Annotated in this window: 53 protein-coding genes, 1 other RNA gene and 1 other annotated feature (1 of these 55 running past the window's edge); of the genes, 27 read left to right on the top strand and 27 right to left on the bottom strand. The window is 55.6% G+C overall.

What is annotated here, in order from left to right:
- The 4 genes from AB6731_RS19425 to AB6731_RS19410 all read left to right on the top strand — a co-directional run.
- Positions 1-745 carry the 3' portion of an SDR family NAD(P)-dependent oxidoreductase gene (locus AB6731_RS19425; protein ID WP_073396522.1) on the top strand. It extends 5 nt beyond the left edge of the window, so only the last 745 of its 750 coding nucleotides appear in the window; the start codon falls outside the window, past its left edge; its stop codon occupies positions 743-745.
- Between the two features lie 12 nt (positions 746-757).
- Positions 758-1,603: a transketolase gene (locus tag AB6731_RS19420; RefSeq protein ID WP_020883879.1), complete on the top strand. Its 846-nt coding sequence runs from the start codon at positions 758-760 to the stop codon at positions 1,601-1,603.
- Positions 1,603-2,601: a transketolase family protein gene (locus tag AB6731_RS19415; protein ID WP_020883880.1), complete on the top strand. Its 999-nt coding sequence runs from the start codon at positions 1,603-1,605 to the stop codon at positions 2,599-2,601. Before AB6731_RS19420 ends, AB6731_RS19415 begins: the two co-directional genes overlap by 1 nt.
- 73 nt (positions 2,602-2,674) lie before the next feature.
- Complete coding sequence (locus tag AB6731_RS19410) at positions 2,675-3,409, top strand: methyltransferase domain-containing protein (RefSeq protein WP_371006679.1); 735 nt, start codon at positions 2,675-2,677, stop codon at positions 3,407-3,409.
- Here the strand turns inward: AB6731_RS19410 and AB6731_RS19405 are convergent.
- Entirely contained in the window at positions 3,403-4,005 is a 603-nt protein-coding gene (locus AB6731_RS19405; protein ID WP_025203409.1) for a short chain dehydrogenase, read from the bottom strand. The genes AB6731_RS19410 and AB6731_RS19405 overlap by 7 nt on opposite strands.
- A gap of 97 nt (positions 4,006-4,102) precedes the next feature.
- On the opposite strand from AB6731_RS19405, the gene AB6731_RS19400 reads away from it, so the two are divergent.
- The 3 genes from AB6731_RS19400 (at position 4,103) to AB6731_RS19390 (ending at position 6,863) form a co-directional block, all read left to right on the top strand.
- Positions 4,103-5,011, top strand: a complete 909-nt coding sequence (locus tag AB6731_RS19400; protein WP_047366119.1) for a LysR family transcriptional regulator — start codon at positions 4,103-4,105, stop codon at positions 5,009-5,011.
- 66 nt (positions 5,012-5,077) lie between these two features.
- Positions 5,078-6,259 carry a PLP-dependent aminotransferase family protein gene (locus AB6731_RS19395; RefSeq protein ID WP_044868553.1) on the top strand — a complete coding sequence of 394 codons (1,182 nt, stop codon included), beginning with the start codon at positions 5,078-5,080 and terminating at the stop codon, positions 6,257-6,259.
- Positions 6,260-6,344: 85 nt separating this feature from the next.
- A complete protein-coding gene (locus AB6731_RS19390; RefSeq protein WP_181012741.1) occupies positions 6,345-6,863 on the top strand; it encodes a DUF6622 family protein in 519 nt (172 codons plus the stop codon).
- 2 nt (positions 6,864-6,865) lie between these two features.
- Here the strand turns inward: AB6731_RS19390 and AB6731_RS19385 are convergent, their stop codons facing one another.
- Entirely contained in the window at positions 6,866-7,285 is a 420-nt protein-coding gene (locus AB6731_RS19385; protein ID WP_040018948.1) for a hypothetical protein, read from the bottom strand.
- Positions 7,286-7,354: 69 nt separating this feature from the next.
- Between AB6731_RS19385 and AB6731_RS19380 the strand changes: the two genes are divergently transcribed.
- Complete coding sequence (locus tag AB6731_RS19380; RefSeq protein WP_236918381.1) at positions 7,355-8,113, top strand: helix-turn-helix domain-containing protein; 759 nt, start codon at positions 7,355-7,357, stop codon at positions 8,111-8,113.
- On the opposite strand, the gene nudI is transcribed toward AB6731_RS19380, so the two are convergent.
- The 5 genes from nudI to AB6731_RS19355 all read right to left on the bottom strand — a co-directional run bounded on the left by nudI (position 8,085) and on the right by AB6731_RS19355 (position 24,714).
- A complete protein-coding gene (nudI, locus tag AB6731_RS19375; protein WP_040018949.1) occupies positions 8,085-8,510 on the bottom strand; it encodes a nucleoside triphosphatase NudI in 426 nt (141 codons plus the stop codon). The genes AB6731_RS19380 and nudI overlap by 29 nt on opposite strands.
- 171 nt (positions 8,511-8,681) lie before the next feature.
- Entirely contained in the window at positions 8,682-9,851 is a 1,170-nt protein-coding gene (locus AB6731_RS19370; protein WP_333061739.1) for an HlyD family efflux transporter periplasmic adaptor subunit, read from the bottom strand.
- Positions 9,852-9,861: 10 nt separating this feature from the next.
- Positions 9,862-12,060: a type I secretion system permease/ATPase gene (locus AB6731_RS19365; RefSeq protein WP_219372348.1), complete on the bottom strand. Its 2,199-nt coding sequence runs from the start codon at positions 12,058-12,060 to the stop codon at positions 9,862-9,864.
- Positions 12,057-13,460, bottom strand: coding sequence for a TolC family outer membrane protein (locus AB6731_RS19360; RefSeq protein ID WP_014171284.1), 1,404 nt, complete (start codon positions 13,458-13,460; stop codon positions 12,057-12,059). Before AB6731_RS19360 ends, AB6731_RS19365 begins: the two co-directional genes overlap by 4 nt.
- Positions 13,461-13,539: 79 nt before the next feature.
- Positions 13,540-24,714, bottom strand: a complete 11,175-nt coding sequence (locus AB6731_RS19355) for a BapA/Bap/LapF family large adhesin (protein WP_371006678.1) — start codon at positions 24,712-24,714, stop codon at positions 13,540-13,542.
- A 769-nt stretch (positions 24,715-25,483) separates the two neighbouring features.
- Between AB6731_RS19355 and AB6731_RS19350 the strand changes: the two genes are divergently transcribed.
- Genes AB6731_RS19350 through AB6731_RS19340 form a run of 3 tightly spaced genes read left to right on the top strand, consistent with a single transcriptional unit; the run spans position 25,484 to position 27,334 of the window.
- The gene (locus AB6731_RS19350) at positions 25,484-26,011 is read left to right on the top strand and encodes a tetratricopeptide repeat protein (RefSeq protein WP_032678808.1); all 528 of its coding nucleotides are present in this window, start codon (positions 25,484-25,486) and stop codon (positions 26,009-26,011) included.
- A 7-nt stretch (positions 26,012-26,018) separates the two neighbouring features.
- Positions 26,019-26,549 (top strand): sigma-70 family RNA polymerase sigma factor, encoded by a 531-nt coding sequence (locus tag AB6731_RS19345; protein ID WP_080346980.1) that lies wholly within the window; start codon positions 26,019-26,021, stop codon positions 26,547-26,549.
- Positions 26,546-27,334, top strand: a complete 789-nt coding sequence (locus tag AB6731_RS19340; protein WP_047356646.1) for an anti-sigma factor — start codon at positions 26,546-26,548, stop codon at positions 27,332-27,334. Before AB6731_RS19345 ends, AB6731_RS19340 begins: the two co-directional genes overlap by 4 nt.
- Here the strand turns inward: AB6731_RS19340 and AB6731_RS19335 are convergent.
- The 7 genes from AB6731_RS19335 to smpB all read right to left on the bottom strand — a co-directional run bounded on the left by AB6731_RS19335 (position 27,326) and on the right by smpB (position 31,426).
- Entirely contained in the window at positions 27,326-27,883 is a 558-nt protein-coding gene (locus AB6731_RS19335; RefSeq protein ID WP_371006677.1) for a YceI family protein, read from the bottom strand. The genes AB6731_RS19340 and AB6731_RS19335 overlap by 9 nt on opposite strands.
- Positions 27,884-27,951: 68 nt before the next feature.
- Entirely contained in the window at positions 27,952-28,296 is a 345-nt protein-coding gene (locus AB6731_RS19330; protein ID WP_032680443.1) for a cupin domain-containing protein, read from the bottom strand.
- 87 nt (positions 28,297-28,383) lie between these two features.
- Positions 28,384-28,740: a hypothetical protein gene (locus AB6731_RS19325; RefSeq protein WP_014171277.1), complete on the bottom strand. Its 357-nt coding sequence runs from the start codon at positions 28,738-28,740 to the stop codon at positions 28,384-28,386.
- Between the two features lie 1,218 nt (positions 28,741-29,958).
- Positions 29,959-30,126: a hypothetical protein gene (locus tag AB6731_RS19320; protein WP_226777971.1), complete on the bottom strand. Its 168-nt coding sequence runs from the start codon at positions 30,124-30,126 to the stop codon at positions 29,959-29,961.
- A gap of 2 nt (positions 30,127-30,128) precedes the next feature.
- Positions 30,129-30,425, bottom strand: coding sequence for a hypothetical protein (locus AB6731_RS19315; protein ID WP_371006676.1), 297 nt, complete (start codon positions 30,423-30,425; stop codon positions 30,129-30,131).
- Positions 30,426-30,490: 65 nt separating this feature from the next.
- Positions 30,491-30,854, bottom strand: a transfer-messenger RNA (tmRNA) gene (gene ssrA / locus AB6731_RS19310).
- 89 nt (positions 30,855-30,943) lie between these two features.
- Entirely contained in the window at positions 30,944-31,426 is a 483-nt protein-coding gene (gene smpB, locus AB6731_RS19305) for an SsrA-binding protein SmpB (protein WP_008502505.1), read from the bottom strand.
- A gap of 156 nt (positions 31,427-31,582) precedes the next feature.
- Here smpB and AB6731_RS19300 point away from each other — a divergent pair, with 156 nt between their 5' ends.
- Positions 31,583-32,020 carry a type II toxin-antitoxin system RatA family toxin gene (locus AB6731_RS19300; protein ID WP_024908332.1) on the top strand — a complete coding sequence of 146 codons (438 nt, stop codon included), beginning with the start codon at positions 31,583-31,585 and terminating at the stop codon, positions 32,018-32,020.
- Positions 32,010-32,297 carry an RnfH family protein gene (locus AB6731_RS19295; protein ID WP_020883907.1) on the top strand — a complete coding sequence of 96 codons (288 nt, stop codon included), beginning with the start codon at positions 32,010-32,012 and terminating at the stop codon, positions 32,295-32,297. The genes AB6731_RS19300 and AB6731_RS19295 overlap by 11 nt, the downstream gene beginning before the upstream one ends.
- A 99-nt stretch (positions 32,298-32,396) precedes the next feature.
- Here AB6731_RS19295 and bamE read toward each other — a convergent pair whose 3' ends face one another.
- The 3 genes from bamE to nadK all read right to left on the bottom strand — a co-directional run bounded on the left by bamE (position 32,397) and on the right by nadK (position 35,499).
- Positions 32,397-32,735, bottom strand: coding sequence for an outer membrane protein assembly factor BamE (bamE, locus tag AB6731_RS19290; RefSeq protein ID WP_014171256.1), 339 nt, complete (start codon positions 32,733-32,735; stop codon positions 32,397-32,399).
- 138 nt (positions 32,736-32,873) lie between these two features.
- Entirely contained in the window at positions 32,874-34,535 is a 1,662-nt protein-coding gene (recN, locus tag AB6731_RS19285; RefSeq protein WP_307372627.1) for a DNA repair protein RecN, read from the bottom strand.
- 85 nt (positions 34,536-34,620) lie between these two features.
- Positions 34,621-35,499 (bottom strand): NAD(+) kinase, encoded by an 879-nt coding sequence (nadK, locus tag AB6731_RS19280; protein WP_020883909.1) that lies wholly within the window; start codon positions 35,497-35,499, stop codon positions 34,621-34,623.
- Between the two features lie 122 nt (positions 35,500-35,621).
- Between nadK and grpE the strand changes: the two genes are divergently transcribed.
- Positions 35,622-36,215 carry a nucleotide exchange factor GrpE gene (gene grpE, locus AB6731_RS19275; RefSeq protein ID WP_020883911.1) on the top strand — a complete coding sequence of 198 codons (594 nt, stop codon included), beginning with the start codon at positions 35,622-35,624 and terminating at the stop codon, positions 36,213-36,215.
- Between the two features lie 51 nt (positions 36,216-36,266).
- Here grpE and AB6731_RS19270 read toward each other — a convergent pair whose 3' ends face one another.
- Positions 36,267-37,553: an HlyC/CorC family transporter gene (locus tag AB6731_RS19270; RefSeq protein ID WP_032670206.1), complete on the bottom strand. Its 1,287-nt coding sequence runs from the start codon at positions 37,551-37,553 to the stop codon at positions 36,267-36,269.
- 18 nt (positions 37,554-37,571) lie between these two features.
- Positions 37,572-38,363, bottom strand: coding sequence for an inner membrane protein YpjD (locus AB6731_RS19265; RefSeq protein ID WP_003863130.1), 792 nt, complete (start codon positions 38,361-38,363; stop codon positions 37,572-37,574).
- 166 nt (positions 38,364-38,529) lie between these two features.
- Between AB6731_RS19265 and ffh the strand changes: the two genes are divergently transcribed.
- The 7 genes from ffh to AB6731_RS19230 all read left to right on the top strand — a co-directional run bounded on the left by ffh (position 38,530) and on the right by AB6731_RS19230 (position 44,019).
- On the top strand, positions 38,530-39,891 hold the full coding sequence (gene ffh, locus AB6731_RS19260) for a signal recognition particle protein (protein WP_014171250.1): 1,362 nt from the start codon (positions 38,530-38,532) through the stop codon (positions 39,889-39,891).
- Positions 39,892-40,081: 190 nt separating this feature from the next.
- Positions 40,082-40,330 carry a 30S ribosomal protein S16 gene (rpsP, locus tag AB6731_RS19255; protein WP_014171249.1) on the top strand — a complete coding sequence of 83 codons (249 nt, stop codon included), beginning with the start codon at positions 40,082-40,084 and terminating at the stop codon, positions 40,328-40,330.
- 15 nt (positions 40,331-40,345) lie between these two features.
- The gene (gene rimM / locus AB6731_RS19250) at positions 40,346-40,885 is read left to right on the top strand and encodes a ribosome maturation factor RimM (RefSeq protein WP_032670210.1); all 540 of its coding nucleotides are present in this window, start codon (positions 40,346-40,348) and stop codon (positions 40,883-40,885) included.
- Between the two features lie 31 nt (positions 40,886-40,916).
- Positions 40,917-41,684, top strand: coding sequence for a tRNA (guanosine(37)-N1)-methyltransferase TrmD (gene trmD / locus AB6731_RS19245; protein WP_014171247.1), 768 nt, complete (start codon positions 40,917-40,919; stop codon positions 41,682-41,684).
- A gap of 43 nt (positions 41,685-41,727) precedes the next feature.
- Positions 41,728-42,075: a 50S ribosomal protein L19 gene (rplS, locus tag AB6731_RS19240; RefSeq protein WP_002914145.1), complete on the top strand. Its 348-nt coding sequence runs from the start codon at positions 41,728-41,730 to the stop codon at positions 42,073-42,075.
- A gap of 131 nt (positions 42,076-42,206) precedes the next feature.
- Positions 42,207-42,611 (top strand): DUF2946 domain-containing protein, encoded by a 405-nt coding sequence (locus tag AB6731_RS19235; protein ID WP_025203431.1) that lies wholly within the window; start codon positions 42,207-42,209, stop codon positions 42,609-42,611.
- A 37-nt stretch (positions 42,612-42,648) separates the two neighbouring features.
- Positions 42,649-44,019, top strand: coding sequence for a PepSY-associated TM helix domain-containing protein (locus AB6731_RS19230; protein ID WP_371006675.1), 1,371 nt, complete (start codon positions 42,649-42,651; stop codon positions 44,017-44,019).
- A 2-nt stretch (positions 44,020-44,021) separates the two neighbouring features.
- Here the strand turns inward: AB6731_RS19230 and AB6731_RS19225 are convergent, their stop codons facing one another.
- From AB6731_RS19225 to AB6731_RS19210, 4 genes are all read right to left on the bottom strand, one after another.
- Complete coding sequence (locus tag AB6731_RS19225; RefSeq protein ID WP_014171244.1) at positions 44,022-44,507, bottom strand: OmpA family protein; 486 nt, start codon at positions 44,505-44,507, stop codon at positions 44,022-44,024.
- A 12-nt stretch (positions 44,508-44,519) separates the two neighbouring features.
- Positions 44,520-45,740, bottom strand: a complete 1,221-nt coding sequence (dgcN, locus tag AB6731_RS19220) for a diguanylate cyclase DgcN (protein WP_251885082.1) — start codon at positions 45,738-45,740, stop codon at positions 44,520-44,522.
- Positions 45,733-46,221, bottom strand: coding sequence for a YfiR family protein (locus AB6731_RS19215; RefSeq protein ID WP_020883918.1), 489 nt, complete (start codon positions 46,219-46,221; stop codon positions 45,733-45,735). The genes dgcN and AB6731_RS19215 overlap by 8 nt, the downstream gene beginning before the upstream one ends.
- Positions 46,222-46,422: 201 nt before the next feature.
- Entirely contained in the window at positions 46,423-46,797 is a 375-nt protein-coding gene (locus AB6731_RS19210) for a DUF2799 domain-containing protein (protein ID WP_032680468.1), read from the bottom strand.
- Positions 46,798-47,011: 214 nt separating this feature from the next.
- Between AB6731_RS19210 and aroF the strand changes: the two genes are divergently transcribed.
- The 3 genes from aroF to AB6731_RS19195 are packed head-to-tail and all read left to right on the top strand — an operon-like array spanning position 47,012 to position 50,147.
- The gene (gene aroF, locus AB6731_RS19205) at positions 47,012-48,082 is read left to right on the top strand and encodes a 3-deoxy-7-phosphoheptulonate synthase AroF (RefSeq protein ID WP_371006674.1); all 1,071 of its coding nucleotides are present in this window, start codon (positions 47,012-47,014) and stop codon (positions 48,080-48,082) included.
- A 10-nt stretch (positions 48,083-48,092) separates the two neighbouring features.
- On the top strand, positions 48,093-49,214 hold the full coding sequence (gene tyrA, locus AB6731_RS19200; protein WP_251885081.1) for a bifunctional chorismate mutase/prephenate dehydrogenase: 1,122 nt from the start codon (positions 48,093-48,095) through the stop codon (positions 49,212-49,214).
- Positions 49,215-49,274: 60 nt separating this feature from the next.
- A complete protein-coding gene (locus AB6731_RS19195; protein ID WP_014171237.1) occupies positions 49,275-50,147 on the top strand; it encodes an SMP-30/gluconolactonase/LRE family protein in 873 nt (290 codons plus the stop codon).
- Here AB6731_RS19195 and pheA read toward each other — a convergent pair.
- From pheA to bamD, 4 genes are all read right to left on the bottom strand, one after another.
- Positions 50,144-51,304 (bottom strand): bifunctional chorismate mutase/prephenate dehydratase, encoded by a 1,161-nt coding sequence (gene pheA, locus AB6731_RS19190; protein WP_063925479.1) that lies wholly within the window; start codon positions 51,302-51,304, stop codon positions 50,144-50,146. The two genes, AB6731_RS19195 and pheA, sit on opposite strands and share 4 nt — an antisense overlap.
- Positions 51,305-51,333: 29 nt before the next feature.
- Positions 51,334-51,459 (bottom strand) — a sequence feature (Phe leader region).
- Entirely contained in the window at positions 51,411-51,458 is a 48-nt protein-coding gene (gene pheL, locus AB6731_RS19185; protein ID WP_001386991.1) for a pheA operon leader peptide PheL, read from the bottom strand. Its footprint overlaps the feature before it by 48 nt.
- Positions 51,460-51,562: 103 nt before the next feature.
- Positions 51,563-51,904 carry a ribosome-associated translation inhibitor RaiA gene (raiA, locus tag AB6731_RS19180; RefSeq protein ID WP_003863162.1) on the bottom strand — a complete coding sequence of 114 codons (342 nt, stop codon included), beginning with the start codon at positions 51,902-51,904 and terminating at the stop codon, positions 51,563-51,565.
- 267 nt (positions 51,905-52,171) lie between these two features.
- Positions 52,172-52,909 (bottom strand): outer membrane protein assembly factor BamD, encoded by a 738-nt coding sequence (gene bamD, locus AB6731_RS19175; RefSeq protein WP_013098339.1) that lies wholly within the window; start codon positions 52,907-52,909, stop codon positions 52,172-52,174.
- A gap of 131 nt (positions 52,910-53,040) precedes the next feature.
- Between bamD and rluD the strand changes: the two genes are divergently transcribed.
- The 3 genes from rluD (at position 53,041) to clpB (ending at position 57,452) form a co-directional block, all read left to right on the top strand.
- On the top strand, positions 53,041-54,021 hold the full coding sequence (gene rluD, locus AB6731_RS19170; RefSeq protein ID WP_014171235.1) for a 23S rRNA pseudouridine(1911/1915/1917) synthase RluD: 981 nt from the start codon (positions 53,041-53,043) through the stop codon (positions 54,019-54,021).
- Positions 54,018-54,749: a purine nucleoside phosphorylase YfiH gene (yfiH, locus tag AB6731_RS19165; RefSeq protein WP_063213950.1), complete on the top strand. Its 732-nt coding sequence runs from the start codon at positions 54,018-54,020 to the stop codon at positions 54,747-54,749. The genes rluD and yfiH overlap by 4 nt, the downstream gene beginning before the upstream one ends.
- A 129-nt stretch (positions 54,750-54,878) precedes the next feature.
- Positions 54,879-57,452 (top strand): ATP-dependent chaperone ClpB, encoded by a 2,574-nt coding sequence (gene clpB, locus AB6731_RS19160; RefSeq protein WP_032680474.1) that lies wholly within the window; start codon positions 54,879-54,881, stop codon positions 57,450-57,452.
- Positions 57,453-57,671 lie beyond the last annotated feature (219 nt).

Genomic DNA, 57,671 nt, shown 5'->3' with positions numbered 1-57,671 from the left:
TCTGAAAGATAAAGTCGCCGTGATTACCGGCGCGGCTTCTGTGCGCGGTTTGGGTTTCGCCACGGCAAAATTATATGCCGAGCAGGGCGCGAAAGTGGTCATTATTGATTTAGATGCCGAGGCCAGCCAGCGTGCGGCTGCATCTCTGGGTGAAGGGCATCTGGGGCTTGCGGCAAACGTCAGCAACGAGTTGCAGGTGAACGCAGCCATTGAGCAGGTTCTGGGTAAATATGGGCGCATCGACATTCTGGTGAATAACGCCGGGATAACCCAGCCGCTCAAACTGATGGATATTAAGCGCGACAATTACGATGCCGTACTGGATGTCAGCCTGCGCGGTACGCTGCTGATGTCCCAGGCGGTGATTCCCACTCTGCGCGCGCAGAAGTCCGGCAGCATTGTCTGTATCTCTTCAGTTTCGGCACAGCGCGGCGGCGGTATTTTTGGCGGCCCGCACTACAGCGCTGCAAAAGCCGGCGTGCTGGGGCTGGCCAAAGCCATGGCCCGTGAGCTTGGGCCGGATAACGTGCGTGTGAACTGCATCACCCCGGGGCTTATCCAGACGGACATCACCGCTGGCAAGCTGAGCGATGAGATGAAAACCGCCATTCTGGCGGGTATTCCGCTCAACCGTCTTGGTGATGCACAGGATGTTGCCCGTGCCGCGCTGTTCCTGGGGAGCGATCTCTCTTCTTATTCCACCGGTATCACGCTCGACGTGAACGGCGGCATGCTGATCCATTAAGGGGAGACGAGAATGACGAATACGACAGTTCAACAGGTTGCCGCGGCCGCGTGGCGCATTCGCCGCTACGCGCTGCGAATGGGCGAAGTACAAGGTCAGGGCTATATCGGTCAGGCGCTGGGCTATGCCGACGTGCTGGCAACTGCATTTGCGCACGGTATGACCTTCAGGGCTCAGGAGCCGGAGTGGGAAGGCCGCGACCGCTTCCTGCTCTCCCACGGACATTACGCCATTGCGTATTATGCGGCGCTGATCGAGGCGGGGATCGTTCCTGAAGAGGAACTTGAAACCTACGGCTCGGATGACAGCCGCCTGCCGATGTCCGGCATGGCAACGTATACACCCGGCATGGAGATCTCCGGCGGTTCTCTGGGGCAGGGACTCAGCATTGGTGTGGGAATGGCGCTGGGGCTGAAACACAAACAGAGCACGGCGTGGGTAATTAACTCCATGTCTGACGGTGAGCTGGACGAAGGTTCGACCTGGGAAGCCGCCATGTCAGCCGCGCATCATGGGCTCTCGAACCTGATTGTGCTGGTGGACATTAACCGGCAACAGGCGGACGGTAATTCACATAACATCCTCGGTTTTGAGCCGCTGGAAGATAAGTGGACCTCCTTTGGCTGGTATGTACAACGCGTTAACGGTAACGATATCCCCGCGCTGGTGTCGGCGTTTGATAATGCCAGACGCTATCCCGAACAACAGCCGCGCGTCATCTTGTGCGACACGCTGATGGGCAAGGGCGTACCTTTCCTCGAGCAGCGTGACAAGAACCATTTTATTCGCGTGGATGCCGATGAGTGGCAACAGGCGCTCGCCGTGCTCGATGCGAATAAACCAGAAGGAGTCCTGTAATGAGCCAGCCCGTCGAAAATAAACCGCGTTTAACCACCTCCGCCATGATTGCCTCGATTGCAGAGGAAGGGCAGGAAACCCGGGCCGCGCCGTTTGGCCACGCGCTGGTGAAACTGGCGGCTCAGCGTCAGAACATTGTCGGCATGACGGCAGATTTGTCGAAATATACCGACCTGCATATCTTTGCCCAGGCATACCCTGAACGTTTCTTCCAGATGGGAATGGCGGAACAGCTGTTAATGGGGGCGGCAGGTGGGATGGCCAAAGAGGGCTTTATTCCCTTTGCCACCACCTATGCCGTGTTCGCCACCCGCCGTGCCTACGATTTTATTCATCAGGTCATTGCTGAGGAACACCTCAACGTCAAGATTTGCGCCGCGCTGCCGGGGTTGACCACCGGCTACGGGCCAAGCCATCAGGCAACGGAAGATATTGCGATCATGCGCGGCATTCCGGGCATGACCATTATCGATCCTTGCGATGCGATTGACACCGAACAGGCGGTGCCTGCCATTGCCAGCCACGAAGGGCCGGTTTATATGCGTTTGTTACGCGGTAAGGTTCCGGTGGTGCTGGATCAGTACAATTACCGGTTTGAAATAGGCAAAGCCGCGCTGCTGGAAGAGGGCAGTGATGTGCTGATTATCGCCTCAGGCCTGATGACCATGCGCGCACTGGAGGCGGCAAAGCAGTTGCGCAAGGATAATGTCAGCGTGGCGGTACTTCACTCACCCACGATTAAGCCCCTGGATGAAGCGACCATTCTGGCGCAAGCCGCGAAACCCGGACGTCTGGTTATTGTGGCTGAAAACCACAGTAGCGTTGGCGGGCTTTGTGAAGCCGTGGCGTCGCTGTTGATGCGCCATCGCGTTAACGTCGACTTTGACACCGTTGCGTTGCCGGATGCGTTCCTTGATGCGGGTGCGCTACCGACCCTTCACGCGCGTTACGGGATTTCGACTGCCGCCATGGTGGAGAAGATCCGGCGCAGGCTCTGATTTTCAGACGGGTATGTTGTCAACGGGCGAGGGGTGTTTTACCCTCGCCTCTGTTGCGATAAAGGAGTCCGTCATGGCACAAAACATCTACGACAACCCGGCGTTTTTTGAAGGCTATGCCCGGCTACCGCGTTCGGTGCAGGGTCTGGACGGCGCACCGGAATGGCCTGCGCTGAAAAGCATGCTGCCACCGTTATCCGGCAAGTCAGTTATCGATCTTGGCTGCGGTTACGGCTGGTTCTGTCGCGCTGCACGCGCGCTGGGGGCGGCAGAAGTGACCGGTGTTGATCTCTCCGAAAAGATGCTCGCCCGGGCGGCTGAACTGACGGATGACGCGAAAATTCACTATCAGCGCAGCGATCTGGCATCTCTGGCGTTACCTGAGCACAGCGTTGATTTGATCTACAGTTCACTGGCGCTGCACTACCTGCCGGCGCTGGAGACCCTGTTTGAGAAAATCCGGCGGGCGCTTAAACCCGGTGGCAGCCTCGTCTTTTCAATGGAACATCCGATTTACACCTGCGCCTCACGTCAGGGCTGGTTGACCGACGACAACGGCGAGCGTTTCTGGGGTGTTAATCGCTATCAGGATGAGGGCGAGCGCGTCAGCAACTGGCTGGCAGACGGGGTGATCAAATACCACCGTACGCTCGGTACCACGCTCAATGCGCTTATTAAGGCGGGGCTGACAATAACGGAAGTGAACGAATGGGGACCAACGCAGGCACAAATTGATGCCTGGCCCGCGCTGGCCGAAGAGGCGGAACGTCCGATGCTGGTCCTGATTTCTGCCGCTAAGACTCAGTAACCCACTTTATACACCCGTCCATTCTGCACCCCTTCCACGCTGCGACGATAGGCCTGCGCCACCGTTGCGGCGGGAACACTTTCAAAGCCCGGGAAGAAGCCTTCGTACGCTTCCGCTGATTCGGTAAGTACCGTCGGGCTAATCAGGTTGATGCGGATCCCGCGCGGCAGTTCACAGGCCGCAGCGCGGACAAACCCTTCCAGAGCGGCGTTCACCGTGGTGGCATTCACCCCCTGAGCGATAGGCTCATGCGCCACGATCCCGCTTATCAGGGTGATGGAGCCGCCTTCATTGAGGTAATGCTGGCCGGTCAACGCCAGACGAACCTGTCCCAGCAGCTTATCCTGCAAGCCCTGATTGAAATCGCTGTCTTTCATGGTCGCGAGCGGGCCGAAGTGCAGGCCGCCACTGGCAGAGACAATCGCATCCACCGCTCCGATGTTTTCAAACAATGCCTGCACGCTGGCCTGAGAGGTGATATCCACCTGGTAGTCGCCCTGCGTGCGACCCACGCGGATCACGTCGTGGCGACGGCTCAGCTCTTCTGTTACCGCACGACCGACCGTACCGCTGGCACCAATAATCACGATTTTCATAGCTGACTCCTTAGGTTGTGAGCCTTCATTCTTTAATAAATCAAAACTCAGATAAACTGGGCTAAAGTTAGAGGATTGCTAACCAGGGGTTTGGAATATGGATAAGCTTCGCAGCATGGAGACCTTCATTGCTGTCGTTGAGAGCGGCAGTTTTACCGGCGCGGCAGGCCGGCTGGAGATGTCGGCGGTGATGGTGGGGAAGTACATAGCGTTACTGGAGTCTCAGCTCGGCACCCGGCTGCTGGAGCGAAACACGCGGCGTCAAAGTCTGACGGACGCCGGGCGGGTCTATTTCGACGAGGCGAAGCGGGTGCTGGAGCAGGTCTCTATCGCCGAAAGCGCGGTTGAGCGACTGCGTGCCGCCCCAGCCGGGACCTTGCGGGTCACGGCGCCCACCTCGTTTGGGGGGGGTGTGATAGCCCCTCTCACCGCGACCTTTTTGCAGCGCTACCCGGACGTGCGCGTGGAGCTGGATCTGACCAACCGGATGGTGGATCTGGTGGATGAAGGGGTCGATCTGGCCATTCGCATCGGTGACATTCATAACGACGATCTGGTGGCGAAGTACCTCTGCCCGTACCGAATGGTGATCTGCGCGGCCCCGGCGTATCTGGCGCGTTACGGCACGCCGCGAACGCCTGCCGATCTGGCGGATCATCTCTGCCTGTCACACACGGTGTGGACCGCACGTAACGAATGGCGGCTACCGGGGGTTGAAGGCGAGATGCGCTGGAAGCGCGATGCCATTCTGCGCTGCAACGATGGCTATGGGCTACGGATGGCGGCGAGAGCGGGGGCGGGATTATTACTGCAACCCGAAGTGCTGGTAGCGGAAGAGCTGGCGAGCGGCAGGCTGGTGCAGGTGCTGGAGAACTACACGCCTGCGCCACGACCGGTACATTTGCTGTGGCGCCAGGATTTACGTCCGCTACCCAAGCTCACGCAATTTGTCGCGCATATTCTGCAGGGCGCGGAATATTTCGGCCATGCAGTTGAAGAAAAGTAATTATCAAAGCCGCAGACTTATGCTACTAAGATTAGGCACATTATAAAAAAAGAAGGTAAGCAAAGAATGTCTGTGAATAAACTCGCCAGCAGCGCACAGGGCCTGCAATCATCTGCCATCCGTGAATTATTAAAACATAGCAAAATGGCCGGGGTGATTTCGCTGGGTGGCGGTATTCCTAACCCTGCACTGTTCGATCATGAAGGCCTGAAAATTGCCGCTGATGCCGTATTATCACAGCATTTTGGTGAAGCTTTTCAGTACGGTCTGACCGAAGGCATCCCGGGGCTACGTGAAGAAATTAAGCTCATCTGTGAAGGCCGTGGGATCTCCTGCAAGGCCGATGACGTGGTCATTACGTCCGGTTCGCAACAATCTCTCGACGTGCTGGCGCGGGCGTTAATTAACCCGGGCGATACCGTCGTCGTCGAACGTCCAACGTATCTCGCGGCACTGCAGGTATTTGGTCTGGCACAGGCCAAATTTGAATCCGTGGGCACCGATGGCGACGGAATGAAAGTGGATGAACTTGAAGCGCTGGTGGCGAATAAAACCATCAAGGCGGTTTATATTGTTCCGACATTTGGTAACCCGGGTGGGGTAACGCTTTCTGAGGTGCGTCGTAAACAACTGGTGGAATTATCGAAGCGCTATGACTTCGTTATTATCGAAGACGATCCGTACAGCGAAATTAATTATACCGATGAAGTGTTCCGCCCGTTAATTGCCCATGCCAAAGATATCGGCAACGAAGAGAACGTCGTCTATACCTCGACCTTCTCCAAAATCCTCGCCCCGGGCACTCGTGTGGGCTGGGTGCTGGTACCGGAGTGGCTGAAACGCGCGGTGGTTAATCTCAAGCAAACCACCGATCTGCACACCAGCACGCTGTCACAGCTGATGACCTACGAGTACCTGAAAACCGGTCGTCTGGCCGATCAGATTAAAATGATCCGTGAAGCCTACCGCCAGAAATACCAGACCTTTGCAAATGAACTGGAGGCGGAACTGGGTGATGTCATGACGTTCCATAAGCCGAAGGGTGGAATGTTCCTGTGGGCCAAAATGAACAATGGCATCAACACCACGCGCTGGCTGGAAAAAACGTTAAGCAACGGCGTGGTTTTTGTGCCGGGTGAGTTCTTCTATTGCAATGAGCCAGACCATACGACGCTGCGCATGTCGTTTGTCACGCCAACCGATGAAGAGCTGAAAGAGGCGGTTCGTCGCCTGAAAAAATCGCTGTAACAGACCTGCGCATAATGGCACCTGTGCTGTTATGCGCATTACTTGTGCAGTGCGGCCAGCGCCGCAAGCGTTCATGGTGAATCCCATGTTTGAATTTCTGATCGGTATCCTCACGCACACCCCCGTCTGGGTGTGGGTTCTGTTTATCTTTCTTATCTCACGCGGCCTCAATGCCCGTAAGCCTGCCACCATTACGCTGGAAAGGCTGGCCATCATTCCTGCCATCTTTCTTATCTGGGATATCTACGATCTGGTGGTTTATCGCGATCTTACTCTCGCGACGGTGGCCCTTTGGGTTGCGGGGATTGTGGCGGGCGCGGCGCTGGGGTATGTGCTGATTAAGCAGACGGTCATCACCCGCACCGACGCGCCGCGTACCCTTTATCGCCAGCCTGACAACACGGCTCTGCCGTTTATGATGCTGGCATTTGGGGTGAAATACGTGCTGGGGGTGATGAACGCCCTCTCTCCCCAGACGTTGCAACAGCCCGCCATGAGCGCGCTGGCGATAGTCTCCGGCGGGGTATTTGCCGGAGTGTTTATCGGGAAGTTTACGCGCTATGTGAGTGTGTATCTCAGCGGCGCACCGCAACCGGCTGAGTAACATTAGCGCGTTGCATGGGCCAGCGTGCGAGCAGAAGCTTCACCGTTGGCTACTCGCGTGACTTCGTGGATCCGGCAGATTTTTCCTGCACATAGCGTGGCAAACATATAAACCTCTATTTCAGCCTGATGGCCTTCGGGATACGTGACGGTCACGATATGCCGGTCAGCCAGCAGTGTGTCATGACACCCTATCTGTTCCACGCGGAAGGCGATATCGCGGATCTGCGAACGCACGTGCTCCAGGTGCTGAATAAATCCAGAATAATCAAGAGAATGACCGTCCGTGATCTGCTGATACGCTGGCGAAAAAACGTCTTTCGGATCAATTTCGCCTTTAAACAGGCCGGTCAGTAAACGGGACATTTCCTCACGCAAACTAGCATTGTCAGACTGGGTAATCAGGCGGGTGATGATGTTCATGGTGACTCCTCATTGCGTTGAGCCGCCATTATCCTTGACAGACAGAGACGTAGTTTCTGTAATAAGCCAATGAATAACGATTTTCGGCCAAATAACGTGGTCAGCTTCGAGACACTTTTGCATCCAGGTGGATACCATACGCCGTGGCACAGCCATCAGGCCGGTCAGCTCTGGCGGATTACGACGGGTCTGCTGGTTGTCGAAACAGCGTCTGGGCGTTCGGTTGTACCGGCGCAACATATCGGCTGGATCCCGCCCGGTCAGGAGCATGCTGCCTTTTCCGGGAGTGCGATTGACGGTCATGCGATCTATCTGGATCCCGCAGGGTGTGAAGCGCTGCCCGGTGAAACGACGCTTTTCGAACCCGACGAGCTCACCAGCGCGCTGTTTTCACGCTTAAATGCTGAAGGCAGCGGGTACGATCCGCGAAAGCTCGCCCTGCTGCTGGATGAACTGGCGCGGGGCCGTCAGGTGCGCTATCTGCTGCCCATGCCAGCCGATCCCCGATTAAAGAAGGTAGCCAGCCATCTGATGCAACGTGTGGACGACAACCAGACGGTTGAGCACTATGCCTCCCTTGCGGGAATGAGCGTGCGAACATTCCACCGTCGGTTTAGCGCGGAAACGGGCATGAACGTTGTTAACTGGCGGCAACTTGCCCGCGTCATGCGGGCAATGGAGTGGCTGGCAGCAGGTAAACCGGTTGGCTGGATCGCGCTGTCGTGCGGCTACAACAGTATCAGCGCGTTTATTGAGGTTTTCAGGGCCTTTACCGGCAAAACGCCCGGGCAGTGGGCGCTTAAAGAAGCCCCTTCTGTGCGAAGGTAATGCGCGTGGCTTCGTTCAGATCCAGTGCTTTGATCGCTTCCGGGCGGACCCAGGCAACCTCCTGAAACTCGTCGTTAAACGTTACCTGCCGATTTGCACTGATGCAGTCGAAAATCAGGTAAATCATATAAATCTCTTCCGTGGTGCCATCGGCATAGGTTTTCACCCGAATGTCGTCGCGAAACGCCCAGGGTTTGACCTCCGTGATCTCCAGCGCGTCGCCCAGCTCTTCGCGAATTTCACGGCGCAGCGCCTGCTCCATGGTTTCTCCCGGCTCCATCCCGCCGCCCGATAACGCCCACTGGCCGGGAAATACGCCGCGGTCATCGGCCATTTTGCACAGCAGATACGCCCCGTCGTTCTCAATGATGGGGCAGACAATAGTTCGTTGACGCATGGTTTCTTCCTGAAAAATGAGTTTGGGCTATTTTAACAGAAGGCGGAAAGGGAAAAGGTAAACGAGGTCAGACTTTCGCCGCTGGGTTAAGCGGTATTGTTGCGGGTTACGGATGCCATGACTCCGGCCCTCTTCCACGGGCAGAGGGCCGGACAAACAAACCGCCAGTGATTAGCGCTCTCGCAGTGCCTCTTTCGCCCGGTTGAACGGCTTGATCATGTAATCCAGTACCGTTTTCTCACCGGTTTTAATGTCCACCGTCGCAATCATCCCCGGCACGATTGAGAAGTGCCTGCCTGCTTTATTCACCAGGTAATCCTGGCTGGTGCGGATAAATACCCGGTAATAGAACACCTCCGGCTTGGCTTCGTCCTGAATGGTGTCCGGCGAAATGGTTTCAACCACGCCGTGCAGCCCTCCATAAATGGCATAATCGTAGGCGGTGATTTTTACCAGCGCTTCCTGATTCGGGTGGATAAAGGCGATATCGCGCGGGGAGAGACGGGTTTCGATCAGCAGGTGATCGTCCACCGGTACAATCTCCATCATCTCGCCGTTAGGAGGGATGACGCCACCGATGGTGGTGACTTTGATGTTTTTCACGATCCCGCGCACCGGAGATTTCACCGTTAAGCGGGTCACTGAATCCTCGCGGCCTTTGAGGATCGCCGAGACCATATCCACTTCAGCGTTGGCCTTGGATAACGCCTCGCGGGCCTGAACATAGTACTGGGATCGCACGTCGGTGAGTTTCAGCTCCAGATCGCTTTTCTGCCGCTGCAGGCGCAGTACCTCCACGTGGCTGGCGGCGCCGGTTTTCACCAGACGCTGAGTGATCGCCAGCTCCTTATTCGCAAGATCCAATGCCGCACGCAGCTCCCGCTGGGTATCTTCCAGCTGCGCACGGCGTGAGTTATAGAGCCGGGTTTCGGCGGCGGTCAGATCGGTCCACTTCGCCAGCGAAGGGGGAAATTTCAGCGGCAGATCGTTTACCTCGGCGTACAGTCGCACGCTGGAGGCCAGCGAGGCACGGTAGCGCGCCGCGCTTTCACCAACGTTAGATTCTGAACGCGTGGGATCGAGCCGCGCCAGCACTTGTCCGGCCTGCACCTGGTCACCCTCATGGACGTTCAGCTCGGTGAGGATCCCCCCGTCGAGCGACTGTAAAACCTGCTCGCGCGAACTGGGGATCACTTTGCCCGTGCCGGTTGAGACTTCATCCAGCACGCCAAACCACGCCCAGACGCCAAGTACCACGAACATCAGTAAAGAGAAGATAACAATCCGCCGCGCACCGGTGTAGCCGCTTTCTGAGTCGAGCGCATTGTCCAGGTCGTCCATTGCGGCGACGTCACGCTGACTGATTTTCATTTTTCCACTCCCTTCCGGTTGCTGCCTGCTGCTGCTGTTGTTGCATGCGGCTGTTGTTCAGTGCCTGTGCTTTCGGCGCGTCCATCACCAGCATTCCCTCTTTGAGCACCACGACCCGCTCCACCAGTTCCAGCACCGGCACGCGATGCGTGGCGACAATCAGGGTGCGGTTGCCAAGCCAGGCGCTCAGACGCTGGATAAATTCCCGCTCGGTGTGCTCATCGAGCGACGCAGTCGGTTCATCCATCAGCACAATATTGGGGTCGCGAAGCAGCATGCGCGCCAGCAGAATGGATTGCCGCTGGCCGCCGGATAACCCCACGCCGTTCTCCATAATCGGGTAGTCCAGACCCTTCGGCAGTTTCTGCACAAAGCCCGCAGCGCCGGTTAACTCCAGCACCTCGAAAATCGCCTCATCGGTGGCGCGCGGCATACCGAGGGTGATGTTTTCGCGCAGGGTGCCATAAAAGAGCCGGGCGTTCTGGGTCATAAAGCCGACGTTACGCCGGACATCGGCGACATCGAGGTGCGGGAGGCTGAAGTTATCGAGCCGCAATTCACCGCCGGCGAGATCCATTCCGCCCGCCATCGCCTGCAGCAGGGTCGATTTTCCGGCGCCGTTACGCCCGAGGATCGCCACTTTTTCACCTGGCTTAATCTCCAGACGGTTAATGCGCAGAGCCATGCGCGGATCTTCCGGGTGATAGCGGAACTGCGCCTGCTCGAAAAGATAGTGACCGCGCAGTACGTCCTGGCGGATCGGCGTCTCCTCACGCTGGTTTTCTGTGGGGAGCTGCATGATGCTGTCCAGTCCCTCTTTCGCCGCTTTGACCTGCTGCCAGCGCGCCAGCACGCCGCACAGCGTGGCCATCGGAGCGATCATGCGCGAGGCCAGCATCGAGGCGGCGACCACCGAACCGGTCGTCAGCGTGCCGTCGATCACCATCGGCGCACCGACCACGATCACCCCGGCATAGACCAGGCTCTGAATAGTCATTCCCCAGCTGATCAGGTTCTGGGTCAGTTCACGGGTGCGCAAGCCAGATTCAGCGGTGATCTGGATGTAGCTGTTCCACTGCTGCAAAAAGCGGTTTTCCGCCTGCATCAGCTTTATGTCCTCCAGCCCCTGCACGCTCTCCACCAGCACGGCGTTGCGCAGGGTGGATTCGTGCGCCGACTGCTTCGCGAGCTCTGCCAGCTTTTTCTGCAGTAGCAGACCGGGCAGGACCATGATCACCGCGGCGACCGGTGCGATCCACGCCAGTTGGGGAGCGATGATCGCCAGCACCACCACGAACAGGAAAAAGAAGGGCAGATCGACAATTGTGGAGATGGTGGAGGAGGTGACCATCTCGCGGATCTGCTCCAGCTCGCGTAGCTGGGAGATAAAGCTGCCGGTCGAGCGAGGGATAGCGCTGTTGCGCAGCCGCAGGGCGTGACCGAAGACCCGATCCGATACGCGCAGATCGGAGCGTTTGCCCAGCAGATCCATAATGTGCCCGCGTGCCACGCGCAGCACAAAGCCAAACAGGGTGGCGATCAGCACGCCGATGGTCAGGACATACAGCGTCGGGTAGGACTGCGCGGGGATCACCCGGTCATACACCTGCATGGAAAAGACAATCCCCGACAGGGACAGGACGTTAATGAACAGCGCGGCGAGCATCACCCAGCTGTAGGGGCGCAAGTCGCGCATCACCAGCCGGTAAAGCCAGTCCGGACGGTATTTCGAAATATAGGCATCCACGCGGCTGTCTTTCAGCGCGGCCAGTGGACGCAGGGCAATGACGTGGCGGATGGCGGGCAGCATGGCGGTCATCGAAAGCCGGTTGGTGTAGGTCTGATCGTCGAAAAAGCTGACCTCCAGCGTATCGTCGCCATCGAAATGTTCGATCACGCCGATCCTGCCGTCGTTCATTGCCGCCACGACCGGCAGACGCCAGCTGTTGATCGCCTGCTGATCCGCCGTCAGCAGCTGAAACGACAGCCCTGCTTCACGGGCCAGCTGAGTCAGTGCGGGCACCATCGGTTTGCCTTTTAGCCACGGCGCGCCCGCGAGCAGCGCACCGGGGGAGCAGGCGACGCGGTAGCGCGTGGCGACAAAACCAAAGGCCTGCGCCCACTGCGCCAGGGCCTCATCCGTCATGGTCTCACCTTGCGGGATATCGCGTTGCTTCATGGCTGGATCTCCACGGTCTGGATGGTGCGGTTATCAAGATCGAACGCGTGACGCAATTGCCCGGTGTTATAGAGGCAGTTGAGCTGCAGCTGGTGCAACTGTCCGAGGGTCTGCTGCTGGGTAAAACGCGCCTGATAGACCTCCTGCTCGGCGTTAAGCACATCGAGCAGCGGGCGAGAACCCAGATCCAGATATTGCTGCTGATAGAGTTCACGGGTGCGGGCGCTGAGCGCCTCCTGACGGCCCTGAATCTGCAGCGTGCTCAGCAGGCTTAATACCTGGCTGCGCGACTCCAGCAGCTTCTGGCGTACCTCGAGGCGGGTGCGCTGAATGGTGGACTGTGCGGCTTCTACCGCGTGGCCTGCGGCATTACGCCGGGCGGTGAGGCCGCCGCCCTGATAGAGCGGCATCTGCACTTTCACCCATGCAGAGTATTGGGTGCGATCCCGCGTTTCGTTACCCGCATAGCGTTCGTTCAGGTAGTGGCGCACCTCCGGCTCCAGCGAGACGGTCGGTGTCATCTGGGCGTCGGCGTAGTCGAGATTGGCCTGGGCGACGTTAGCCTGCGCCCAGGCGGCTAATACTGCCGGGACCAGACGATCGTCCGGCTCGGCAATGTCGCAGCTGCGGGCCAGCTTTTGTGGAAAATCGTTGCTGATCGTGTTGAGGGTGTTCCAGCCAAGAAAGCTCATCAACGTGGCACGGGCGCTGTCGAGGCTGGCCTGGTACTGCATCAGCTGGGCGCGCGCGCCTTCGATACGTGCATCGGTCTGCACCACGTCAGAGAGTGAGGTGGCGCCTTCGTCATTACGCTGGCGGGTGAGGGTACCAATCGAAGAGAGCGCCTCAAGCTGCTCTTTGGCGGTGTCGACCATTTGCTGCCAGGTTTGCACCTGCACCATCGCGATGGCGGTATCGTGAGCGATGGTGTCGATGCTGACCAGCACGTTGGCCTGCTGCTGGGCGACGCCGGCACTTTCCGCACGCACCTGGCTTGCCACCTTGCCAAAGTCGTACAGCATTTGTGAGAGGGAGAGGACCAGCGACGGGGTAAAGCCATTATCGTCGCCGTCATGGGTATAACCGTTATCCATGCCGGCATTAATTTGCGGATAGTATTTCGATTTGGCGACGTCCACCTCTTCGCTTTGTTGGTAGAGTTTCCCCACGGCTTCACTGATGGCCGGGTGCCAGGTGACGGCGCGGTTGACGGCTTCGCCAAGCTGCAGCGTGCCGGGGGCAGCCTTGCCGACGACAGGTGCCACGCGGCCATTCAGAGAGGGGAGTTCCTGCGTTTCACGGAGTTGTCCGGTATTGATCATCGCCGCCGGCGTCGCGGAGAGGGCGGGCACAGATATCAGGCAGCACGAGAGCCACCAGTAAGGCATCTTCATTCCCATGTCTTATCCCTAATAAAAATGTACTGCTTTATTGTTTATGCCCGGGCGCTGTGCGCCCGGGTCATTTGTGCAGGTGCTATCAGGTAACGATGTGTTGCTGGTTCACTAACTCGTCGTAGGTGGTCTGGACGTTATCCAGCGTCACGAGCGTCGTATTAGTGTAGGTGCTCCCTGAACCATCACGGTCGATGGAGATCACGGTATTGCCATTACTATTAGTAACATGCAGATAATTACCGAGCGTTGAGCTGCTCCCGTTCCAGCCCACCAGCAGATCGCCAATATCGATTTTGTCCCCCTGCGTGAGCGAGAAGTTGGTCCAGTGATCGCCGGCAGTGCTGCTGACGTTGCCCGCGGTGGCGTTGCCTGCGGTGGCGTTCAGCACCTGGTAAATCAGGGTGTCGCCGTAGGCGGTGCCGGTAATGACGTCGTTATGTTCCGAGCTGATGAACTGCGGCGCCATATTGATGGTCAGCGTGGCACTGTCTGTTTTCCCGTCGGCATCGGTCAGGGTGTAGTTGAAGGTCTCCTTCGAGGTGATGGTTGAGAGCGACACCCCGGTGTTGAGGGTGTAGGTGTAGTGGCCGTCCGCAGCAATTGCCAGCGTGCCGTAATGGCCGACAACGTTGACCGTTGCGCTGCCGGTGTACGGATCCAGCGTGGTGGTCACGCCGTTGTAGCCGGTCACGCTGAGGCGGGTATCCACCGAATGCAACTGATCCATCGCCCCGGCAGAGTCGGTGCCATCGAAGATGTTGCCGTCAACGGTGTGGCCGCTGGTAGAGTCGAACTGGGTCAGCGAGTAGGTGGTGCCGTTCACGCTTGGGGTAATGGTAATGTTCCCCACGCTGAGCCCCGGTACGCTACCGGTATAGCTCAGCGTATAGGTTCCGGCATTCAGGTCCAGCCCGGAGAGCGCGATGTCGATATTGCCACCCAACAGCGAACCGCCGCTGAAGGAGCCGCTGCGAACAACATTCGAACCGTCACTGATTGACCAGTTCACCGTCAGGCCGCCCAATGCCAGCAGCGATGCCACGTTAAAGTGCAGCGACACGTTATGCAGCGCGGTGTTCGGATCCACCACGAAGGTTCCGCTCCCGCTGCCCTGGGTTGATGACAGCAGCGCGGTTGTCCAGCTGGCCGTCCCGACGGTGGTATCCGAGTAGGTCGTCGTGTGATGCACTGAGGTGACGTCCATCGCGGTACTGACATCGTTGACCGCATCCATCGCCCGCGCGGTTGGGGTGATGTTGAGCGATGCTGTATCCTTCGCCCCGTTTGGTGCGGTGATGGTATAGACGAACGTATCCGGCGTACTGATCGCGTCAGCACCCACACCGGCTTTCAGGGTGTAGGTGTACTGTCCGGACGCATTGATGCTCAGCGTGCCGTATTCCCCCTGAATGTCGGTCAGGCCGCTGCTGTTCACCGCCACGCCGTTCACTTCTGATACCACCGCGCCGGTTGCGACATCGTTATCCAGCACATCTCCGGTGGTGGTCTCGCCCACGCTCGACACGCTGTAGACATGATCTTCCAGCACGTTCAGCGTGTAGGCGGTCAGGGCGGTGATCCCTGCAGCCGTATTCAGCAGGAAGAGGTACTCCCCGGCAGGCAGGTTCAGCGTCAGCTGAGACGAGGTACCGCCCAGCAACGGCGCACGCAGCCAGCCCGGTTCGACGCGCATCTGCTCGAAGGTCTGCGTCGCGTTATTGAACTTGTAGACATACAGGTCGAATACCGACGCCAGCGCCACACCGCCCACGGAAGCCTGAATGGTCATGGTGCGGGTGGTACCTTCCTCCACGTTATAGATGATCGGATTGCTCAGATCGTCCAGCAGGTTCAGCCCCAGCGTGTTGCCGAGATTGATCCCCACCACGGTAAAGCCGCCCTGCGACGAGGTGCCGTTATTGATTTCATGGACCGAGGTGTCAAAGGTCAGCGAGGCCGTGTCATCCACCGCCACAATACCGTTAGCGGTAGTACCGGCACCCAGCGACAGTACCAGGTTCGCCGACGCGCTGACGCCGTTATGGGTGATGGTGTAGGTGAAGCTCTCTGTCCGGCCTACGACCGAGGCGCTGGTGTCGGTCAGGTTGTAGGTGTAGCTGCCATCGCGGTTAATGGTCAGCGTACCGTACTGGCCCTGAACAACCGTGCCGTCGGCGTTCACGCTGGTGGTGACACCCAGTGCGTTGGTGACAGCAGAGACAGTAGTGCCTGCCGGTGCGTTGTCGCTGCCCGCGGTCGGGTCGGCGTCGAGAATTACGTTACCGTTCAGGCTGGTGTCGCCCGTCACGGTACCGGCGCTGGTTTCTTTCACCGCCACATCGAGGCTGGTGTAGGAGCCGGTCGCCAGCAGGTTAGTGTTATAGCTCAGCACCCGGTAGTCGCCGTTCGCCAGCCCGGTCAGGTTCAGCGATACGCCGGTGGCCCCGAGGGTCAGCAGATCGGCAAACTGGGGTTGTCCGGTATCCACGACGGTAGTCCAGGTACCGTTGACGCTGTCCCAGCGCTGTACCACCAGCTCAAGGGTATTGAGCAGGGAGAGTACCGCACCCGTGGCATTGGCGTTCACCACAATATCTGCATTGCCGCCGCTGCCCACCGTGAAGTCCACCTGAGCAGTATCATTACCCAGCAACGTGAGGACGTTGCCTACGGCACCCACCAGCAGGAAGCCATAATCACTGTACTGGCTGTTGGTGACGGTGGCCGTGGTGCTGATATCCAGCTCTTCGACGTTATTGCTGGCGGAGAGCGGGACGACCGGTGCGAGGGCTGAGCCGGGCTGCGACGTATTACCTGCGGCATCGGTGGCGGTGATCTGCAGCGTCTGACCTTCCGTCTGTTTATTGAGGAAGGTATAGCTGTAGGTGCCGTTGCTGCCCGCGATTGTGGTCACCGTGCTGCCATCGCCAAGACGGATAGAGACGGTACTGCCTGCCTCCGCGTTACCGGTCAATACGCTACCGTCAGCGTTAAAGGTTCCGGTTGGGGCCGTTGGTGCCGTCAGATCGACAATCACGCTGGTGGCGGAAGAGACCGGGCTGGTGCCCGAACTGTTCGTCGCCGTGGCGGTAAAGGCGTGGGAGCCTTCGCTTAACGCCGGGGTGGTGAAGGTCCAGTTGCCTGAACTATCTGCCACTGCCGTTCCCATCGACACGCCGTTGTTATACAGCGTGACGGTGGTGCCTGGCAGGGCTGTACCACTCAGGGTTGGCGTGGTGTCGTCAGTGGTTTTACCGTTGGTCAGGTTACCGGTGACGGTGCCGACGTTATCGTTGATGGTGGTGATAAGCGGTGCGTTCGGCACCGGCGTTGCAGGGGCAATCACCGACGTGCTGACACCTGCGTTACCCGCCTTATCGGTGGCATAGACCAGCAGTGATTCACCGTTGGTTTGGGCCGGCGTGATTGTCGCGTTAAAGTTTCCGCTGCCGTCAGCCGTCGCGGTACCGAGCACTGTTCCGGTACTGGTGGTGATGGTAACGGTGCTACCCGCTTCGGCGGTTCCGGTGACGTGCGTACCGTTGGTGATCACGGCAAGGCTTGCCGGCACGTTCGGTGCAGTCAGATCCACGGTAATGGTGGTGGTGGCCGATGGCGTACTGGTGTTGCCCGCGGTATCGGTGGCGGTGGCGGTGAAGTTATGCGTGCCTTCCGTCAGTGTGGTGGTGGTTTGCGGTAGCGTCCAGTTGCCGTTCGCATCGGCGGTGACCGTGCCGACAAGCGTCGTGCCGTCATAGATGCGCACCGTCGCGTTGGCTTCGGCGGTCCCGTTCAGCGCTGGACGCGCGTCATTAGTCGGGTTATTGCCGGTTACCGGTCCGGTGATGCTGCCGACATCATCGACAACCGCACTGATGACCGGCGCAGCTGGCGCGGCGGCATCCACGTTGATCACATAGGCGGTGGTCGGGGCGCTGGTATTGCCCGCGGCATCGGTGGCGGTAAAGGTCAGGCTGTGTGACCCGTTGCTCAGCGCCGGAGAAGGGGTAAAGCTCCATGCCCCGCCGGTCGCGACCGCGCTACCAATCTGGACGCCGTTATCGAAAATTTTCACCGTGGCGCCCGCTTCCGCCGTACCCGTGAGGGTAGGCTGCGCGTCGTTAGTCAATCCGCCATTGGCAACCGGCGTAGCCGCATTGCCCACATCATCCACAATGCTGCTCAGCACCGGCAGGGCTGGCGGCGTCGTGTCGATAGTCAGGCTAAAGGCCGCTGACGAAACGCTGGTATTACCCGCTGCATCCGTGGCCTGCGCGGTGAAGCTGTGCGCGCCCGTGGCTAAGGTGGTCGTGAGCAAGATACTCCAGTTGCCACTGGCATCCGCGGTGCCCGTTCCGACAAGCGTTGTGCCTTCGTAGATATTCACAGTCGCAAACGGCTCACTGGTCCCGACAAGCCGCGGCACGGTGTCGTCGGTCGTCTGCCCTGAACTGAGCGGGCCGGTGATGCTGCCCGCATCGTCAACGGCCTGGCTGATAACCGGCGCATTGGGTGCGCTGGTATCAACAACCAGCGTAAAGCCAGGCGAAGCCGGGCTGACGTTCCCCGCCGCGTCGGTCGCGGTCGCGGTCCAGGTATGACTGCCATTGCTCAGCGCTGATGACGGCGTAAAGCTCCATGCTCCGGTGCCATCCGCCAGCGCGGTGCCGACCGGCTGTCCGTTCTCATAGATGGTCACCGTGGCGTTGGCTGCCGCGGTGCCCGTCAACGTTGGCGTGGTGTCGTCGGTACTTTGCCCGGAAGTCAGCGGCGTCTGTACGCTGCCTGCGTTGTCTCCCGCGGTCGTGATGGCCGGTGCCGCCGGTGGTGTCGTATCCACTGTCAGGTTAAACGGTGCCGTCGTGCTGCCGGTGTTGCCAGCCGCATCGGTGGCATTGAAGGTGATGGCATGAGGCCCGTCACTCAGGGCGGTGTCAGGCGTGTAGGTCCAGTTCCCCTGAGCATTAACCACCGCGGTGCCAATCTCGTTGCCATCCACAATGATATGCACTGTGGCACCCACTTCGCCCGTACCGTTGAAGGTCGGACGCGCGTCGTTGGTGCTGTTGCCGGTAGTGAGCGTACCGGTGACCGGGCCGACGTCGTCAATCACACTACTGACCAGTGGCGCAGCAGGGCCTGCTGCATCCACGGTAAAGGCAAAGACCGACGAGTTTGCTGACGCATTGCCTGTCGCATCGGTGGCGTAGGCGCGAAGGAGATAGTTGCCGTCACCCAGCGGCGTGCTCGGGGTAAAGGTCCAGTTACCACTTCCGTCGACGGTCGCAAGGCCAATTTGCGTACCGTTATTCATGATGTGGATTGTACTGCCCGGTTGTCCGGTGCCGCCGATCGTCGGGGTGGTGTCGTTGGTGACTTGCCCGCTGGTGAGGTTGCCGGTCACGCCGCCAGGGGCATTGTCGTTAACCGTATCCAGCGTTGGAACCGTTGGCGCCGTCAGGTCAACCACGACGTTCCAGCCGTTAGACACCTGGCTGACGTTGCCCTGTGGGTCGGTGGCGGTAACGGTGAAGGCGTGAGGCCCTTCGCCGAGCGCGGTGTCAGGGGTGAACGTCCAGGCACCGGTGCCGTCAGCCGTGACCACGGCAATCTGGGTACCGCCGTCGAAAATTTTCACCACGCTGTTCGCTTCCGCCGTCCCCGAAAGGGTTGGCGTGGCGTCATTAGTCCGATCGCCGCTCACAATCGTGGTGGCAGCATTGCCCACATTATCCGTTACGTTGGTGATCGCTGGCGTGGTGGAAACCGTATCAACGACGATGGTGAAGCCTGTCGACAGACCACTTTCATTGCCCGCGGGGTCGGTCTCGCGGATGGTCAGAACGTTATTGCCCTCCGCCAGCGCAGGCGGTGTGAAGACCCAGGTCCCCGTATTGCCGACCTCTGCGGTACCCAGCAGGTTTCCGTTGCTGTAAACGGAGATGATATCGCCCACCGTGCCGGAGCCGGTAAGGGTAGGCTGGTTGTCGTTGGTGGTCTGCCCGTTGGTGAGTTGACCAGTGCCAGGGCCGACATCATCAATCACTGAGCCAATGGTCGGCGTGTCCGGTGCGGTGAGGTCAACGGTGACGGTTGCAACCGGCGAGCGGCCGCTGGTCGAGAGCCCGACCGTCGCGGTTACTTCAAAGGTGTGCAGCCCTTCACCCAGCGCAATCAGTGGGGTATAGCTCCAGTTACCGTCCGCATCAGCAATCACGTTGATCAGCGGAACCGCGATGCCGTCCTGGTAGATGGTGATAATGCTGCCCGCTTCGGCCGTACCCACGAGTGTCGGGGTAATGTCGTTGGTGGTTTTGTCTTTCACGTCGCCGGTGACAGGGGGTTCATCATCGTTAATCGCCGTAATGATGGGCACATCCGGAAGATTCGGCAGCGTACCGGTGACGGTGTAGGATGCCTCAGGACTGAGGTTGCCCGCGGCATCGGTCGCGGTCACCGTCAGCACAGCGCCATCCGTTTGGGCTGGGCTGAGCGCGATGGAGAAGGTGCCACCGGTGGCTACGCCTGTACCGAGAACATTACCATTGTTATCGGTTACAGTGATGGTAGCCCCCGCTTCGGCGGTGCCGGTCAATGGAGTACCTTGAGCGGCTATGCCAGTAACCGCGGGAGCAGCCGGATCCAGAGTATCGACGTTAACGCTAAGCGGTGCAGAGTTACCGGACGTATTGCCGGCCGGATCGACCGCGGAGACGGTGAAGGTATGCGGGCCTTCCGTCAGCGTGCTGTCGGCGGTCCAGCTCCAGTTGCCGTCCGACTGTACCGTTACCGGCACTGTGGATGCTGTACCGTCTACGGAGACGATAACGGTGGTACCCGGTTCGCCGGTGCCCGTGAGGGTCGGCGTGCCATCACGGGTATAAAGCACATTGCTTGTGAGCTGGCTGTCAGACACCGCGTTAATCAGCGGGATTTCTGGCGCAGTGGTATCAACGGTGACGGTGAAGACCGGGCTGAGGCCGCTGACGTTACCTGCAGCATCGACTGCCGCAACGGTGATGTTGAGTGGGCCATCAGTCTGGGTCGGAAGATCGAGAGACCACTCGCCATTGCTGCCCACTTCGACGCGTCCTACCTCAACGCCATTGTTATAGACGATGACCGTTTCGCCCGCAGGGCCGGTACCGCCCACACCGGGGGTAGTATCCGTGGTAACACCACCGTCTGGCTTACCGCCAACGGCGCTAATGACAGGCGTATCAGGTGCCACGGTATCAACGGTGATAGTGATCCCCGGTGACGCCGCCGAAACGTTACCGGCTTCGTCGGTGGCGGTGGCGGTAAATTCGTGGCTTCCCTCATCAATGCTGGCGTCAGGGCGCCAGCTCCAGTTGCCGTTGCTGTCTACGGTGACGCGACCCACTTCGGTAGCAGGCTGACCATTAATGCTGTCATAAATAATAACCACATCGTTCGCTGTGCCGGTGCCGCTCAGGACCGGACGCGGATCGTTCGTGGTTTCCCCGTCGGCAACCGGTCCGGTTATCTGGCTGACGCTGTCCGTAATCACCGGTGCTGCTGGCGTAGCTGGCGGGTCGGTGTCAATGGTGATGGTCACCGGCTGGGACGGGGCGCTTTCGTTGCCCGCGCCGTCCTTGTTGGTGACGGTCAGGGTGATGTCGTAGGTACCGTTGGCCAGTGGGGTATCCGGTGTCCATGTCCAGTTACCGTTGCTGTCCACCTCGGCGTCACCAATTTTGTCGGTGCCGTTGTAGATAGTCACGGTATCGCCCGGATTGCCGGTGCCGCTCAGCGTCGGCGTGGTATCGCGGGTGGTCTCTCCCGGGTTCAGCGGGGTTTCTGTTGTGCCGCCGTCAGGGTTCACGGTGATTTCTGGCGTCTCCGGCGTGGCGGGTGCCACGGTATCGACCACCAGCACAAACGGGCTGGAGACGGTCGTATTCCCGGCGGTATCGGTCGCATGAACCGTCAGAGAGTGCGAGCCGTTGGTGAGCGGGGTGGTAGGGGTGAAGCTCCAGCCGCCGGTACCGTCGAGTGTGGCGGTACCGAGCAGGGTATTGCCATCATAAAGCGTAATAACCGTACCTGCCGGCGCGCTGCCCTGCAGCAACGGTTGCGTGTCATCCGTGGTGTCGCCGCTGGTGAGCGGGCCCTGAACGTCACCGACGTCATCGGTTACGGTTGTGATGGTCGCCGCCGGTGGCGGGGTGATATCGACCGTAAAGGTGAAGCCGCCTGACGGCAGGCTGATGTTACCTGCCGTGTCGGTGGTGACGGCGGTGAGGGTATGCTCACCGTTACCAATCGGTGTGCCTGGCGTAAATGTCCACGCGCCGCCGCTACCGACCAGCGCGGTGCCGATATCAACACCGTCCAGACGAATAGTGACCGTTGAGCCCGGTTCGGCAGTGCCGTTGAGTGTCGGGGTTGGATCGTTCGTAATGGCACCTGCGGTGAGCGCACCTGTGCTTCCCTGAACATCGTCCACCACTTGCGAAATTACCGGTACTTCGGGTGCAGTACCGTCGACAGTGATACTCCAGGCATTTGATGGCCCGCTTGGGTTACCGGCGGCGTCAACTGCCGTTGCCGTCAGCACGTGGCCGCCATCAGCAAGCGGCGAGGATGGCGTGATGCTCCATACGCCAGATGCCGGAACGAGTACCGTGCCGATGACCGTGCCGCCGCTGGAGAGCGTGATGGTTGTGCCAGGCTCGCCCGTTCCGTTTATGGTTGGTGTCCGGTCATTAGTGAGCCCGTTCTGGGCGACAGGGCCCGTAGTGGCAGAGGCATCGTCGTCCACTGAAACGATAACCGGCGTTTGCGCGGCGGTAATATCCGGCGCAATGGCAGGCGTTGTTGGCCCGGTATTGCCGGCGGGATCGGTGGCATCTGCGGTCAGGGTTTCACCGTTGGCTTTTGGTGGGGTCAGCGTGACGGTGAAGCTGCCGTCGTCATTGGCTTTCGCCTCACCAACCGTGACGCCATTTTCACGGATGGTCACGGTGCTGCCAGGCTCTGCGGTACCTGTCACTTTGGTACCGTCATCTGAGACAACAACGTTATCCGGAGCCAGTGGCGCCGTGGTATCTGGTGCATCGGCTGTAGCGGGCAGGCTGGCGTTACCGCTGCCGTCGGTTGCCACGACCGTCAGCACTTCACCGTTGGTCTGTGCAGGACTAATAACCGCCGTAAAGGTGCCATCGCTGTTGGCGGTGGTTTCACCGATGACCGCGCCGTTAGGATCTTTAATGGTGACGGTGCTGCCTGGCTCCGCCGTGCCGCTGACGCTCTGGCCGTTTTCTGCCACCTGAAGGTTGCCGGGGGCGACAGGAGGGGTTGTGTCCGTAGCCGTGACGGTCGCAGGTGTGCTCTGGTTACCTGCAGCATCAGACGCCACCACGGAGATCTGCTGGCCGTTAGTTTGCGCCGGTGTTAACGTGGCAACGAAGTTGCCGTTGCCGTCCGTTGTCGTCCGGCCAATTATGGTGCCGTCGCTGCTGGTGATGACAATGCTGCTGTTTGGCTCGGCAGTGCCGGTAATCTGCGTGCCTGCCGGATTAAGCGTGATGTCGGGCGTTTCCGGCGGCGTGGTATCGACAATGAAGTTGATTGGCTGCGACAACCCACTCTGGTTCCCGGCAGCGTCGGTGACCTGCACCGTTATTGAGTGAGCCCCCTCCGACAGCGGTTTGTCCGGTGTGATGCTCCAGGTGCCGTTGGGCTGAACTTTAACGGTCGCAATGGGCACGCCGTTATCAAAAATCGTAATTGTCCCACCGGGCTCTCCTCTCCCTGCAAGAACAGGTTTAGCGGCATCAGTGAACAGGCCAGAGGTAATTGCGCCTTTGATGGCACCCGTTTCATCGTTCAGCACGATGGCGGTTGGCGCAGTTGGTGCGGTGAGATCGATGGTAACGGTGAACACCGGGGAAGCCGGTCCGGTGTTACCGGCGGCGTCGGTTGCCCGGACGGTGAGCTGATGCGTGCTTTCGCTGAGATTGATCGAAGGGGTAAACGTCCAGGTGCCGTTGCTGGCAACGACAGCGGTGCCAATCGCGATCCCGCCATCATAAATGGTGACCGTAGATCCGGCTTCCGCGGTGCCGGTAAGCTGTGGTCGCTGATCGTTGGTGCTACCACCGTTACTGACCGAGCCGGTGACCGGATTGGTATCGTCTGACACGAGCGTGATGGCTGGCGCTGTGGGGGCGACGGTATCCACCACAAAGGTCACGGCGCCGGAGGCTGGGCTGGTGTTACCTGCCGCGTCGGTCGCGGTGGTGGTAATGGAATGGCTTCCGTTAGCGAGATTTGTACCCGGGGTAAAGGTCCAGTTTCCGCTGGCATCAACCTTGGTCGTGCCAATCGGCTGACCATTATCGTACAGGGTGATGGTACTGCCTGCTTCGCCGATGCCGCTGAAGGTGGGGCGGGCATCATCGGTACGCTGACCGTTAGTCAGCGGTCCGGTTTCTCCGCCAACGTCGTCATTCACAATTACGATATCGGGCGCATCGGGTGCGGTGGTATCCGGTGCTGTAACATGGCCGGCCTGGCTGGTATTGCCTGATGAGTCGGTTGCTGTGGCGGTAAGTTGCTCGCCATTCGTCAGCGGTGTGCCCAGAACAATGGTGAATTTGCCGTCGCTACCGGTTTTACCCGTGCCGACCAGATTGCCGTCCGCGTCTTTCAGCGTAATCGTACTGCCGGGTTCAGCAGTACCTGTGACAGTTTTACCATCTGAGGAGAATTGAAGGTTGGAAGGCGCATTTGGCGGTGTGGTATCCGGATCGGAAGGATTGCCCGGCGTGCCGGGGTTCGTATTGTCATCATCATCGTCGCCACCCCCTCCGCCGCCGCTGCTTGCCGCGACAGCGATCCCGCCTGCGACAGCAAGACCACCGAGTACCCATGGCCAGATGGCTGCGCCACCGGTATCACCGCCTGAGGCCGCCAGTAATACGTCCGTGGAGGCGATAGATTCGTAGGTAGCAGCCCCGGTAGGATCTTCAATCCACCACAGCGCACCGTCACTCTCTTCCAGGACGAGCTGACTCACCCCCTCCGCGTCGGTGACGTAGAAATTCTTCAGGGTAATGACCTCGCCAGAATGCAGCGTGACCACCAGATCGTTACCACTGCGGGCGAAGTGGGAGACATCGGCTCGCTCTACATGAAGCTCAACGATAGAGGAATGGCTCAGCGTAACCTGTGTGCCTTCCGTGGTAGTTTCCACGCCAGTGAGTTTCGATATAACAGAGATTTGGCTCATTTAGGTATTACTCCAGCAGAGTTGTCGTGAACGGCGTGCAAGATGCGCCATCTTTGCGGAAGGTAAAGCACGCCCCCGGCGGAGTTGCTGTTATTTACGCAGCACTCACCGTTATTTTTTTTAGAGCGAACGATGCCCGCCATAATCCAGAGTGGCAACATCAGAGCGAATCTAATTACTCATGAGAGAGAATGTCGTTTATTTGTATTTTTGTGTTGTATAAAACCCTGTAATTAATAGAGGTATTGGTTTTGACGATATAAAAATGATATAGCCAGAAAAGTCTGAATGTGCAAATTAAGCATCTGTAAACACTGTGTGAAGCGTTGAAGGGGGCATTAATTCATAGCTGGCTATTATAATTTAAAAAAAGATAACTTGTTGTATTTATTGTATTTTTATTTGTTTGTAAATTGCGGTGTTTTATCATTTGCCATGAATAAATATTTAGCAGGGGACTTTTTATAGGATGGCGTTAAACGCTATTGTTTATGCCAGCTTAATGTGCGTTTAAGTTAGGGTAACGTTTTTGATATAACATATATTATGTTGGTAATTAATTAAAAATATATTCTTGTGCGGTGCCGGGATTCTGCTATTGAGAGAAAAATAATAACTAACAGGGAGTAAAGATAAAATATCCCGCTCAACATTTAATGGGGATACGACGTCAACATGATTCTGAGAAAAAAAAGAGGGGCCCGGGAATGAATAAAATGCACCGCTCACACGTTTACTGACGTCATTCCCATTCACCCTGGAGCCTTTTATGAACACCACCTCTGTGCGTTTGATCCCGGTGCTGATTTTTTCCCTGTTGTCTCCTCTCGCGCTGGCGATGGGCGATAATAGTACCGAGAGCAAAACACCCGACTGTCCGTCCGGACAGGTGTATGACAGTGCAACTCAGAAATGTGTGCCCGATAAGAGCAGCAGCCTTAGCGATCAGGACAAAACCAACTATGCCTATCACCTTGCTAAAAAAGGCGAGTACCAGGCGGCGCTGAACCTTCTTGATTCGCTAAAAAATAACAACACGGCTGAAGCATGGAACTATCGCGGGTATGCCACCCGCAAACTGGGTCGTACGGATGAAGGTATCGGTTACTACCAGCGTGCGCTGGCTATCGCCCCGGATTATGCCAAAGCCCGTGAATACCTGGGCGAGGCGTGGATGGTCAAGGGACGTCCGGATCTGGCCAAAGAGCAACTGAAAGTGATTGCCGGTATTTGCGGCCAGTCCTGTGAAGAGTACCGTGACCTGCAGGCTGCCATTAACGGACATCCGGAATCCTGATTTTCTCGTGGAGGGAAAACACATCGCTACCCGTGAGGTTCGCCAACAGTTAGCCGCACACCTCTCACGTCTCTGGCGTTATGGGCTGGTGTTGTCGCGAAACAGGGATGTCGCCGAAGAGCTGGTTCAGTCCACCTGCGTCCGCGCGCTTGAAAAAAGCAGTCAGTACATGCCCGGTACGCGTATCGACAGATGGCTGTTTGCGATATTGCACTCCATCTGGATCTCTGAGCTTCGGGCACGCCATGTTCGTCAGGGGCAGGGGTTTGTCGCCAGCGACGAGCTTCTGGCACCGGATACCCGTGAACAGGATGAGACGCACCTGCATTACCTGAAGGTGATGCAGCGCGTCAACGCGCTCCCGGAAGCCCAGCGCAACACGGTTTTTTTGGTGTATGTCGAAGGCTTTACCTATCAGGAAGCCGCGAACACCCTGGCGGTGCCGATCGGTACCGTAATGAGCCGACTGGCGACGGCACGGGCAACGCTGGCAGCGTCTGCCGATGCCTTGCCCCCGGTTAAGGAGAAACGCTCTTGAACGCGCACCGTTTTACAGCGCCCTATAACGATGAGGCTATCGTGGCATGGATAGATGGCGAGATGTGTCATGCCGACGCGCAAAAATTTGAAGAAGAGTTGAGACGTGACGAGCGCCTCTCCGGGCGGACCGCCGAGTTAATGAAAAGCAATGCGGATTACCCCGGCGCGTTTGCCGCTATGCTGGATGATGCTCCTCTGGAGAAGATGCAGGCCCGGCTGGCGGAACTGCCCGATCCGAAGCCCGCTACCCCGGCTGGCGTAAGCCGGCGCGCACTCATTGCCGCATCGGTCAGTTTCCTGGTGGTCGGTTCCGGCGTGGGATATGGGTTGCGACCCGCTTTCGCACCTTCCGATGAAAACGCCCATATTCGTGACCTCGAAGCGCAATACATGTCGCTTTACAGCGTCGAGACATTGCTGGATATGGACAGCGCGCCGCATGTTCTGCAGCGTGGGCTGGAACGGGCAGCGCAGGATATCGGCCTGCAACTTCAGGCGTCACAGCTTATCCTGCATGGAGCAGAGCTTAAAATGGTCCGCATGCTGCGCTATGAAACCACCTCTATCGCGCAAATAGCCTGGATAAATGCCGACTACGGCCCAATGGCGCTGTGTATCTCCCCGGCAGAGCAGACAACGACAGCCGCTCAACAGGAACAGCGGCACGACATGAACCTGGTGTGGTGGCAGAAAGCGGGATATCAGTTTGTGCTGATCGGCCGCAACCCGCTCCCACAGTTGCGGGGCAGTGCAGAGCAGCTGCAAAGCCTGATTTCAGGATGACGGGATACCGTTAGCCTGAATCGCAATGGCAATGGCAATCCTGTTATCAACGACCAGCGCAAATTTATCCATGCCGTAGGCCGCGCGCGAAATGGTTGTTGTCGCATCCAGCGTAAGGACCGGCGCGTGCGGATCTTTCACGACGGCGTCCAGAATGACCGGGCGGGCAATGTCGCGTACGATCAATGTTCCGAACACCCTGAACGTTCCTGAACCCTGAGCGACCACGCGTGAGCTGATAAATTCGATAACAGGATAACGTTCAGATTCAAAAAACATGTCGCTTTTCAGTTGCCAGGTGAGCAGGCTGTTTGAGGCAACCAGGGTAGCCACGGGAAGGGTGACATGAATATGGTCATCGATATCCTTATCCGGGTTAAGCGTTACGGAACCCGTGACGCCACTGAATCTGGCCCAGGAGAGGATCCCCCCGAAGGCGTGCCAGGATAACCGAATGGCGGTGTTTTCAGTATCAATGGTATAGCTCTGCGGGGCGGCCTGCGCCAGCGGACAGAGCAACACGAACAGAATAACCAGGCGTCGCAGCATCTCAGGATCTCTTTAGGGGTGGCAAGGCGTTAACGCGCAACCCCGGGGATCTATTCGGCTTTTAGGCGTCAGGACGTCTTAATAATATCCACCGAGATCTCGACGGCGGTTACCGGACCCCGGTTTTCCAGCCAGTGGACCGTGTTGTGATCTTCCGGCCAGCCGACACCGGGACCGTAATCAGTCGCAATACCGTGACGATGATCGGTGATGGTACCTTCAAGGATAAATACGGTGCCGGGTCTGTCGATATGATTATGCACCGGACCAAAGACCGCGCCGGGAGCGAGAGTGACCCTGCGCATGCGAAGCTGGCGCCCGGCCATGCCCGCTATTTCCGGACCCAGATCGACGACGGAGAGTAATTCAACGGTAACGCCCTGGGTTTCAGGTGCGGTGTGTTCGCTGTTCATGATGGAGTCCCCCTGAGACAAGTTTAGTCTGCAGGAAGCAGGGCAGGAGGGAATAAAAAAGGCCGCGTCTGCGGCCTTTCGAAGGGATTACTCAGTGACTTTCTTTTCCAGCTCGCTGGCACCTTCTTTGGTTTTATTCCAGCCTTTCTCAGCACCTTCTTTGGTGGCATCCCACCCTTTCTCGGTGCCTTCTTTGGTTTTATGCCAGGCTTTCTGGGAATCTTCGCTGACCTTGCTGCCTAAGTTTTCGGTTTTACCCTCTGCAGCATGCTTCTGTTTCAGCTTCAGCTCTTCGCCTTTATTCTGCTCTTCGTGCAGTTTTTGCTTCGCGTCGTTGGCGTTTGCCTTCGCCGCAGCGACGGTATCGTCAGTTGCATGTGTGGTCGCAGCAAATACTGGGGAAGCCAGCAGAACGGCAGATAATGCGATAATTGTTTTTTTCATAATATCCTCATTTAACGTTATCGGTTATGAGCGTGATTCAGCATGGCACAGACGAAGCGGCGTGGCTTTAGGAAAAAACTGTAATGTTATTTTGGCGTTATACCGTGAAGCGTATTTAGTTACGCAGAGGGATTAATTATTTTCAGGATCAATGCCGTGTACCAGGGGCGTGCATATCCATATTACTGTTAGCTTTTGGCCATGAGTAAAGTTAATTAACTCACTGAGCTTCGCAAAATATATTTTGACTCTTACTGCTTGTTGGGGAGAGTTCGCAGAACAGTTTCACGCTGTCGTTCCTGGAATAGCCTGAAAAAGGCCCGCCAAAGCGTCGGGAGGTGTAAATATCGCGTTTTTGTCCCTGAGGGTCGATTGTTGTCAGTGTCCAGCTACTCAGGCGATCTTGCGGTCCGACGGGTATAAAAACATGCCAGTCTCCCTGCGGTACGAAAGAAAAATACCCGTTATTATCCGTTTGTGTCGTGGCTATTTGTCGGTCGAATTCCACTAACGAAACGGTTACCCGGGGCAGCGGTTTCCCTGCGTTATTCAATGTGCCCTCAATACGAGGGGAGGGATAATCATGGTAAACGCAGCCGCTGAGCAAAAACGTGAGAGCCACGATAGCCTGGCTTACGATGCGGTTTGAGGACGCTGTCATGGGTGCGAATCCTTTTGCGGTCAGGTGTTTTTCGGTGGCGTGAATGCAGTATACGCGGGTGGTGTAATTTCGGAACTGTAGATTCTGTTAAGGATGTTGATTTACTGAGTTTTTCCAGACTTATGCCTGGATAAATTGAGCGTGTGAATAGACACTGGCACCTCCAGGAGAATGTAGCTTTACGAGCTACATAATAAGAGGTCTTGTCGTTGCCTTTACAATGTTAACGTACTGACGTTGCGCTTTGCAGAAAGTCGCATCAACGAACTTTCTCTGGCGCAGGAGTGGCTGAAATCGTCATGTATTTTTTCAGGCCAGCCTCTCGTTTTACACCTTGGGCTCTGAACCAAAAGGAAGCCTTAAGCGCGGGGAGTCGACGTTGTTCACTGTCCAGAAAAAATTACCAATGAATCTGAAATTGATACTAGCTACTGTAACGGATAATACCTCAAAACTTCTCGTAGAATACTCATTACCCAAACGGACGATTTCTTTAACGCCATCCTTAACATCGATAAGAGCAATTGTCAGTGACTCCTCGAAAATAATGTCATCCGTTAAAAAAAGATATAGCGATGATCATTAACCTGAACAGCTGCTTCCAGTATTTGCCCTGGTACAATAATGTCTGTGCTATTGCCATTGATCACTACGTTAGGCTGCGCCTGGGATAAATCTGTCGCTTCCTGACCCTTTACCAGAGATATTGAATTAACCTGTTGCATAATCAATTCCACACACTACCCATCTCCGATACTGCAAGAGCACCGCCGACAAAACCACCAATAAGTACACAAACAGGTGCATCTGGCCCACACATCAATCCCACCATTGCGCCGCCTGCGGCGTTTATCGCTATTTGCCGCCCCGATTCTGAGATCTTATCCTCAGCGGTATAAATTTCGTAAACAGAAATTGCAATCGAGAGCACGACGAGCCCTTTTCCTAAACGCGAGAGCTGCATCAATTTCTCTGGATTAAGCTGGTTGCCCTCGGACAACGACAGACACAAAAAAGCCCGCATGGCTTGTGCCGTGCGGGCTCTCAGGACTTCATCGGATGACTCTGGTAATCATCGATGGAGAATTTTGGTGGAGCTGGCGGGAGTTGAACCCGCGTCCGAAATTTCTACATCCTCGGTACTACATGCTTAGTTTGTCTTTACATTCGCACGCCAGCTGCGAACAAACACGCCACTAACGTACTAGCCTGATTAGTTTTAACGCTTCAACCCCAGGCAGGGCTTCCACGCGATCTCTTTTGGGTTTGACCTCTCTTGAATCCCCGTCTTAAGAGCGGAAGCTAGGGAGAGAGGGCTCAGAGCAGGTTATTAAGCTGCTAAAGCGTAGTTTTCGTCGTTTGCGACTATTTTTTTGCGGCTTTTTACGAGGCAAACCGCCCCTCGGCATGCACCTTGGGTTTCGCAAATCCCGTCGAATCCAGAATCAGCCCCAATAGTGTTGAACTGAGTATACCAGATTTTAGATCCTGGATACCAGCCCGGAACGCTAACTTATTGAATAGTACAATAAGTGCGCAGAATCAACGTCCTGCGTTTTTCATAATACGTGCTTTGTCGAGCTGCCATTCGCGCTCTTTCAGATCGGTACGTTTGTCGTGCTGTTTTTTACCCTTCGCGACGCCAACTTTCACTTTGCACCAGGCATTTTTCCAGTACAGCGACAGGGCAACCACGGTGAAGCCTTCACGGTTAATGCGCCCATAAAGGGACTCCAGTTCGCGCTTGTTCAACAGCAGCTTACGGGTACGCGTTGGGTCACACACGTAGTGTGACGAGGCGACGGTCAGCGGCGTGAAGTTGGCACCGAACAGGAAGGCTTCGCCATCTTTCAGGATCACATAGCTATCACCGATGTTGGCTTTCCCGGCGCGCAGCGATTTTACTTCCCAGCCCTGCAATGCAAGGCCAGCTTCGAATTCTTCTTCAATAAAATACTCGTGGCGAGCACGCTTGTTGAGCGCAATGGTCGCCGAGCCTGGTTTATGTGCTTTTTTCTTCGTCATAAGTATCGTAAAGCCATCGGTAATCTGATTTCAAAAAGTCACCTCATTGCGTCCTGTGAGGTCTAACGCGCTATATTAGCACGAGATGAGGCTTAGCGTTTTTTTAACAGGTGATAAATGTTATTATTTGTCGGTTGTGTGACCATGGGAAATGCTATGCCTCAGATTAGCCGTACTGCGCTTGTTCCATACAGCGCGGAACAAATGTATCAGTTAGTGAACGACGTTCAGTCTTATCCAGAATTTATTCCGGGATGTACCGGGAGCCGCGTGCTGGAGTCTGGCCCGACGCAGATGACGGCGGCGGTCGATGTCTCCAAAGCGGGGATCAGCAAGACGTTCACCACCCGCAATACGCTGACGAGCAATCAGAGTATTTTGATGCATCTGGTAGATGGTCCGTTTAAAACCCTGATGGGTGGCTGGAAGTTTACCCCCCTCAGCGCTGATGCCTGTCGCATCGAGTTCCAGCTGGACTTTGAGTTTACCAATAAACTGATTGAGCTGGCGTTTGGCCGCATCTTTAAAGAGCTGGCCTCGAATATGGTTCAGGCGTTCACGACCCGCGCCAAAGAGGTTTACAGTGTCGCATAAGATAGCTGTCGAGGTGGTGTATGCGCTGCCGGAGAAGCAATATCTGCAGCGTGTGATGCTGGACGAAGGTGCGACCGTTGAGGCGGCTATTCGCGCTTCTGGCATCCTTGAGCTTCGTCGTGACATCGACCTGGCGAAAAATAAAGTCGGCATTTACAGCCGTCCGGTCAAACTGGCTGATGTGGTGAATGAGGGTGACAGGGTCGAAATTTATCGCCCGCTGATTGCCGACCCGAAAGAGCTGCGTCGTCAGCGTGCGGAGAAATCGGGTAAGTAGTTCGCTCTTCACCTTAAGCCTGATCTCAAAGGGGCGAGGGGGATGAAGGAAAACAAAAAAGGTGCTCATTGAGCACCTTTTTGCATCTCTGACACCTGATTATTTGGTCAGGGCAGGCTTGTTGTCGATGTTGGTCAACACACCGGCGCTGCTGAAGGTCAGCGTCAGGGTCTGCTGGGACGCGTCTTCATGGCCCGGCTGCTGACGGAATACATAGAACCAGGTGTTTGTGCCGAACGGATCGGACATCATTGGGGTTCCAAGTGCATAAGCGACCTGCTGTTGTGTCATCCCCACACGGATTTTGGACACATCGTTAGGGGTAAGGTAGTTCCCCTGGTTGATATCAGGACGGTAAACCACTTTCTCCAGAGTGGAACAGCCTGCGGTCAACATCAGAAGAACCGCTGCGGCAGCGGTCAGCATTTTACAACGCATAGTGATTTGATTCCTTTTCGGGCCCGAGCAGAACGCGGCTCATATGTTATATGCCGATGATAATAGACCTTGCCCCACTTTGAAACCGGTCTGGCGGCGTTTTTGTTGTTCTCTATGACCCTGAGATCCCGAAAAAGTTTATGCCGCCAGCAGTTCTTTCGCGTTCGCGAGCGTATTTCGCGTGACTTCACTGCCGCCCAGCAGGCGTGCCAGCTCCTGCAGACGTGCGCGTTTATCCAGTGGCTTCATGTGCGTTTCCGTCATTTCACCGTCAGTTTCTTTGCTGACGATAAAGTGATGATGACCACACCCGGCCACCTGCGGCAGGTGGGTAACACACATGACCTGCGTTGATTCACCCAACTGGCGCAACAGTTTGCCGACGACCGCCGCCGTAGGGCCGCTGATCCCCACATCCACTTCATCGAAAATCAGCGCCGGGGTTTCCATTTTACGTGCGGTAATCACCTGAATCGCCAGCGCGATACGCGACAGTTCACCGCCGGAAGCCACTTTAGAGATGGGCTGCAACGGCTGCCCCGGGTTGGTGGTGACGCGGAATTCGATACGGTCCGCACCTTCCGCCGTCAGATGGTTCTCTTCGAAACGGACATCGATGGTGAATACGCCGTGCGGCATCGCCAGCGTGTGCATGCTGTCGGTGATGTGCTGGCTCAGTTCCTGGGCGTAATGTTGACGGATCTCATGCAGCTGTTTCGCCGTCGTCAGCGCCTGTTCATGGTGCAGGTTCACCGCCAGTGACAGGGTTTCCAGCGAGTCAGCCTGATCGTCAAGCTGCTGTTGTTCATCAACCAGAGACTGATAGTAGCCAGGCAGCTCCTCTGGCGTAACGTGGTGCTTACGCGCCAGCGAGATCTGACGGGAGATGCGTTGCTCCAGTTCAAACAGACGGTTCGGGTCGAGATCCAGACGTTCACAGTAGTGGCGCAGTTCGTCACTGGCTTCTGAAATCTGAATCGCGGCCTCTTCCAGCATATCCAGTACGCCAGAGAGTTTGCTGTCCATGCCGGCCAGCTCGGTGATGAGCTGACGAACATTATACAGCTGGCTCTGCAGGTTCACGTCTTCACCGTCAGCCAGCATGTTAAGGGCATTCTGGCTGGTTGAGAGCAGGTGACCGCTGTTAGCCAGGCGCTTGTACTCTTCGTCGATAAGCTCAAATTCACCCGCCTGCGGGCTAAATTCGTTGAGTTCTTTAAGCTGGTATTCCAGAAGCTCAGCGCGGGCGGCACGCTCCTGGCTTTGCTGCTGGTGCTGGGCAAGCTCACGGCAGCTTTGATGCCACTGGCGATAGTGCTCCGCCATGCGCTGAGTAAGTGCGTACTCACCAGCATAGCCATCAAGCAGCGCTTTCTGCTGCTCCGGTTTAATGAGTTGCTGGTGCGCGTGCTGGCCGTGGATCTGAATGAGTAACTGGCCGAGCTCGCGAAGCTGGGAAAGCGGGACTGCAGTGCCGTTGATAAAGCCGCGGGAACGACCATCGCTGCTGATAACGCGACGAAGTAAACACTCACGTCCGTCTTCCAGCTGGTTCTCTTCGAGCCAGCGCAGGGCGGCAGGGGTATCTTTCAGGGAGAAGCGAGCGCAGAGATCGGCACGGTTTGCGCCCCTGCGCACCATGTCACCTTCTGCACGGCCGCCGAGGCACAAGCCGAGGGCATCTATGGCAATGGATTTACCCGCACCGGTTTCCCCGGTGATCGCCGTCATGCCGCTGTGGAAATCGATCTCAAGCTCACGAACTATGGCAAAGTTGCTGATGGTCAGTTGTGCCAGCATAATTGTTTTCCTGTATGAAAAACCATGACTGTGTTTTCATACAGTATAAACTGGTTTTATATACAGTAAAGTACTGGATGCAAAATCAGAACAATTTTTTTGACCAGCCAAGCTTCGAGCTTAATGTATTGAAATAGCTGTAATCTTTCGGATGAATAAGATTCAGGTGGTAATCACACCGACGAATGAGAACATCTTCACCTTCCTGAATAGGCAGCGCAATCTGGCTGTCGCAGCTGATCTCCAGATCGTTACGGCGGTGCGAGAAACGCAGACGAATGGTGCTGCTGCTGTTGATCACCAGCGGACGCGCGGAGAGCGTGTGCGGGAACATCGGTACCAGGGTGATGGCATCCAGTGAAGGGGTGAGGATCGGGCCACCCGCAGAGAGCGAGTAGGCAGTCGACCCTGTCGGCGTGGAGATAATCAGCCCGTCAGAACGCTGCGAGAAGGCGAAGATTTCGTCGATATAGACTTCGAACTCAATCATGTGCGCCACTTTGCCGGGGTGGAGCACCACTTCATTAATCGCGGTGCTGATGCGCTTCTGGCAGTCCTGCTGACACACCTGCGCTTCCAGCAAAAAGCGTTTTTCGCTGATATAATGACCTTCCAGCACGTCGGCCAGCTGCTGCTGGGCGTTGTCCGGATCGAGGTCGGTCAGAAAGCCGAGATTGCCGCGGTTGATACCGATGACCTTGATGTCATAACGCGCGAGCGTTCGGGCCGCGCCGAGCATATTGCCGTCGCCACCGACCACCACGGCGAGATCCGCCTGCTGGCCAATTTCCGCCAGCGTGCCGGTTTTGACGCTCTTCAGCTGCAGCTCCTGAGCAATCTGCTGCTCGACCATCACTTCATAGCCTTTGCTACACAGCCAGCGATACAACATTTCATGTGTCGTCAATGCGGTAGGGTGACGCGGATGCCCGACGATCCCAATACACCTGAAATGATTATTCATTTTCTGGAGGTCCTTGTGCCTGATGAATGATGACAATCTGTCTTGTTCCCTTGAATCCCGGAAACTGATCCCCATAATAAGCGAAGTTAGCGATATGAATGCAGAAAAACGCGGAGAAATTCATGAGTAGTAAAGAACAGAAAACGCCTGAGGGGCAAGCCCCTGAAGAAATTATCACGGAACAGCACGATGATGTTGAGGCTGTAGAGCCGGACGCATCTGCTGAGCAGGTGGACCCGCGCGATGAAAAAATTGCGAATCTGGAAGCTCAGCTGGTAGAAGCACAGAATCGCGAACGCGACAGTGTTCTGCGCATCAAGGCTGAAATGGAAAACCTGCGCCGTCGTACCGAGCAGGACGTTGAGAAGGCGCATAAATTTGCGCTGGAGAAATTTATCAACGAACTGCTGCCGGTGATTGATAGCCTGGATCGCGCACTGGAAGTGGCTGATAAAGCTAACCCGGACAACACCGCGATGATCGAAGGTATCGAACTGACGCTGAAATCCATGCTGGATGTAGTACGTAAGTTTGGCGTGGAAGTGGTTGGCGATACCAACGTTCCGCTGGATCCAAACGTGCACCAGGCGATTGCGATGGTGGAATCAGAAGACGTTGAAGCCGGTAAAGTGCTTGGCGTGATGCAGAAAGGTTATACCCTGAACGGTCGTACCATTCGTGCTGCAATGGTTACCGTGGCGAAAGCGAAAGCGTAATTTGCCATCTGTAGTGCCGGGTGGCGGCTTGCGCCGTACCCGGCCTACTCTCTACTCAGCAATACTTTCCCGAATCGGTTTTACCGGCAGGACTTTCACCTGCTTAATCATATTGTCCTGCACGTCCAGGATATCAATATCGTATTGCTCAATGCGCACCCGCGTGCCCGCCGCCGGGATCTCTTCCAGTGCTTCCAGAATCATCCCGTTTATGGTGCGTGCTTCATCTTCCGGTAAATGCCAGTTAAAGGCTTTATTGAGCTCGCGAATGTTCGCGCTACCGTCGATCAGCACCGAGCCGTCGTTTTGCGGGGTGACTTCTTCCGCAAGGGAAGGGGACATTGAGGTGGTAAAGTCCCCGACAATCTCTTCCAGAATATCTTCAACCGTCACCAGCCCCTGAATATCCCCGTACTCATTGACCACCAGGCCGACCTTCTTCTTATTACGCTGGAACTTCACCAGCTGGGTGCTGAGCGGCGTTCCTTCCGGCACGTAATAAATTTCGTCGGCGGCGCGGAGCATCACCTCTTTGGTGAACTCTTTTTTCTCGGTCATCAGACGATAAGCTTCGCGCACGCGCAGCATGCTGATGGCATCGTCCAGAGAGTCGCGGTACAGCACGATACGGCCGTGCGGGGAGTGGGTCAGCTGGCGGACGATGGCTTTCCAGTCGTCATTGATATCAATGCCGACGATCTCGTTACGCGGCACCATGATGTCGTTAACGCTGACCTTTTCCAGATCCAGTACCGACAGCAGCATGTCCTGATTACGCCGGGAGATCTGTGAGCGTGATTCATGCACGATGGTGCGCAGCTCTTCTTTGCTGAGCGCGCTGCTGATGGTGACGTCTGCTTTGATACCGATCATCCGCATCAGGACACGCGTCACCATGTTCAGTAACCAGACCAGCGGCATCATCAGGATCAGCAGCGGTGCCAGCAGGAAGCTGCTGGGGTAGGCCACTTTTTCCGGGTAGAGCGCGGCGATGGTTTTAGGCAGCACTTCTGCAAACACCAGCACTACAAACGTCAGCACACCGGTGGCAATGGCGACGCCGGCGTTGCCGTACAGGCGCATCCCGACGATGGTACCGAGCGCAGAGGCAAGAATGTTGACGAGGTTGTTACCGATGAGCACCAGACTGATCAGACGATCCGGTTGACGCAGCAGTTTTTCGACGCGACGGGCGGCACGGTTACCCTGTTTAGCACGATGACGTAACCGGTAGCGGTTTAAGGTCATCATGCCGGTTTCCGAGCCGGAGAAATAGGCGGAGATGACCACCATGACGATCAGCGTAATGATCAGCGTGGTGGTAGAGATGTGTTCCAGGGGGAACTCCTTTGTTACTTAGCCAGCAAATTGCTGTATGAAGCGGCTGCCAAAATAGGCAAGGGTGAGAATGCCCGCGCCCGCGACGTTGAACCAGACCACGCGACGACCGCGCCAGCCTTCATGATAATGGCCCCATAACAGGACAATATAGACAAACCACGCGATGATGGAGAGGACCGCTTTATCGATATTCTCCACGCTGAACAGGTTTTTCATATAAAACAGGCCCGTGCACAGCGTTAACGTCAGCAGCACGACACCGACCTGCGTGATGTGGAACATCTTACGCTCAATCACCATCAGCGGCGGCATCTCATGGTTAAAGGCCAGCTTTTTGTTTTTCAGCTGGTAGTCAATCCAGGCGAGCTGCATGGCATAGAGCGCGGCGATAATGAGCGTTGCATAAGCGAAGAGTGACAGGCCGATATGCACCAGCATTCCCGGCGTCGCTTCCAGATGCGTAATAAACTCATTGGGCATAAACGTGGCTAAGGCCAGGTTGATCAGCGCGAAGGCATACACAATCGGCAGTAGCAGCCAGCCGCGGTTTTTAGAGGCGACAATGGTCATCACCGTACAGATCATCAGGCTGACCAACGAGCCGACGTTGAGCACGCTCAGGTTCTGTACGCTGCCATCGCCGGGGATAATGCGCGATTCCAGCGCGAACGCATGGCTTATCAGTGCGATCACCGCCGAAAGAATAGCCATGCGTCGCCAGCCGCTGTTTTTTTGCAGCAGTCCTGGAATGATCAGCGCGAGGCTGACAGAGTAGGCAACAAGGGCGATCAGTGCGAAAACAGGCATATAGGCATCGACAGTTGTCTTAATAAGAAAGAGAAGCAGTATAACGTTACGTGACGCCTGCTCCAACCGTTGCATAACAACAAAGCCGCCTTCATGTTATACTCCGGCAAAATTCTGTGTATGTGTCGCTGCCAGCGACCCAACGTTTCTACTCAGGCGAGAGACAATGTTTGATAATTTAACCGATCGTTTGTCGCGCACGCTGCGCAACATCAGCGGCCGCGGACGCCTTACCGAAGACAACATCAAGGAAACGCTGCGCGAAGTGCGCATGGCGCTGCTGGAAGCAGACGTCGCGTTGCCGGTTGTTCGTGATTTTATCAACCGCGTTAAAGAGAAGGCGGTTGGTCATGAAGTTAACAAGAGCCTGACCCCTGGTCAGGAGTTCGTCAAAATCGTCCGTAACGAACTGGTTTCGGCGATGGGCGAAGAGAACCAGGTGCTTAACCTGGCGGCACAGCCACCGGCCGTCGTGCTGATGGCGGGCCTGCAGGGTGCGGGTAAAACCACCAGCGTGGGTAAGCTGGGTAAATTCCTGCGAGAAAAGCACAAGAAAAAAGTGCTGGTCGTTTCTGCGGACGTCTATCGCCCGGCGGCGATTAAACAGCTGGAAACCCTGGCGCAGCAGGTCAGCGTGGATTTCTTCCCGTCTGACGTTGCCCAGAAGCCTGTCGACATCGTTAACGCGGCGCTGAAAGAGGCGAAGCTGAAATTCTACGACGTGCTGCTGGTGGATACCGCCGGTCGTCTGCACGTTGACGAAGCGATGATGGATGAGATCAAACAGGTGCATGCCGCTATCAATCCGGTAGAGACCCTGTTTGTTGTTGACGCCATGACCGGTCAGGATGCGGCGAACACCGCGAAAGCGTTTAACGAAGCGCTGCCGTTAACCGGCGTAGTGCTGACCAAAGTGGACGGTGACGCCCGCGGCGGTGCGGCGCTTTCGATTCGTCATATCACCGGCAAGCCGATTAAATTCCTCGGTGTGGGTGAGAAAACCGAAGCGCTGGAGCCGTTCCACCCGGACCGTATCGCCTCCCGTATCCTCGGCATGGGCGACGTGCTGTCGCTTATCGAAGATATCGAGAGTAAGGTTGACCGCGCCCAGGCTGAGAAGCTGGCCAGCAAGCTGAAAAAAGGCGACGGCTTTGACCTGACCGATTTCCTTGAGCAGCTGCGTCAGATGAAAAACATGGGCGGCATGGCAAGCCTGATGGGCAAACTGCCGGGCATGGGCCAGATCCCTGACAACGTAAAAGCGCAGATGGATGACAAGGTGCTGGTGCGTATGGAGGCGATCATCAACTCGATGACCCTCAAGGAACGAGCTAACCCGGACATCATCAAAGGGTCCCGCAAACGCCGTATCGCAGCCGGTTGCGGCATGCAGGTGCAGGACGTAAACCGCCTTCTGAAACAGTTCGACGACATGCAGCGCATGATGAAGAAAATGAAGAAAGGCGGCATGGCGAAGATGATGCGTGGCATGAAGGGCATGATGCCGCCAGGATTCCCTGGCCGTTAATCGCCTGGCTGTTGGCTATTTTGATGCCAGGGTGTGCCCGAAAAGCACACCCTGGCCGTGTTTTGCAGCAGAGTTTTAACTGCTGATTGCATTTTCCCCAGAAATCAGTAAAATTTTCGGGCTTTTAATATGACACCCGGGCTCCGTTCCTCGATGGGGCCCGGTTGTTTTATTCACACAAGAGGATGTTATGGTAACTATTCGTTTAGCACGTCACGGCGCTAAAAAGCGTCCGTTCTACCAGGTTGTTGTTACTGACAGCCGTAATGCACGCAACGGTCGCTTCATTGAGCGCGTTGGTTTCTTCAACCCGATCGCTTCTGGTTCTGAAGAAGAAACCCGTCTGGATCTGGATCGTATCGCTCACTGGGTTGGCCAGGGCGCTACTGTTTCCGATCGCGTTGCTACGCTGATCAAAGCAGCAAACAAAGCAGCTTAATCTGTCACGGTGGTCATGATGAGCAATAAAGCACCTGTTGAACCGATTGTATTGGGCAAAATGGGTTCTTGCTACGGTATTCGTGGTTGGCTCAGAGTGTTTTCCTCCACTGAAGACGCTGATAGCATTTTTAATTACCAGCCCTGGTTTATCCAGAAAGCCGGTAAGTGGGAAGAGGTCGAGCTGGAAAGCTGGCGTCACCACAATCAGGACATCATCATCAAGCTGAAAGGCATTGACGATCGTGATGCCGCGAATGCACTGACTAATTGTGAAATTATCGTGGATTCGTCGCAGTTGCCGCAGCTGGAAGAGGGCGACTACTACTGGAAAGACCTTATGGGTTGCCAGGTGGTCACCACTGAAGGTTATAGCCTGGGGAAAGTCATCGACATGATGGAAACCGGGTCAAATGACGTTCTCGTCATTAGGGCAAACCTGAAAGATGCATTTGGCATCAAGGAGCGGTTGGTTCCGTTCCTCGATGGACAGGTTATCAAGAAAGTCGATCTCGCTACTCAAACGATTGAAGTAGATTGGGATCCTGGTTTTTAAATTCTCCGGATAAACGGTAAAAGACGGCGCTATGTGGATTGGCATAATTAGCCTGTTTCCTGAAATGTTCCGCGCGATTACCGATTACGGGGTAACTGGCCGGGCAGTAAAGAATGGCCTGCTGAACATCCAGAGCTGGAGTCCTCGTGACTTTACGCATGACCGGCACCGTACCGTGGACGATCGTCCTTACGGCGGCGGACCGGGGATGTTAATGATGGTGCAACCCTTACGGGACGCCATTCACACAGCAAAAGCCGCGGCAGGTGAAGGCGCGAAGGTGATTTATCTGTCACCTCAGGGACGCAAGCTTGATCAAGCGGGCGTCAGCGAACTGGCGACGAATCAAAAATTGATTCTGGTCTGTGGTCGCTACGAAGGGATAGATGAGCGCGTAATTCAAACCGAGATTGACGAAGAATGGTCTATCGGCGATTACGTACTCAGCGGTGGTGAGTTACCAGCGATGACGCTGATTGACTCCGTTGCCCGGTTCATTCCGGGTGTACTGGGCCATGAAGCTTCGGCAACGGAAGATTCCTTTGCTGATGGATTGCTGGACTGTCCACACTACACTCGTCCTGAAGTGTTAGAAGGGATGGAAGTACCGGCGGTGTTACTGTCAGGAAACCATGCTGAGATACGTCGCTGGCGTTTGAAGCAGTCGCTGGGCCGAACCTGGCTTAGAAGACCTGAACTTCTGGAAAACCTGGCTCTGACTGAAGAGCAAGCAAAGTTGCTGGCCGAGTTCAAAAAAGAACACGCGCAACAGCAGCATGAACATGATGGGAATGCGTAATACGCTCCCGAATATCAGTTTACCCAGGATAAGAGATTAAATTATGAGCAACATTATTAAGCAACTTGAACAAGAGCAGATGAAGCAGGACGTACCTTCCTTCCGTCCAGGTGACACCGTGGAAGTGAAAGTATGGGTTGTTGAAGGTTCCAAAAAACGTCTGCAGGCATTCGAGGGCGTGGTTATCGCTATTCGTAACCGCGGTCTGCACTCTGCATTCACTGTTCGTAAAATTTCCAACGGCGAAGGCGTTGAGCGTGTCTTCCAGACTCACTCTCCGGTAGTTGACAGCATTGCTGTTAAACGTCGTGGTGCTGTACGTAAAGCTAAACTGTACTACCTGCGTGAGCGTACTGGTAAGTCTGCTCGTATTAAAGAGCGTCTGAACTAAGATTCGCTTAAGCGACATCCTGTTAAAAAGGGCTGGCCGAAAGGCTGGCCCTTTTTTATTCCATCGCACCTCTCGCATTAACCCTTTCGTCATAAATCATTTACAATGCTGGCCTCTTAACGGGAGGGAAAGTGGATAACGTACTGCATCGGCATAACTGGAAACGCGCAGCGGCTTTGACCGCGCTGTTTGCGATCCTGCTGATCGTGGTTGCGCCGCTTATCTCCATCTCGCTGCAAAAAGATCCCATGAGCGCCATGCCGGGAATGCATCATGACATGAGCATGATGTCGATGGATGAGCACCATGGCGATATGCCGCACTCGATGCCCGTCGACCATGCGGAAGCGTGTGGCTACTGTGTACTGTTAGCGCATGTGCCGGGCGTGATGCTGGCGCTGATTGTACTGCTCAGTGTCGTACTGCAAAGGAGCCGCGTTACACCGCCGCAACCGCCGGTCAGCCACTGGCACTTTTTCCCCTGGCTCTTTCCTGATACCCGCGCGCCGCCGCGGCAGTCTGCTTTTTCCCTTTAAAAAAAAGCGATAACTTTTTGCCTTAAAAAGGAAAAGTATGACTACCTGCACTCCGCGCGCGGCATGGGGAAACCTGCTGCGTCGACTCCATTTCTATGTCGGGCTGTTTGTTGGCCCGTTTATCTTCTTCGCCGCGCTGACCGGTACGCTGTATGTGGCGACACCGCAGCTGGAAAACGCGCTCTACCGGCACGCGTTGCACACGGATTCAATGGGAGAGGCACGGCCTCTGGCCGAGCAGATTGCCGTGGCGGAAAACGCCGTGGGTTCAGATCTGCGCCTGCATGCCGTTCGTCCGGGGCTGGTTGACGGTGATACTACCCGCGTGATGTTCGCTGACCCTGCGCTTGGCCCGTCGGAGAACCGCGCTATCTTTGTGGATCCCGTGAGCCTTGAGGTGCGGGGCGATATGACGGTGTACGGCACGAGTGGCATTCTACCGTTGCGCCAGACCATCGATTATCTGCACACCTCGTTGATGCTTGGCGATGTCGGGCGTCTCTATAGCGAGCTGGCCGCCTCCTGGATGTGGGTTGCCGCGCTGGGTGGAATCGCCCTGTGGTTTTACACCCGACCAAAACGTCGGATGAACAACCGTTTCCAGAACCGCCGTCGTGTGCATGTGGCACTGGGCTGGGTGTTGCTGGGGGGAATGTTATTGTTCTCAGCGACAGGCCTGACGTGGTCTCAGTGGGCGGGCGGTAACGTGGATACACTGCGTGCCCGGATGAACTGGCTTACGCCGCAGGTCAATACTACGCTCTCCGGTATGCCTGCCATCATGGACGAGCACGCTGAGCACCGGGGGCATCATAGCGGGATGATGATGCCCGGGATGGTGATGGATCCGACGCTTTTTGATGACGTCCTGCATGCCGCCCGCACGGCGGGTATAGATGCCAGCAAGCTCGAAATCCGCCCGGCGAAAACGGCTGAACAGGCCTGGACCGTGACGGAAATCGATCGCAGCTGGCCGACTCAGGTCGACGCGGTGGCGGTCGATCCGCACGCCATGCACATTCTGGACAGAACCCGGTTTGAAGATTTCCCGTTAATGGCAAAACTGACCCGCTGGGGTGTGGATTTCCACATGGGGATCTTGTTTGGGCTGGCCAATCAGCTGTTGCTGATCGCGTTCGGTATTGCCCTGTGCGTGCTGATCGTCTGGGGATACCGGATGTGGTGGATGCGTCGTCCGGCGCAATCGGTCGGGAACCCGGTTCAGACGCTCTGTCAGAGCTGGCTGGCGCTATCGGGATGGGGAAGAGCCGTCACGGCGATGGTGAGTGTCCTGCTGGGGCTGGCGATGCCGGTGATGGGGGTGAGTCTGGCCCTGTTTGTGCTGGTCGACTGGCTGCGCTGGCGAGCGGCAACAGGCGTGTCGCTCGCAGAATCATCGGTTAAATAACCTTATGGCGTGCTGATAACCACCGCAACCCGGCGGTTTTCAGCGCGCCCTTTTGCAGTACTGTTGCTCGCAACAGGGTATTTTTTGCCTAACCCCTGCGTGGTGAGGTTGCTGCGCGGGATATTGGCTCCCTTCGCCCAGGCGTCGGCTACCGCATTTGCACGTTTCAATGACAGCGCTTCGTTGTAGCGCTCTTCGCCGTAGTTGTCCGTGTGACCGTCCATACGCGCGTGGTTCAGGCCGGTTGCCGCGAGGCGAGAGGCCATGGTCTTGATCTGCGTTTCACTTTCCGCACGTAGCCTGGCGTCATTTTTATCAAACAGGATGGTATCTGACAGGCCAAGAGACCAGTCGCCGTTCAGCTCGTTAAAACCGTAAGACTTCATCGCCGCAATCTGCTCAGGAGTGAACTTGCCTTGCGGCGGTGACTGGCAACCTGCCAGCACGACTGAGGCTAATAACAACGGCGCGAAGTATCGCTTTAACATATCGTTTCCCTTCTAATTTATCGTTTTTGTACGCTGGTTTTTAACCAGGTACATATTGCGGTCGGCTTTCTCCAGTAATGCTTCCACAGAACCATTTTCCCACGCCAGAGCAAAGCCAATACTGAGTGACATTGATGCTTTTTGCCCGTTATGCAATTCGAACGGGCGGATAAACTGCTGCGATAAGGCAGCACAAAGATGTTGAACCTCAGGCTCTGAATGGACGCCGTACAGCACCATGGCAAACTCGTCGCCGCCAAGGCGGTATGACTGATGGCGCTTATCACCGAACTCGACCATTCTTCTGGCGACTTCAATCAGCACACAGTCTCCTGCCGCGTGTCCCCAGGTGTCATTAATAAACTTAAAATTATCACCGTCGAGGAAGAGCAGGGCCGAGTTTGTTTTTGCTGCGGGGTCATTCATTAATGCCGCGATGCTGTTACGAAATGCCGCACGGTTGGCAAGACCTGTCAGCGGGTCGTGCATGGCGGTGCGTAATAGCTGGGCGTTTTTCGCCTGCAGTTTAAGCTGCCACTCCTCCATTTCATCCAGAAGGCTGTTGAAGTCCTCGCCAAACTGGTGAAATTCTTCAATGCGCCCGTCTTTCACCCGTCGGGAGAAGTTACGGTTAGTGCGTACGTCATGAACGACGTCAGTAATGTTTTGCAGCGCTGTAACCATGCCGTGATGCAAGGATTGCGTAATGGTCAGTGCGACCACCGTCGCAAACAGAATACAGCCGGTGAGAACGGCAAACGACATCCAGATGAAGTGGCTTATCAGGCTGTCACGCGCGGTAAGGCGTATTTCGCCAATCGTTGAGCCGTTATGGAATACGGGCTGGGAAATCGGCTCGGGGAAAAGCCAGCGGCTGACCAGTGCGCCCAGAGTGTCGTTGTTATCCGCCGGGTTCCACGACCAGTACGCAAAGCGTTTTTTGTGCACGTTGAGGACTTCAGCCACGGCAAACTGGCCCTGTTTGCCAAGGGCGGCAAGCGTTTCATTGGCTGCCACTGAATCGTTGAACACCAGGGAGGCTTCAAGGCTGTGGCTCATGGTGGCGCCGGTTAATTCGAGATTCTTTTGTGCGTATTGCTTTAATGTCACGACGGAGGCAAAACAGAGGAGCAGCCATATTAATGTCATCGTGATGATGACGCTTATCATGCTGATTCGTCTGAGTGTTCTTTTAAACGTCGGACGTGGCGCTGAAGTGAAATCTTTATCCATGCTGCTTATTCCGTGCGAGCATTAATACATCCGGATTGACTCTCACGCCACTGCGAGTCAGCGCATCCAGATTGACGGAAAACCGGACATGGTTGCGATCAATTATCAGGCAAAAGGCGCTGCCAATAATACATTCCGGATTTTGCTCTGAGATTAATAGCAATGCTCTGCCCTGATACTGACTTATTAATTCACGTTGTTTTACGGGGGATTCCGCCCCGAAATAAATAGCATCACACGTCGCGGACAGGGCTTCCTGATCGTTACGCACAATAACGGGGGTATAAGGTAATTCGCTTTGCCCGTCCTTGCTGGTGAGTGCATGCGTGTAGTGAGAAGAAGCATAAACACAGAGTTTTGGCTGGCCGGAAAGTGACGGCCATCGGGTGTAGCTCACAATACCTGAAACGATCGAACGTACCGATTTATCGGTTTCGGTGAACGTGCCTGCCGCCGCTGCGCCCACCATAAGGAACAGCATTAGCACCAGAGTGAGTCGGAAAAAAGAGATCAAGGATAAATTTCTCACCAGAATCCGCCACTTCGCTCCGGAAATAGATGTCCTTAAGAGTTGTGGGCAGAATACCATTGTTTACCAAAGCCGTCATTATGTCAGAATTTTCCCTGCCTCGACCTAAGCTAAATCCTACACTTTGTTATATTCCGGTGAATAAAAAGAGGCTTAATTAAGTCTGCTGGAGCGCATGCTTTCATCCATGCCTTTTTGCCATGACTCGTGCAGTTTTGCTGCATTTTCAGCAGTATCGCAGCTGGCAGGAAAAGATTTGCCCGCTAATCCCCAGGCGTGGAGAAAACCTTCTTCACACACTTTCTTCTGTCCGTCTGCATATCCCCGGAGATATTCACTACGATCAACTTGTGGATCATTAAAATTATCGGCCAGCGTCTGGTTATCTTTAACCGGCAGACCATTCATGGCGTCTTCTTTACCTGCATCAAACCAGCTGGGGCTGGTCCAGTCCGGGTGGAAGGTATAAGGATTGATTTGGCAACCCGATAAAATGAGCGACAACAGCACCAGAGCAATTGAACGCATAGCCATTCTCCTTTTTTCTTCAGCATAGCCTGGTAACGGAAATTAGGGGTGTAATTTAAAATTTACGGATCTGGCGGCTGATTTTTGCAATAAATTGGCATTCGTAAAGAAAAGTGTACGTATTTTGGATTGAAATCTTTACTTGTTATGGTATCGTTGTTTCACCTCTTCGAGGAAAACAACTATCGCAAACGAGCTTTACAGGATCGCAATCATGCAAAAAGACGCGCTGAACAACGTACACATCACTGACGAACAGATTTTGATTACTCCGGATCAACTGAAAGCGGAATTCCCGCTGAGCGTCGCGCAGGAGGCTCAAATTGAGCACTCGCGTCAGACCATTTCAGACATTATCGCTGGCCGCGATCCGCGCCTGCTGGTGGTATGTGGTCCTTGTTCTATTCACGATCCTGAAACCGCCATTGAGTACGCTCGTCGATTTAAAACATTAGCGGAGGAGGTCAGCGATAGCCTCTATCTGGTAATGCGCGTCTATTTTGAGAAGCCACGTACCACCGTTGGCTGGAAAGGGTTGATTAACGATCCGCACATGGATGGCTCGTTTGATGTGGAAGCAGGGCTGAAAATTGCGCGTCGCCTGCTGGTGGAGCTGGTCAGCATGGGGCTGCCGCTGGCCACTGAAGCGCTGGATCCGAACAGCCCGCAGTACCTGGGCGACCTGTTTAGCTGGTCTGCCATTGGGGCACGCACCACAGAATCACAAACCCACCGCGAGATGGCGTCTGGTCTGTCGATGCCGGTTGGTTTTAAAAACGGTACTGATGGCAGCCTGGCCACCGCGATTAACGCCATGCGTGCCGCTGCAATGCCACACCGTTTTGTCGGCATTAACCAGGCGGGGCAGGTTTGCCTCCTGCAAACGCAGGGTAACCCGGATGGTCACGTGATCCTGCGCGGTGGCAAAGCACCGAACTACAGCCCGGCAGATGTGGCACAGTGTGAAAAAGAGATGGAGCAGGCGGGACTGCGCCCGGCACTGATGGTAGATTGCAGTCATGGTAATTCGAATAAAGATTACCGTCGTCAGCCTGCGGTTGCGGAATCTGTGGTGGCACAGATAAAAGACGGCAACCGTTCTATTATCGGTCTGATGATTGAGAGCAATATTCATGAAGGCAATCAGTCATCTGAACAACCGCGCAGCGCAATGAAGCACGGCGTATCCGTCACGGATGCCTGCATCAGCTGGGAAACCACCGACGCGCTGCTGCGTGAGATCCATAAAGATGTAAGCGGCCAGCTGGCGACGCGTCTGGCTTAAGAGGGTAGTTATGGTTGCTGAATTGACCGCGTTACGCGATCAAATTGATGAAGTGGATAAGGCGTTGCTGGACCTGCTGGCGCGCCGTATGGCTCTGGTTGCCGAAGTGGGTGAGGTAAAAAGCAAATACGGCCTGCCGATTTACGTCCCGGAGCGTGAGGCATCCATGCTGGCCTCGCGGCGCAAAGAGGCCCTGGCGCTGGGCGTCTCGCCGGATCTGATTGAAGATGTCTTGCGTCGCGTAATGCGGGAATCTTATTCCAGCGAAAACGATAAGGGCTTCAAAACCCTCTGTCCGTCCCTGCGCCCGGTGGTTATTGTGGGTGGTGCGGGCCAGATGGGGCGTCTGTTTGAAAAAATGCTGACGCTTTCTGGTTATCAGGTTCGCATTCTGGAAAAAGAGGACTGGGAACACGCGCCAGCGCTGATGGCCGATGCGGGGATGGTTATCGTCAGCGTGCCTATCCACGTGACGGAGCAGATCATCGGCAAGCTTCCACCGTTGCCGAAAGATTGCATCCTGGTTGACCTTGCATCGGTCAAAAATGGCCCCCTGCAGGCGATGCTGGCGGCGCATACTGGCCCGGTGCTTGGCCTGCACCCGATGTTTGGTCCGGACAGTGGCAGCCTGGCGAAGCAGGTTGTGGTGTACTGCGATGGTCGTCAGCCGGAGGCCTATCAGTGGTTCCTGGAACAGATTCAGGTATGGGGGGCCAGGTTGCACCGGATCAGCGCGGTAGAGCACGATCAGAACATGGCGTTCATTCAGGCGCTGCGCCACTTTGCGACCTTTGCCTACGGTTTGCATCTGGCGGAAGAGAATGTGCAGCTTGAACAGCTGCTGGCGCTCTCTTCGCCGATCTATCGCCTGGAGCTGGCGATGGTCGGGCGTTTGTTCGCTCAGGATCCACAGCTTTACGCCGACATTATTATGTCCTCTGAGAACAACCTGGCGCTTATCAAACGTTATTATCAGCGGTTTGGTGAAGCGATCACCTTGCTGGAGCATGGCGATAAGCAGGCGTTTATCGACAGCTTCCGTAAAGTCGAGCACTGGTTTGGCGATTATGCGCAACGTTTTCAGAGTGAGAGCCGCACGCTTTTGCGTCAGGCAAATGACAGTCGCCAGTAATGCGATGATGTATATACTAAAAGCCAGCAATGCTGGCTTTTTTCACTTTGGGGAACTGTTATGGCCGAACCGCAGCCGCTGTTGAATTACACCGGGCATCTGCCCGAATGTCCGACATGGAGTGCCGAAGAGCATGCGCTCTACTGGGCAGATATTCTGGAGGGGGAGATCCACCGTTATCATCTGCCTACCGCGGAACACACGGTACTCTCTTTCCATGAAGAAGTAGGCTGTTTCGCTCTGCGTGAGCGTGGCGGCTTTATCGTCGCGATGCGCAATGGCATCTGGCTTGCTGACAAGCACGGCCTGCTTCAGCGCAAGGTGTGTGATAACCCCTCTAACCCGCAACTGGCGCGTTTTAATGATGGCGGTACCGATCATCATGGACGGTTCTATGCGGGAACCTTCTGGGGGCCGGGGGATTACAACGGCGCCATGCTGATGCGTATCGATAATGACCTGACGCCGAAAGTGATCCAGTGTGATATTCACGGGCACAACGGTCTGGCATTCAGCCCGGACAAACAGTGGATGTTCACCTCTGACACGCCAAATGGCGTTATCTACCGCACGCCGCTTGATGAGCAAGGTGAGCCGGGGAAACGCGAGATATTCCGCCGCTTTAAAGAGGGGGAGGGCATACCCGACGGTGCTGCGATGGATGAAGAAGGCTGCTACTGGAGCGCAATGTTTGATGGCTGGCGTATCGCGCGCTTTTCACCGCAGGGGGAACAACTGGAAGAGCATCGCATGCCGGTTCGTTGTCCGACGATGGTCTGCTTTGGCGGCGAGGATATGAAAACCCTGTTTATCACGACCACGCGGGAAAATATGGATGCGGATGAAGTGGCACAGTATCCGCTCTCCGGCGCCATCTTCACCCTGCCCGTCAGCGTGGCAGGGATGAAGAAAAGCCGCTTTATCGAACGTTAAGCCGGGTCAACCGGCACGACGTTTTCGCTCGGATAGCAGCCCAGCACTTTCATTGAGCGGGTGATTTCTCCCAGTTCACGCAGGGCTTTCTGCATGGATGCAGATTCCAGGTTGGCCTGGATATCCAGATAAAACATCTCTTCCCACGGATTACCATGAATCGGGCGCGATTCCAGCTTCGTCATGATCAGGTTGTGGTTACGCAGTACCAGCAGGGCCTCAACCAGCGCACCCGCCTGCTGCCCGGTCGCCATCAGCAGCGTCGTTTTAGCCGGAACCTGCTCAGAGACATTGATGGCTTTACGGGCCAGTACCACGAAGCGGGTGATATTTTGCGTCTGGTTCGCCAGGTTGCGTTCCAGTACCTGCAGGCCATACAGCGCTCCGCCCGCCTCGCTGCCAAGCGCGGCCACCGCCGGGGAATTGGCCTGCATCACTTTTTCCATCGCCGCAGAAGTGCTTTCGGTGTACTCAATTTTCCAGTTCGGATAACGGTTGAGGAATTGACTGCACTGCTGGAACGGTTGTGGGTGACTGTACACCGTCTCGATTTGGCTCAGGTCGGTTGAGCCAGAGACCAGTATGCAGTGATCGATAGGGATGGTCATCTCGCCAACCAGCGACAGCGTAGTGTGCTGCAGAAGATCGTACACGTCGTTAATGGCACCAGAGCTGGTGTTTTCAATCGGTACGACGGCGTAATCCGCCTGTCCGGTTTCGACCTGATTGAAAATATCAGCAAATTTTGCGCAGCCGCTTTCAATAAACTCTTCGAAATGACGCGCTGCGTACTGGCGCGCGGCAAGGTGAGAGTAAGAGCCTTTAGGGCCGAGGAAGGCGACACGTGCAGAGTGCGGGTTCGTTTTATTCAGATGCTGCTGGAGTAGCGCTTGCTGGGTCAGAACGGAGTCTTCGATGATGAGCTGGAACAAACGGGTGATGTAATGGGCGTCGAGGTGGTGCGCTTTACCAAGCTGAATCAGGCGTTCCAGCAGGTCGCGTTCACGGTCGATATCACGCACCGGCCGATGGGAGTCCAGCTTGGCTTTTCCCACTTCGATGGCGAGTGTGCGACGTTCTGCCAGCAGGGCCAGTAATTTTTCGTCCAGTGCGCTGATTTTCACTCGCAGGTCCAGTAACGGGTTTTCCGGTGTCATAGTGTTGCCTGTCTCGTTTATCGTTATTAATAAAAAAGGCCTCCCGGTGTGGGAGGCCTTGTTGTTCGTCTTCGCATTCTTTATCACACGACGAAACGCCTCCCAATCAGGGGAAGGTAAAAAAGAATGCGAAGAAAAACGGTGTGTGTTTCATGAAATCATCCTGTCGTTGATACCGTTAAAGTACCCGTACTGTTTTCACGCTGTCAATAAAAAACGCGCCCGAAGGCGCGTTGGCGGTAAACTCAATTTAAAGGATTACTCTTCTTCAACTTCTTCCGCGAAGCTGGCGTCTTTCACCGACGTTGCGGCGCGACGGGCTTCACCTTTGTGTTGCACTTTATTGAGCTGCCGTTCCAGCTTGTTGATCAAATCGTTAATAGCGGTGTACATATCCTCGTGTTTTGCGCTGGCGACCAGATGGCCGTTTGGAGTATTGATAGTTGCGTCAGCGATGAAACCTTGCGGCTCCTTGGACAGGATGATATGTGGGTTAATCAAATGTGTTTGCCATTTATCCAGTTTGGCGAGACGGTCTGCGACGTGTTGGCGGATTGCCGGAGTAATTTCCATTTGTTTACTGGTAATGTTCATTGTCATAAATTTTACCTCTTGTCTTTCCGTCTTGGTGATTCCAGCATACCTGTCCTAATGTCAAAATGTGTGATTTAGATCACGTTATTTTGTCGGTTTTTGTCAGGGAATGTTTTTTGTGAGGCAGGGCAGGAAGAGGTGATATTTACCTTGTAGAAGGCCCGATTTGCGGTCATAGTTGATAGGATGTGTTGAGGCTAAACCGCTTCAGCTGATCTCTGAACGCATAAAAAAACGGCAGCCTTCGGGCTGCCGTTTCGCATTGAGGCAATATCAGGTGTTGCTGCTGTTCGCGGCGATGATTTTCGCCACTTTGTCAGCCTGTGCGGTCATCTGCATTTGACGGTAAGCATTTTCCATCAGCTTCAGGCCATCACGCGTTGCCTGTGTATCCGGGTAATCACGCAGCATACCTTCTACACGATTAACCACGGCAACCCATGCGCCACGGCGGGTATAGTATTCCGCAACGGAGTATTCGTATTTCGCCAGACGATCTTTCAGGAACACCAGACGTTTGGTCGCGTCAGTGACGTACTGGCTGTTCGGGTAGCCGCGCACCAGTTTGGAGAAGTCGTTGAAAGCATCACGCGCATGCTGCGGGTCACGGTCAGAGCGATCCACACCGAAGAAACCTTGCAGGGCACTGTCGTCCAGCGCCATGTTGGTAAGACCGCGCATGTACATGACGTAATCGATGTTAGGATGAGTCGGGTTCAGACGCATGAAACGATCGATGGTTGCCTGAGCCAGCGGCAGATCGGCATTTTTATAGTAGGCATAGATGAGATCTAACTGTACCTGCTGCGAATACGGACCAAATGGATAGCGATTATCCAACGCTTCCAGTTGCGTTATCGCCTGTTTCCAGTTACCGTCCTGCAACTTTTGTTGTGCAGTCGCATAGATTTCATTCGGCGGATTGTCAGGGACCTGTTCATTTGAACCGGAGCAGCCCACCAAAGCCAGGCTCAACGTGGCCGCTGCCACCAGATATTTCATGCGCGTCATGACGTTTTGACTTTCCTCAAATGTTTGTCCGGGAGAAACTCTGTTCCTGCTCCCGATTAAGACCAGCTACAATAGCACACTATATTAAACGGCAAAGCCGTAAAACCCAACGTTAAACGAAGAAGCAGTTTATGGCACAACGAGTAGAACTCACCGCAACAGTCTCCGAAAATCAGCTCGGTCAACGCTTAGATCAGGCTTTGGCCGAATTGTTCCCTGATTATTCGCGTTCACGCATAAAAGAATGGATCCTTGACCAGCGCGTGCTGGTAAACGGCAAGATCTGGGACAAACCAAAAGAGAAAGTGTTAGGTGGGGAAGCTGTCGCCATCAATGCTGAAATCGAAGAGGATATCCGCTTCGAGCCGCAGGATATCCCGCTGAACATCGTCTATGAAGATGATGACATCCTGGTGATCAACAAGCCACGTGATCTGGTTGTTCATCCGGGCGCGGGGAACCCTGATGGCACAGTGCTTAACGCACTTCTCCATTATTACCCGCCTATCGTGGATGTTCCGCGCGCCGGCATCGTTCACCGTCTGGATAAAGACACCACGGGTCTGATGGTGGTGGCAAAGACCGTTCCAGCTCAGACACGTCTGGTGGAATCTCTGCAGCTGCGTGAAATCACCCGTGAATATGAAGCGGTGGCCATTGGTCATATGACCGCTGGCGGCACGGTGGAAGAACCTATCAGCCGTCACCCAACCAAACGTACCCATATGTCGGTGCATCCGATGGGTAAGCCTGCGGTGACGCACTACCGCATTATGGAACACTTCCGCATTCATACGCGTCTGCGTCTGCGTCTGGAAACCGGTCGTACTCACCAGATCCGTGTTCATATGGCGCACATTACCCATCCGCTGGTGGGCGATCAGGTCTACGGTGGTCGTCCGCGTCCGCCAAAAGGCGCATCGGATGAGTTTATTAGCGTACTGCGTAAGTTTGATCGCCAGGCGCTGCACGCAACGATGCTGCGTCTTTACCATCCTATCACCGGTATTCAGATGGAATGGCACGCGCCGATCCCACAGGATATGGTCGACCTTATTGACGCCATGCGTGTTGATTTTGAAGAACATAAAGATCAAGTGGACTGGTTATGACCAAACTGATTGTCCCGGAGTGGCCACTGCCTGAGGGCGTGGCTGCCTGCAGTTCAACCCGTATCGGCGGTGTGAGCCAGGGCGCGTGGGAATCTTTGAATCTCGGCGCACACTGTGGTGACAACCTGGAGCACGTTGAAGAAAACCGCAAACGCCTCTTTGCTGCCGGGAATTTACCGTCGAAACCGGTCTGGCTGGAACAGGTTCACGGTAAAACGGTATTGCCGTTAACGGGCGAACCCTATGCGTCTAAACGGGCCGATGCGTCTTACAGTGATACCCCGGGAACGGTATGTGCGGTAATGACTGCCGATTGCCTGCCGGTTCTGTTCTGTAACCGTGCCGGTACCGAGGTGGCAGCAGCGCATGCGGGCTGGCGTGGTCTGTGTGAAGGTGTGCTCGAAGAGACCGTCGCCTGCTTTAAAGATGACCCTGCGAATATCATGGCCTGGCTCGGCCCGGCCATTGGTCCTCATGCGTTTGAAGTGGGGCCCGAGGTCCGCGAAGCCTTTATGGAGAAAGATCTGCAGGCCGCGGATGCTTTCCTTCCTGCCGGGGAAAAATATTTGGCCGATATTTACCTGTTGGCCCGCCAGCGCCTGAATAATGTCGGCGTGACGCAGATCTTCGGCGGCGATCGCTGTACCTTCACCGAAAAGGGTGATTTTTTCTCTTATCGCCGCGACAAGACGACAGGTCGTATGGCAAGTTTTATTTGGCTGATATAACCTAAAGAATCAAGACGATCCGGAACGTGCCGTTTTCTTTTCACATAATTCAGGTCATTAACCTTGAATAATTGAGGGATGACCTCATTTAATCTCCAGTAGCAAATTTGACCTGTTATGGGAGGAGTTATGCGTCTGGATCGTCTTACTAATAAATTCCAGCTTGCTCTCGCCGATGCCCAGTCCCTTGCACTGGGGCACGACAACCAATTCATCGAACCTCTTCATTTAATGAGCGCCTTGTTGAATCAGGAAGGGGGATCGGTACGTCCGTTATTAACGTCTGCCGGCATTAATGCTGGCCAGTTACGCACCGCCATCGATCAGGCCCTGAGCCGTTTACCTCAGGTAGAAGGTACCGGTGGCGACGTTCAGCCGTCTCAGGATCTGGTGCGTGTGCTGAATCTTTGCGACAAGCTGGCGCAAAAACGTGGGGACAACTTTATTTCGTCAGAACTTTTCGTTCTGGCGGCGCTTGAATCACGCGGTACCTTGACCGACCTGCTGAAATCTGCCGGCGCAACCACCGCCAATGTGACTCAGGCGATTGAGAAAATGCGCGGAGGTGAAAGCGTGAACGATCAGGGAGCCGAAGACCAACGTCAGGCTTTGAAAAAATTTACGGTCGACCTGACCGAGCGTGCCGAGCAGGGCAAGCTTGACCCGGTGATCGGCCGTGATGAAGAGATTCGCCGTACTATCCAGGTACTGCAGCGTCGTACCAAAAACAACCCGGTGCTGATTGGTGAGCCGGGGGTCGGTAAAACCGCCATCGTCGAAGGTCTGGCGCAGCGCATTGTGAACGGTGAAGTGCCGGAAGGGCTGAAAGGTCGTCGTGTACTGGCGCTCGACATGGGGGCGCTGGTGGCCGGGGCGAAATACCGCGGTGAGTTCGAAGAGCGTCTGAAAGGCGTGCTTAACGACCTGGCGAAACAGGAAGGCAACGTCATTCTGTTTATTGACGAACTGCACACCATGGTCGGCGCAGGTAAAGCAGACGGCGCGATGGATGCCGGTAATATGCTAAAACCAGCCCTGGCACGTGGGGAACTTCACTGCGTAGGGGCTACCACGCTGGATGAGTACCGTCAGTACATCGAAAAAGATGCTGCGCTGGAACGTCGTTTCCAGAAAGTGTTTGTTGCTGAGCCTAGCGTTGAAGATACCATCGCGATTTTGCGTGGGCTGAAAGAACGTTATGAACTGCATCACCATGTGCAGATTACTGACCCGGCGATTGTTGCAGCGGCCACGCTTTCGCATCGTTATATCGCTGACCGTCAGTTGCCCGATAAAGCAATCGACCTTATTGATGAAGCGGCCTCGAGCATTCGTATGCAGATTGACTCGAAACCGGAAGAGCTGGACAGGCTTGACCGTCGCATCATCCAGCTCAAACTGGAACAGCAGGCACTGAAGAAAGAGTCTGATGAAGCCAGTAAGAAACGGCTGGATATGCTCAACGAAGAACTGGACGATAAAGAGCGTCAGTACTCTGAGCTGGAAGAAGAGTGGAAAGCGGAGAAAGCTTCACTCTCGGGTACTCAGACAATTAAAGCTGAACTGGAACAGGCGAAAATTGCCATTGAGCAAGCGCGTCGTGTGGGTGACCTGGCGCGAATGTCTGAACTGCAGTACGGCAAAATTCCTGAGCTTGAAAAACAGCTTGAGATCGCCACGCAGTCGGAAGGCAAAACGATGCGTCTGTTACGAAACAAAGTAACGGATGAGGAGATCGCTGAAGTGCTGGCTCGCTGGACCGGTATTCCGGTTGCGCGCATGATGGAAAGCGAACGCGACAAACTGCTGCGCATGGAGCAGGATCTGCATCAGCGCGTGATTGGTCAGAACGAGGCGGTTGAAGCGGTCTCTAATGCCATTCGCCGTAGCCGTGCAGGGTTGTCTGACCCTAATCGTCCGATCGGTTCGTTCCTGTTCCTGGGGCCTACGGGTGTCGGTAAAACCGAACTGTGTAAGGCACTGGCTAACTTCATGTTTGACAGCGATGACGCGATGGTCCGTATCGATATGTCCGAGTTTATGGAGAAACACTCCGTTTCGCGACTGGTCGGTGCGCCTCCAGGATATGTGGGTTATGAAGAAGGTGGCTACCTGACAGAAGCGGTGCGCCGTCGTCCTTATTCCGTCATCCTGCTGGATGAAGTGGAAAAAGCGCATCCGGATGTGTTCAACATTCTGCTGCAGGTTCTTGACGATGGACGGCTGACCGACGGACAGGGGAGAACGGTCGACTTCCGTAACACGGTAGTGATCATGACCTCGAACCTGGGTTCCGATTTGATTCAGGAACGTTTCGGTGAACTGGACTACGGCCATATGAAGGATCTGGTGATGGGCGTGGTAAGCCATAGCTTCCGTCCAGAGTTCATTAACCGTATTGATGAAGTGGTAGTGTTCCATCCTTTGGGTGAGAAACATATTGCGTCGATTGCGCAGATTCAGCTGCAGCGTCTGTATAAACGTCTGGAAGAGCGTGGATATGAAATTCACATCTCCGATGATGCGCTGAAGCTCTTGAGCGCAAATGGGTACGATCCGGTTTATGGGGCGCGTCCGCTGAAACGCGCAATCCAGCAACAGATCGAAAACCCACTGGCGCAGCAGATACTCTCCGGGGAGCTGATTCCGGGCAAAGTTATCCGTCTGGAAGCCAACGACGACAAAATTGTGGCAGTGCAGTAAGTCACAAAACGCAAAAACGGGCCGCTTGCGGCTCGTTTTTGTTTAAAAACCAGGCCAGAATTGAGGTCTGGGATGCAAATTGCCTGGAAAGTGAGCAGTCAGTAAATAATTTTCACTTTATCCTTGCAGCTTCAGAATTACCCCCTATAATGCGCCTCCACTGACACGGAACAACGGCACACACGCCGCCGGGTCAGCAGAGATAAGCGAAAATAAATG

The organism is Enterobacter sp. RCC_40 (assembly GCF_041360735.1).
GTDB lineage: Bacteria > Pseudomonadota > Gammaproteobacteria > Enterobacterales > Enterobacteriaceae > Enterobacter > Enterobacter ludwigii.
Note: the sequence above shows the minus strand (reverse complement) of the source record. Positions and strands in the feature narration are given on the sequence as shown.

Coding starts and splice junctions, on each gene's coding strand:
- AB6731_RS19230 (WP_371006675.1), top strand. CDS start 42,649: ATGACTACCTGCACTCCGCGCGCGGCATGGGGAAACCTGCTGCGTCGA.
- AB6731_RS19405 (WP_025203409.1), bottom strand. CDS start 4,005: ATGAAAATCGTGATTATTGGTGCCAGCGGTACGGTCGGTCGTGCGGTA.
- rluD (WP_014171235.1), top strand. CDS start 53,041: ATGGCACAACGAGTAGAACTCACCGCAACAGTCTCCGAAAATCAGCTC.
- AB6731_RS19210 (WP_032680468.1), bottom strand. CDS start 46,797: ATGCGTTCAATTGCTCTGGTGCTGTTGTCGCTCATTTTATCGGGTTGC.
- ffh (WP_014171250.1), top strand. CDS start 38,530: ATGTTTGATAATTTAACCGATCGTTTGTCGCGCACGCTGCGCAACATC.
- AB6731_RS19380 (WP_236918381.1), top strand. CDS start 7,355: ATGAATAACGATTTTCGGCCAAATAACGTGGTCAGCTTCGAGACACTT.
- AB6731_RS19365 (WP_219372348.1), bottom strand. CDS start 12,060: ATGAAGCAACGCGATATCCCGCAAGGTGAGACCATGACGGATGAGGCC.
- AB6731_RS19400 (WP_047366119.1), top strand. CDS start 4,103: ATGGATAAGCTTCGCAGCATGGAGACCTTCATTGCTGTCGTTGAGAGC.
- nadK (WP_020883909.1), bottom strand. CDS start 35,499: ATGAATAATCATTTCAGGTGTATTGGGATCGTCGGGCATCCGCGTCAC.
- AB6731_RS19225 (WP_014171244.1), bottom strand. CDS start 44,507: ATGTTAAAGCGATACTTCGCGCCGTTGTTATTAGCCTCAGTCGTGCTG.
- AB6731_RS19195 (WP_014171237.1), top strand. CDS start 49,275: ATGGCCGAACCGCAGCCGCTGTTGAATTACACCGGGCATCTGCCCGAA.
- AB6731_RS19325 (WP_014171277.1), bottom strand. CDS start 28,740: ATGAAAAAAACAATTATCGCATTATCTGCCGTTCTGCTGGCTTCCCCA.
- AB6731_RS19410 (WP_371006679.1), top strand. CDS start 2,675: ATGGCACAAAACATCTACGACAACCCGGCGTTTTTTGAAGGCTATGCC.
- rpsP (WP_014171249.1), top strand. CDS start 40,082: ATGGTAACTATTCGTTTAGCACGTCACGGCGCTAAAAAGCGTCCGTTC.
- AB6731_RS19355 (WP_371006678.1), bottom strand. CDS start 24,714: ATGAGCCAAATCTCTGTTATATCGAAACTCACTGGCGTGGAAACTACC.
- trmD (WP_014171247.1), top strand. CDS start 40,917: ATGTGGATTGGCATAATTAGCCTGTTTCCTGAAATGTTCCGCGCGATT.
- rplS (WP_002914145.1), top strand. CDS start 41,728: ATGAGCAACATTATTAAGCAACTTGAACAAGAGCAGATGAAGCAGGAC.
- bamE (WP_014171256.1), bottom strand. CDS start 32,735: ATGCGTTGTAAAATGCTGACCGCTGCCGCAGCGGTTCTTCTGATGTTG.
- nudI (WP_040018949.1), bottom strand. CDS start 8,510: ATGCGTCAACGAACTATTGTCTGCCCCATCATTGAGAACGACGGGGCG.
- AB6731_RS19300 (WP_024908332.1), top strand. CDS start 31,583: ATGCCTCAGATTAGCCGTACTGCGCTTGTTCCATACAGCGCGGAACAA.
- AB6731_RS19420 (WP_020883879.1), top strand. CDS start 758: ATGACGAATACGACAGTTCAACAGGTTGCCGCGGCCGCGTGGCGCATT.
- raiA (WP_003863162.1), bottom strand. CDS start 51,904: ATGACAATGAACATTACCAGTAAACAAATGGAAATTACTCCGGCAATC.
- yfiH (WP_063213950.1), top strand. CDS start 54,018: ATGACCAAACTGATTGTCCCGGAGTGGCCACTGCCTGAGGGCGTGGCT.
- smpB (WP_008502505.1), bottom strand. CDS start 31,426: ATGACGAAGAAAAAAGCACATAAACCAGGCTCGGCGACCATTGCGCTC.
- AB6731_RS19320 (WP_226777971.1), bottom strand. CDS start 30,126: ATGCAACAGGTTAATTCAATATCTCTGGTAAAGGGTCAGGAAGCGACA.
- rimM (WP_032670210.1), top strand. CDS start 40,346: ATGATGAGCAATAAAGCACCTGTTGAACCGATTGTATTGGGCAAAATG.
- AB6731_RS19330 (WP_032680443.1), bottom strand. CDS start 28,296: ATGAACAGCGAACACACCGCACCTGAAACCCAGGGCGTTACCGTTGAA.
- AB6731_RS19370 (WP_333061739.1), bottom strand. CDS start 9,851: ATGGACGACCTGGACAATGCGCTCGACTCAGAAAGCGGCTACACCGGT.
- AB6731_RS19265 (WP_003863130.1), bottom strand. CDS start 38,363: ATGCCTGTTTTCGCACTGATCGCCCTTGTTGCCTACTCTGTCAGCCTC.
- aroF (WP_371006674.1), top strand. CDS start 47,012: ATGCAAAAAGACGCGCTGAACAACGTACACATCACTGACGAACAGATT.
- AB6731_RS19315 (WP_371006676.1), bottom strand. CDS start 30,425: ATGCGGGCTTTTTTGTGTCTGTCGTTGTCCGAGGGCAACCAGCTTAAT.
- AB6731_RS19215 (WP_020883918.1), bottom strand. CDS start 46,221: ATGCTGTTCCTTATGGTGGGCGCAGCGGCGGCAGGCACGTTCACCGAA.
- AB6731_RS19360 (WP_014171284.1), bottom strand. CDS start 13,460: ATGGGAATGAAGATGCCTTACTGGTGGCTCTCGTGCTGCCTGATATCT.
- AB6731_RS19415 (WP_020883880.1), top strand. CDS start 1,603: ATGAGCCAGCCCGTCGAAAATAAACCGCGTTTAACCACCTCCGCCATG.
- AB6731_RS19350 (WP_032678808.1), top strand. CDS start 25,484: ATGAACACCACCTCTGTGCGTTTGATCCCGGTGCTGATTTTTTCCCTG.
- clpB (WP_032680474.1), top strand. CDS start 54,879: ATGCGTCTGGATCGTCTTACTAATAAATTCCAGCTTGCTCTCGCCGAT.
- AB6731_RS19335 (WP_371006677.1), bottom strand. CDS start 27,883: ATGCTGCGACGCCTGGTTATTCTGTTCGTGTTGCTCTGTCCGCTGGCG.
- pheA (WP_063925479.1), bottom strand. CDS start 51,304: ATGACACCGGAAAACCCGTTACTGGACCTGCGAGTGAAAATCAGCGCA.
- bamD (WP_013098339.1), bottom strand. CDS start 52,909: ATGACGCGCATGAAATATCTGGTGGCAGCGGCCACGTTGAGCCTGGCT.
- tyrA (WP_251885081.1), top strand. CDS start 48,093: ATGGTTGCTGAATTGACCGCGTTACGCGATCAAATTGATGAAGTGGAT.
- recN (WP_307372627.1), bottom strand. CDS start 34,535: ATGCTGGCACAACTGACCATCAGCAACTTTGCCATAGTTCGTGAGCTT.
- AB6731_RS19390 (WP_181012741.1), top strand. CDS start 6,345: ATGTTTGAATTTCTGATCGGTATCCTCACGCACACCCCCGTCTGGGTG.
- grpE (WP_020883911.1), top strand. CDS start 35,622: ATGAGTAGTAAAGAACAGAAAACGCCTGAGGGGCAAGCCCCTGAAGAA.
- dgcN (WP_251885082.1), bottom strand. CDS start 45,740: ATGGATAAAGATTTCACTTCAGCGCCACGTCCGACGTTTAAAAGAACA.
- AB6731_RS19395 (WP_044868553.1), top strand. CDS start 5,078: ATGTCTGTGAATAAACTCGCCAGCAGCGCACAGGGCCTGCAATCATCT.
- AB6731_RS19385 (WP_040018948.1), bottom strand. CDS start 7,285: ATGAACATCATCACCCGCCTGATTACCCAGTCTGACAATGCTAGTTTG.